This is a genomic window from Roseivivax sediminis (assembly GCF_900112685.1).
GTDB lineage: Bacteria > Pseudomonadota > Alphaproteobacteria > Rhodobacterales > Rhodobacteraceae > Roseivivax > Roseivivax sediminis.
Genome location: NZ_FOMS01000003.1, coordinates 281,061 through 338,731, shown reverse-complemented (window position 1 = coordinate 338,731; position 57,671 = coordinate 281,061). Strand labels below are relative to the sequence as shown.

The following is a 57,671-nucleotide window of genomic DNA, read 5'->3' as shown; positions in this document are numbered from 1 at the left end:
GGTGCATAGACTGAACCTGGGGGCGAGATCAGATGGAATCGAGTGAGATCGTCCGAAGCCTCATAGTTCTGACGTGTATATTCAATCCTCTTCCACTGCTCGCGGCATCTTCTCGAGAGGCCCAAGCTCAGTATCATGCAAATCGCTCCAAAATCTTTTCAATGGCGTTATGTGGGGCGCTATTGATTGTAATTGCACTATATTTTCTTTCCGTAACGATTTCCTTTCTTTTGCTTGAAGGCCCGTCCGTTACATTTACTTGCGGTGCCATCCTGATCGTATTCGCAGCGCGAGACTTTCAAAGGCGATCGGCGAACTTTGCTTCTAAGAATAGACAACCATCAGAGCGTCCGGACAGATCGCATTTATTTGATGTGGCCACAATCCCAAGCATTGCTGCTATCTCTTTCGTGATCTCAGAAACGCATGGCTCCCCAGCCATTTATTTCTACGCCTTGCTTGCCGTTATCTCGTCGGGCTATTTTGCCTTACTCGGTAGCATCTTTTACAGGCGCGGTGGTGGCATTCGACCGGAATTTGCCTCATTGCGCAGAATACCAAGCAGCATAGTCCTGATAGTAGCAATCGACATGATTTTGATTTCGCTTTGGCCGTAACCCAGGCCTCGCCGACGCGAAAATGAACGTCGCAACTACGCCAGAGGCGGGCGTAACGTCATGAAGTTCGACGCGGCGCTGGACTGATGTCACACCGACGTCCGATCGTCTGCCGGGCTCTCGACGTTCGTGTCCTCGAACAGATTGTCCGAGTCGACCCCACGCTTATCGGCGCTCGCACGTACGGCGTTTTGAAGAGCCTCGCTGCGCTCCAGGAGCCGGCGGAAACGCACTTCGTCGAGCACCAGCAGCGTCGATGGCGCGATGGCGCGCACCTCGGCGCGGCGGGCCTTCTTCATCAGGATCGCCATCTGTCCGAACATCTCGCCGCGCCCGAGCCGCCATGTCTGTCCGGCGATTTCGAGTTCCACCGCCCCAGAGGCGATGAAGAACACGCTCCTGGCGGCGCTGTCCTTGCGGATGATGACCTCGCCGGCGTTGACGTAGCGCGTCTCGAGTGCACGGCCGAGGCGCTTCAAAACCGCATCGTCGAGTTCGGCGAAGAGCGGAAACTGCCGGACGAGTTCGGTCCATTGGAGTGCGATGTCGAGATGCGGACGTTCCTCGGCCGCGGTCCTGCGCGCATGGAGGTTCTGCATCAATGTGGTGTAGACCTCTGCTCCGATCAGCCCGTCCTCGCGGATTGCGATGTATTCGCGTTCTTCGAGACGAAGCGCGGTGCGCCTGATGAACCGGCGCTCCAGTTCCTCCGCATAGCCCGGATACTGCAGGCGCAACCCTTCCAATGCCGTCTCCACCATCTCGATCCGACGCGAAAGCAATTCGTGCAGCAGTTCCGCCACGCGCCGTCCGTGAATGCGCCGGATGCGACCGTCGATGAAGGCGCCAAGATCACGCAAGATCAACCGCTGCGAGAGCAGAAGCTCGAACCGGTCGGCGGTCATGCGCGCCAGCGGACCGGACAGGCGCAGACGGCCGTTCAGGACCACGGCGATACGAAACCCCCGACCGTAGGCGACGCTGCGCCTTGCCGCGCGGTTATAGCCGTTGCGCCCCTGGCTGCGGGCGCCCTCGATCAGACGGTCCGCGTCGAACAAGACTTGTTCGGCCATCCGGGCCGAGATCGTCCGCTCCTGCACACGGGAGATGATCGTGTCGCGCTCGTGCCCAGCAAGCGCGATCAGACCCAGCGTGACCCGGTCGCGGTCGAGGATGTCGCCGCTGTCCTCGGCCAGACTCACCGCTTGGTCGAGCCGTTCGCCGAACCGCTTGGCTTCGGAACGCACGATATCGCGGCTCAGCTCGTAGTTCTCGGTGGTGCGCGCCACATCCTCACGCACAGTCTGAAGAGCGACGGCGACAACCTGACGCGACAGCGCCTCGTCGATAGGCGAGAGCCGGTCGAGCCCCAGCCGGCCGATGACCCACCTGAGCGTCGTGCCTTGAACCATGAGGGTGAAGAGCGTGAAGCCTGTGGCAAGAATGCCCACCACGCGCTGGATACCGTCCGGCACGCGGAAACTTTCCGTCACTGCGAGTGCCAGTGCAAGCGTCACCGCGCCCCGCAGGCCGCCCCAGAGGATCGCGACCCGGTAGGGGCGCTCGACCGCGGGCGAGAGCTTGAGCGCAGTCAGCAGCGGCAGGAGCCCGAACAGGATTACCGCCCGCGCCGCGACGGCGGCGAGGATCACCACGCCGACCAAAACGAAATCCTCGACGCGGATCTCCTCCAGCAACCGCGGGATCAGCAGCGCGGCAAGGACGAAGATCAACGCCCCGGCCCAATGCGCCAGCACGTCCCAAATCTCTCGCAGGTTCGTCCAGGCCTGTGGCGGCAGGCGGCCGGGTCCGGTCAAGTTGAGCGTCAGTCCAGCGGCCACCACGGCGATGACGCCCGAGGCGCCGATGCTCTGCTCAGCCCCGATATAGGCGAGGTATGGCAGAGCGACCGAAATCGAGATCTGGGCCAGCTCGTGGCGCGAGAAGAGCGCCATGACCCAGATCGCCAGCCGTGCCGCCAGCCAGCCGACAGCTGCGCCTCCCGCGATCAGGACCGGGAACCGGACAAGCGCCTCGTAAAGGTCGGGATCCGGCATCCCGAGCATCACGAAGCCCATGAACAGGCCGAAGAGCGCGATGGCGGCGGCGTCGTTGAGCAGGCTCTCCCCCTCGATGATCCGCGCCAGCCGACGCGGCGCCGAGATCGACCGGAAGATGGTGACCACCGCGGAAGGGTCGGTCGTGGAGACAATGGCGCCAATCAGGAGGCAGGCCACGAGAGGCAGCGCGCTGGCCCACGATAAGGCGTAGCCCACGCTGAACGTCGCCACGACAACGGCCACGACCGCGAGAACGAGGATCGGCACCCAGTCGTCGAGCATCCGCCGCAGGTTCATTCCCAGTGTCGCCTGGAACAGTAGCGTCGGCAGGAACACGTAGAGGAATACGTTGGAGCGGATCGGCAATCCCAAGATCGCCTCGGCTACTGGGTTCAGTGCGTCAGTCAGCTCGGTTCGCAGGAAGAAGATCGCGCCGGCACCGATCATCACGCCGAGCACGGCCAGGATCACGCTGTAGGGAAGCTTCAGGCGCGCGGCGAGCGGCTCCGCCGCTCCTATGACGAGGAACAGGGACGCAATGACAGTGGTGGCGAGAACGATATCCATACGCCTGAAATAGCTTGAATTTCATGCGAGGGGAAACGGCGATGTGGGAAGATCACCAGAGGAAAAGTGCGGGCTGCACTTCCGGCTTTGTGCCCACTATCGTCAATCCCCTACCCAATGCCAAAAAACAAAATCAGCGGTTCAGGCTTCGATCAAAGGAGCGCTTTCAGAAGAAAATGCCAGCTGCAGCCATTCCCTCGCGATACCATTCGTGGGCACGACGGAGGATCGAGCGTTCGTTGCAAGGGGCAGCATGTCCCGCACTGGGTAGGGCCTGCCTTTGCTTCCCATCGCTGTCGTAGTGGAATGACTGGTCTGGTGATGCTGCGGCGCCGCGCTGACTTTCACCCTAAACGGCTGGATTGGGCCGATCGCGGCGTGTTGGGGCGAAGCAGTCGGCGGTGGCCGTCTGGTTTCCCTTAACGGAAGCCGACTGATACCATTTCACCGAACCGAACCGGTTCCCCCTCCTCGGACCGAAAGTCCCATCCATAGGCAAGAAGCTGGTTGGCGAGGTCCTTTGGCGCGATCTTCCTGTAGCGATTTGCAGTGTCCGAGCGCCCCCATCCGCCATGATCGAGCAAAGCGGCCCAATCCTTGGTCTGAGCGTAAAACCAGGTCGCCCACGTATGGCGAAGCGTGTAGGGGACGACGTCCGCGTCTAACCCGGCTGCATCGCGCACCTTTCCGAACGCGACCGCCATCTGCGCACCCCGGTTTGGGTGGATTTTGTAGGGTTGGCCATTCGGAGCCGGGAAAGCCGGACCTTCGGCAGGTATCTCGCCGACCAGCTCGACTGCTCGCCGTGGCAAGAATACGAAGCGCGGCCGAAAAGCGGTTTTGGTGCCCGGCAGCCACCACTCGCGCGTTGTTGAATTCCAACCTTTTCCATCGAGCGCCATGGTCTCACCGGGCCCCGCACCGGTGCCGAGCATGAAGGCGATCTTGCGCAGGGTCTCGCGCCGTGGGTCACGGAGGCCAATTGCGTCAGGATCGCTGGCAACCTGCAGCATCCGTTCCGCCTCTTCCGGCCTGAGCCACCGCACCCTCCGCGTGTCCGTCGACTTATGTCGACGCTTCCCCGCTGTGAAATTTTGTATTGAACGTATCGGAACCCGAACCTGACGCCGGATCGTATCTGGCCGCGCTTCCGGATATAGAGCTGCCGCTGCTTCCATGATGCGAACTTCATCGATGTCCTCGATGAACGTATCGCGTCCAAAATACCGCTTCAGCTTGGGAAGAAACCGGGCTTCCCCGCCGCCTGCTTCGTATAACTCCGCCGCCTTGACGAACGATGTCTTCCTCGGCTTCTGCTCAATCTGAAGTTCGTCCTGCCAAGCTGAATGATAAATCTTCTCAGCCAGCTTTTCGGCAATCTTGCGCTGGGACTTGTCGCCCACGGGAAGTCTTCGGCGGATGCGGCGAGACCCTATACGAAAATCGATAGCCCAAGCCGCGTGTTTCTCGTTCCAGACGGGTGTCCATGGATTTGCCAAGCGTTTGCGCCCTCCATCGTATCTTGAGCGACCTTCGGTGTCGTTATCACGCACCCGGAAGTCGGTCCTACGAAAGGGAAGTTGGCCACTTTGTTCGGGCGCGAAGGAAAAATGTCCGCACCTGCCCCGACATGATTACTGGGTGCGCCGAGCAAGCGCGCAGCTGACGCCTGAATTGCTCGTGCAAACCACGAAGACCCGCGATAGGGTAATGAAAACAAGCCCTTTTGCGAGTTCAAAGCTACATGTCCGACCGCCTGACCGATCTGATCCTTTCGCTCACACCCGAAGACGGCTCTTCCATCGGCAACGGCGCGATGATGGCGCTTCTGCGTGAACGGGTGCCGGGCCTCAGCGACCAGGACTATGCGGCTGCCCGAGATGAGCTGGTCGACGACGGGATGCTGGCCCGGGGACGCGGACGCGGTGGTTCGATCTATCGGGCCGATGTCGCAGACTTGGAGCTAACCGCGCCGGAGGAACGCGAATCCAAGCCGGCATCGGCGCGGTCGCGCAAGAAAGCTACACGGAAGGCGGACGATCAAACGCAGGTGCTGAGCTACCGCCATGGCGAGACGCGGGTGAACAACCCCGAGGTGGGCATGGTCCATGCCGGCACCGATCCCGATGGCGAGAAAATGACCTGGGCCTACGACCCGCATCTCGACCCGGTGCTGAACTTCGACTCTGCGCGCGCAGGTATCGAGCAGCTGATCGACGATGCGCTGGCCAGCGACGATACCGCGCGGATGAAGGACGCGCTGCAGGAGCTGAAACGGCTGCAGGCGCCTTATCTCAACTGGACGGGCAAGGCGGAGCGGACGAGTGTCGAGGTCGATACCGTCTCGCTCCATGTTCACGAGCGGGTGGATCCGGCGACGATCCTCGCCAATGCGGCGAAGCGGCTGAAGGGCGAGGACGCGGCGACGCAGTGGCGGCAGCCGGACCTGTTCGCGGCGCCGTTCGAGAACCTGCCGCTGCGCCAGGCGCTGGATTTCTACCACCATGAAAAGGGCTGGTCGAACCGGCTGGTGGCGGGCGACAGCCTGCTGGTGATGAACTCGCTCCTGACCAAGGAGAGCATGGGCGGCAAGGTGCAGATGATCTACATCGACCCGCCCTACGGCATCAAATACGGGTCGAACTTCCAGCCCTTCACGAACAAGCGCGACGTGAAGGACCGCTCGGACGACGACCTCACCCAAGAACCCGAGATGATCAAGGCGTTCCGGGACACCTGGGAACTTGGCATCCACTCATACCTCACCTATCTGCGCGACCGGCTGATGCTGGCGCGGGAACTGCTGAGCGAGAGCGGGTCGGTGTTCGTTCAGATTTCGGATGAGAACGTTCACCGAGTTCGTGCGATACTCGACGAGATTTTTGGCTCGGACAACTTCATTTCAGAGATCATTTTCCGGAAAACTACCGGAAAAGGCGGTGGAAGCCTCGATACGACAAACGATTTCGCCCTCTGGTATGCCAAGGAAAAGGGGAAAGCCAAATATAATCCCACCTATGAGCCGAGGTCGATTGAGGATGACCAAAACCTTCGGATGATCGAGTTGTCGAATGGCTATCGGCGACGACTATCCAACGATGAAGTATTCGGAGCGCAGGAGCTACCTGCCGAGTCGAAGCCGTTTCGCGCCAATCCCATTACCAATCAGAGACCGGCTGAGGGAAAAGACCTGCGAGAGTTTCCGTTTCAGCTGAGCACATTTACCCCTGCGGGAGGCACGTTTCGGACTGACCAGAACGGACTCACGCGCCTCAACAGAGCCAATCGTCTAACCGCAAGCGGCAAAACACTTGGGTTCGTGAGATATCTTGGGGACTTCGGCTACAAGCCCCGCAACAATATCTGGGACGACACACGCTCAAGCGGCTTCGGCGAAAGAAAGACGTACGTCGTTCAAACGAATACCAAAGCCATCGAACGCTGTCTCCTGATGACCACCGATCCCGGCGATCTGGTGATCGATCCCACCTGCGGTTCCGGCACCACAGCCTTCGTTGCCGAGAAATGGGGGCGGCGCTGGATCACCTGCGACACTTCCCGCGTGGCGATCACGCTGGCCAAGCAGCGGCTGATGACCGCCAGCTTCGACTACTACGCCCTGCGCTATCCGCATGAGGGGCTGGGTGGCGGCTTCGACTACGAGACGGTGCCGCACATCACGCTAAAGAGCATCGCCAACAACCCCGACATCGACACGATCCACGCCGACGACCACCCGAAGATCGCGGCGGCGCTCGCCGACCTGAACGCCGCGCTGGCCGCCAATCCGCCGAAGCCGCTCAAGCCCGCGCAGGGCGTGCGCAAGGGCAAGCCGGTGGACTTTGCAAAGGGCGACAGCCTGCACGAATGGGAGGTGCCCTTCGATTGGCCAGACGATTGGCCCGACGCCGCCCGCGCCGCGTTCGACGCCTTCCACGCCGCCCGGCAGGCGATGCAGCGCCGCATGGACCAGTCCATCGCCGACCATGCCGAGCAGGAGACGCTCTACGACAAGCCGCGCATCGACAAATCCAAGCTGCGCATCTGCGGGCCCTTCTCGGTCGAGGCGGTGCCGGCGCCGACGGTCCTGTCGCTGGACGAGAGCATGCCGCCACAGGAGGCCGACGAGACCGTCGCCCGCTCCGGCGAGACCTCCCGCCAGGCGCTGTGGCGCGACGAACTGCTGAAGACCGGCGTGCGCGGAAAGGGCGGCGCCATGCTCCGCTTCGCCGAGTTCGAGACCTTGCCGGGGCTGAAGCACATCCACGCCAGCGGGTCGCTGGCCGAGACGGGCGAGCGCGTCGTCGTCAGCTTCGGCCCCGAGCACGCGGCGCTGGAGCAGCGGCAGGTGGAACTGGCCCTGACCGAGGCCGAGACCCTGCGCCCGTCGCCCAAGTTCATCCTGTTCTGCGCCTTCACCTTCGACCCGGAGGCCGCGAAGGACATCGACGAGGTGAACTGGCCGGGCGTGACGCTGCTCAAGGCGCAGATGAACACCGACCTGTTGACCGAGGACCTGAAGAAGAAGCGCGCCTCGAACCAGTCCTTCTGGCTGATGGGGCAGCCGGACGTGGAGTTGCGCAAGCGCGAGGACGGGCTTTGGGAGGTCGAGGTGAGCGGCTTCGACTATTTCGACCCGAAGACTGGCGATCTGATCTCCGGCGGCAAGAAGCAGATCGCGATGTGGGAACTGGACACCGACTACGACCAGCGATCCCTGATGCCGCACCAGGTGTTCTTTCCGATGGCGGACGCCAAGGGCGGCTGGAACCGCCTGCGCAAGACGGTCCGGGCAGAGCTGGACGAGGACCTGCTGGAGCAGTTCCACGGCACGACGTCGCTGCCGTTCGAGGCGGGTGATAACCGTCGGATCGCGGTCAAGATCGTCGATGACCGCGGGATCGAGTCGCTCAAGATCATGCCGCTCGAGGACTGAGCGGATGTCGCTGATCATCAACAAGCCCTGGGAGCGCCCCGAACAGCATTGGGTGGACGGTGCGGGCGGCAAGCTCGAGATCAAGCCGGAGCGGCGCCCGGCGAGCTACGAGGTCTTCGATGCCCGCAACAACACCAAGCGGGTGCATGATCTTGCCCTGGTCAACACGATCCGGGATCGGGTGGATGCCTGGCGCGCGGATGGCTGGCCGGGGGTGACCATCGTCACGCGCAAGCTGCTGGAGCACTGGCACGACCAGGAAGCACGGCAGCACCCGTTCTACTTCTGCCAGCTCGAAGCCATCGAGACACTGATCTGGTGGATCGAGGGCGCCGAGGCCTACAAGCAGGGCATTGCGATCCCCGGCGATGGCGGCGCGTGGGAGCGCTTGTGCAACAAGATGGCCACGGGCACGGGCAAGACCACGGTGATGGCGATGATCATCACCTGGCAGGTGCTGAACGCGCAGACCTATCCCAAGCGAAACAAGGACTTCAGCCGCGCCGTGTTCATCGTGGCGCCGGGACTGACCGTGAGGGAACGGCTGCAGGTGCTGCTGCCCAGCGAGGGCAGCTATTACGACGAGTTCAACCTGTGCCCATCCGAGGCCCTGCGCCAGAAGCTGAACCAGGCCGAGGTGCTGATCGAGAACTGGCACACGCTGATGCCGCTGAAGGAGCAGGAACGCTCGGTCGTCAAGAAGGGCCGCGAGTCCGACGAGGCCTTCACGCGGCGGGTGCTGGGCAAACTGGCCGCGCACAAGGACATCATCGTCATCAACGACGAGGCGCACCACGCCTACCGGAAGCCGCCCGAGGTGAAGATCAGCAAGAAGGCGGCCGCTGAGCAGGGTATCGACCTGGACGAGGCGACGCGCTGGATCGAGGGGCTTGACCGCATTCACAAGACCCGGCGCATCCAGCGCTGTTTCGACCTGTCGGCCACGCCCTTCGCCCCGACAGGCAAGACAAGCACAGAAATTGCGCTGTTCGACTGGATCATGTCGGATTTCGGTCTGAACGACGCGATCGAGGCAGGGCTGGTGAAGACGCCGCGGGTCGTGGTCCGCGACGATGCCGTCCCGGACGCCAAGACGCTCCGGTCGAAACTCTACCACATCTACCGCGACCCATCCGTCTCCGAAGACCTGAATCGCGCCAAGGCCGAGCCCCACGAGGCGCTGCCGAAGCTGGTCCAGGACGCCTACACGCTGCTTGGCGCCGACTGGCGGGAAACCCGGGCGCGTTGGCGGGAGGCCGGGCATCACTCACCGCCCGTCATGCTCACGGTCTGCAACCGCACTGAGACCGCGGCCCGCATCGAGAACTACTTCAACAAGGGCGATGCACACTGGCCCGAGCTGCACGCGCCAGACCGGACGCTTCGCGTCGACTCGAAGGTGCTCGAGAAGGCGGAGATCGGCGAGACCTCCTCATCCGACAAGGACTATGATGCGCGTCTGAAGGAGATCATCGACGCGGCAGACCTTCCCGAAACCCGCCGCCAGCAGCTTGTCGGCCTGAAGAAGGAGGAACTGCTGCGCGAGATCGTGGACAACGTCGGGAAGAGGGGCGCCGCCGGTCAGGACCTCCAGAACGTCATATCGGTGGCGATGTTGTCGGAGGGATGGGACGCCAAGAATGTGACGCACATCATGGGGTTACGCGCCTTCACGTCCCAGCTGCTCTGCGAACAGGTTGTCGGGCGTGGATTGCGCCGCGTGTCGTACGACACCGACGAGAACGGCCTGTTCCTGCCCGAATACGTCAATGTCTTCGGTGTGCCGCTCTCCATCTCGGAGACCGGCGAAGGCGGTGAGGCGCCGCCCCCGCCGAAGCCTACAACGCAGATCGAAGTGGTGCCGGACCGTGCGGATCTGGAGCTGCGCTGGCCGAACGTGCTGCGCGTTGAGGCGGTCGTGAAACCGGAGCTCGCCATCGATTGGATTAAGGTCCAGCCGCTCGTGCTCGATCCCGCCAGAACACCGATCAGCGCCGAACTCGCCCCGGCGCTCGGCGGCGCGACGGACATCGGCAAGGTCACCGCGATCGACCTCGAGAAGCTGCCGGACGGCTTCCGCCTACAGCGCCTTATATTCCAAGCCGCGCGGAAGGCGTTTGCCGAGCTGAGCCATGGGTTCTTCGGCACCCAGGAGTATCTGGCGGCGCAACTGGTGAGGATCGTCGAGGCGTTCCTCAACTCGGACCGTCTCGACATCCCGTCGCTGTTTCACTCCGACCCGCTTCGGCGGCGGATTCTGATCGCGCTCAACATCGACCTCGTCGTTCAGCATGTGCTGAGTAACGTGACGGAGCAGAACACGGAGCGCCTGACGCCGGTGTACGACGAGGAAAACCCGATCGGTGCAACCGGGTTGATGCGCACCTGGTACACGACCAAGCCGTGCTTCCCGACGTCCAAATCGCACATCAGCCATCTGGTGGGAGATTCTGCCTGGGAGGGCCACGCGACCAATATCTTCGAGAAGCGTGAGGACGTTCTTGCCTACGCCAAGAACGATCACCTCAATTTCCAGATCTACTACATGTGGGCGGGCTCCAGGCGGCGATACGTTCCGGATTTCTTGGTCCGCCTCGCTGGCGGCACGATCCTCGCGCTCGAGATCAAGGGCACCGACAGCCCTCAGAACAAGGCGAAGCGGGACGCGCTGAATGAATGGGTGAAGGCGACCAACGCAGCCGGCGGTTTCGGACGCTGGGCTTGGGATGTCGCATTCAAGCCGGGTGAGGTTCAGGACATCATCTTGAAACACGCAACCGCCGTCGAAACGGCCAACTGAAGACCCGCTTTCGACCGTCGCGGGATGCGCCCGATTCGGTATGGACCTCGGGTTCGTGGATATCAGTCCGCTGTCAAATTTGAGATAGGCAACCCTGCGAGATCACGATTTGTTACAGGTCGCCGATATTGCGGACCATGCTTGAGTCGGAAAAAATTTCGGCGCTGCGCCGATGTTCAGATAATACACGTGGCTATTCAAAACTGGCAGTTCTAAGGGTTGCAAACCGGTGGTTGTCAAAGAAGATCTCTTAGTTTTTTCCGTGCTTTGACGCGAAGAATCTCCGGGGAAGGTAATCGCGCAGCCTGGCGTCGGGTGTTGCCTTCACAGCAGGGTGCGTTGCCGCCTGACGTGACGTTTACCTCTACCTGCTGGCCCGGCAACATCGTGACCAGAAAAACCTAAAGGGGCCAGTCGGCCATCTGAGGCGCTCGGAAAAAACTTGACAACCAATCTGGTCGAAAATTGACGCATTGCGCTGCAAGCCACTGCCATAATGAGTGGAATTCGGATGGGCGAACAACTCTGTAACGGCGCAGAGTGCCATTTCTCTGTCCGGGAGATGAAATCCGGACGTCACGAGACTTACTTATTTGAAAGCTCGGAAAAAACGGCCCCGTCGATAGGTCACCCCCGGAAAAAGACGACTTCTGCAACACAGAAAATCTGCTGTCTCCCGCGATAACCCGACACCCTGAGCGCCCTTGGCGGTCGGTTCAGTCTCTCGGACGAGCGCAAATGGGGTCTGGAGTCCTCCTTGGGCGGAAATTTTCGACCATATATCCGTGAGCCTTGCGATTATTTCCGGCCTTCCTACGGAGGCCCGCTGTCGCGTTTTTCTGTCCGTCCAGACACAGTGACATTCCCGCCTCTCTGCTTCGCCCCCTTTACAGCCAGGGACGTCTCGGCCCTTCCTTGTTCAATAAAAACAAAGACCTGCATCGTCTGCATGTGGGGAGCACCGTGAGAGAACGACTGAGACCATGACTGCGAACTCTGAGATTGAACACTGTCCACATTGCGGTCGTTGCCGCAATTCTGGCGGGGCGGAATGGAAGGAAGCGCCTCTGACGCGGGAAGAGGCCGCACAAGTACTCGGGATAAAGGTCAGAACGCTCTTCGATCTCAGGAAAGCGTATCGCCGCTCTCGCGATATCGAGGCAGTTCACCGCGGGAATGTCCGTTTCTATCGGCAGCACATTGAAGCGTTAATGGAGTTACTGAAATGGGAAAACTCAAAGGAACGGCGTGCTGGTACCCGTTCTGGAACGGCCGGTCGTACTGCTATGACTTCTATGTCGAAGGCCAGAGGTATCGCCGGTCCACGGGGGTCTGCGATTTCGAGGCGGCTGAAATAGCCATCGAGGTCGCCAAAGGCGTGCACGAAGCAGCATGGGCGCGTGAGCTTTCACCTTATCCTACCTTCCAGGAGGCGGGCAAGCTCTATGTCGATCGCTTTGGCAAGCACGAGAAGGAAGTGGAGGAGCTCACAGACTATTTTGGGCCGTTTATCGGTGTCGACGAGATCACGTCGTTCATGTTGGACCAGGCCATGGTCGATCTGAAACGGCCGACTTGGAAAACTGACAGGACTGCGCAACGGCAGGTGCTGGCGCCGGCGAACGCGGTGATCAACTTTGCTCTCGGCCAGCGACCGCGGCAATGGGAACCCTCGCGGCGCGAACGTACGCTCACCCTGGAGGAGGCCGAGAATCTGATCCGGGTGGCCCAAAAACCCGAGACGGCCGGCCTGCGGGACCCGGAACGGCGCCTTCTGAAACTGATCGCCTTCGAACTCGGCACCGGAGCCGCGCCGGGCGAGACGCACGTCATCCGGGCCGAGGATTGCAGCTGGTCGACGCAGCAGGTCCTCGTTCGAGGCGTTCAGAAAGGAGCCGGCAAGACCGAGTATCGGCGGCGATGGGTCCGTGTGCCCGATCGGTCCCTCGAACTCATGGATCCACTGCCTGTCGATGGTCTCGTTTTCCTGACGCCGACCGGTCGACCGATACTCACAGATGGAAAACATGGCACGCATCTCATTGAACCGTTCCACAAGCTGTGCGCTGCGGCCGGTCTGCGCGCGTCCAAGGAGATCGTTTTCTACACATTGCGCCACACGTGGGCGACATGGTTCAGCGCGCAGGTCGGCGATCTCGCTCTTTTGGTCGACCGGGGCGGATGGTCGGATGCGCAGATGGCGATGCACTATCGCAAGGAAGCTCCGGATGATCTGGGCGAGCGGCTCCTTGCCCACGGCTGGGACTTCCGGCCATGATGGGCAGGATTTGGGAATCCCGAATTCAGGGAGCAAAAAAGGCGCTGGAAATCAGCGGCTTACCCGGAGTTTCTGCTGCCTTAGCAGGGGAGCGCCTTCGACCACTCGGCCACGTCTCCGCCGATGCGTATAGCCCGCCAAGCATGGGATTTACAAGGCGAGATTCCGCTTCCGCGCAGTCCTCGCCTCGAGAGCCTCAAGCCCTTGAAACGGCACCAAAAGGCATGGCGGTTGAAGAGTCTCGGTCAATTCGCTCCCACAGATTTGCGGCTTGGACGGCCTTGCTTGCCCGTGTCCGCACGCCTTCCACCTCGCCGCATAGCCTGGGCCTGGATGAAGAGCGTAGAGTTCTGCGGGCTCCGGCCGGGGCGGCGTACGACCTGCCAGCGGCCGCAAGGGCCTCGGAGCGCAGGAGGACGGAGAACCGCTTGGCGCGACGGTCGGAAAACTAGAGCGCAACGGAGTGCCACCGAGGACGCGGCCTTGATTCAAGTCGGACCCGCGAACACCATGCGGCCCCGCGGCACACCCGTGGCCGCACCAGGAGACCCACTACATGTCGGCATCCGCCAACTCGCCAGTTTGCTCCGAAAACCCGCTTGCGCAAGGGTCGGTTACGCATGTCCTGTCAATCGACTCCAGGAGGCCTGTCGCGTCTCGGGCGTCGGACCTGAAGCTGCATGAGCAGATCTGCACCGCCGAACTGCGGACCAAGATCTGCCCGGCCCGTATTCACGCGCTGAAACCGCGCGGCGCCCTGACGATCCGGGTCGACCCGGGCATCGTCCGGAAGCCGGCCTCCTCCGGCAAGCGTGACCGTCAGCGCGCCGGAGCGGCAGGCGTGCCGCGCGAAAGCAAAAATGCAACGCGATGAGGGTTTTGATCCGCCTCCCCCATCCATGCGCGAAATATTCGATTATGGTGATTCCGAACCTTCGGCGGTCCCCGACGAAGTCACGGAATGAAGGACCCTCGCGCTGCATTGTTCAGGCGAAAAGGAAGGAATGGGCAGGAAAGGCATGAAGCAGCTCGTCTGGGCGCTGTCCTCGCTCGGCGCCTTGGCCGCGTGCGACACGTTTCCTCTCACCACGACCGAGTTCGACGCGGCCCTGGCCCGCGAATCCTATGTGCAGCAATCTGCCGCCGACGCCTGGGTTGCGACGGAGGGCACCGAACTCGTTCTCGAAAAGGCACTGGGGCCGGTGCGCGAGCAGCGCATACTGCTGCAGAACCGCACCTTCCTGCGCGGCGAGAACGTGATCGTGCTGCGCACGCGCGGTGAAGAATTGTCGACTATCGGCCGGTTCCGACCCCTCGATTTGCTGCCGCCGGACGGCACGCCCTACCCGTTCGATCCGTTCGAGGACCTGTCCTTCCGTACCGAGGAGGACGCGCTCGGCATGATGAACTGGGCGGTCTGGACGAACCAGGCCGGGCTCACCTGCATCCTCGCCTTCCGGCGTCTCGACGCGGCGAGCCGGACGGTGCCGCACGGCGCCGCGGTCATGGACATGATGGTGCGCAACTGCATCAACGGCACGGCCGAAGAGGCCCTGCTGCCCGCACGGCCCGACATTTCCGGTTATTCCGCCACGGGCAGCGGTCCGGACGGCGCGCCACAGATGCTGTCTCCGCTGGCAGGACCGTTGCCATGAGCGCGCCCCGCCCGGTGTCCCGCGGCATGGTCTGGATCCTCGTTCTGGCCTGGGTCGCACTGATGCTGCCGATCCTGTTTCTTGCGTCGGTGCCGACATCGGTGACCGTGCAGGCGCTCTTGGCGATCGTCACCTGTGCGGTTCTCTTCACGCTGAAACCGTTCGTACGCGCCAGCCTGCCGATGCGCTTCGTCGTGCTGGCCGTGGCGAGCGTCTTCGTACTGCGCTACTGGATCTGGCGGCTGGTCGATACGCTGCCCTCGCTCGACGATCCGCTCTCGCTCGCCCCGGCGATTCTGCTGTTTGCAGCAGAGACCTTCACCGTCGGGCTGTTCTTCCTGACCGCCCTGATCACCGCCGATCCGGTCGACCATCCGCCGCCGCCGCGTCTCAAGCTGAGCGACGTGCCCAGCGTCGACATTCTGGTGCCGTCCTACAACGAAAGCGACGAGCTGCTTGCCGTCACGCTCGCCGCGGCCAAGAACGTCACCTATCCCGAGGAAAAGAAACGGCTCGTGCTGTGCGACGACGGCGGCACCGATCAGCGCTGCGCGCATTCCGATCCCGCGATCGCACAGGCCTCGCGCGAGCGGCGCGCGCGGCTGCAGGCGCTGTGCGAAGAGCTGGGCGTGATCTACACGACGCGCGCGCGAAACGAGAGCGCCAAGGCCGGCAACCTGAACGCGGCGCTGCAGCACATCGACGGCGAGCTGGTGCTGATCCTCGATGCTGACCACGTGCCCACGCGGGACATCCTGACGCGGACAGTCGGGTATTTCTCGGAGAACCCGCGTCTGTTCCTCGTGCAGACGCCGCACTTCTTCACCAACCGCGATCCGATCGAGCGTAACCTCGCCCTGCCCGAGGTCTGCCCCTCCGAGAACGAGATGTTCTATTCGGAGATCCACCGCGGCCTCGACCGTCTGGGCGGCGCGTTCTTCTGCGGCTCGGCGGCAATCCTGCGGCGGCGGGCCCTCGACGAGGTCGGCGGCATCGCCGGGGAGACCATCACCGAGGATGCCGAGACCGCGCTCGAGATCCATTCGCGCGGCTGGGAGAGCATGTATCTCGAACACGCGATGGTCGCCGGTCTGCAACCCGAAACCTTCGCGTCCTTCATCCAGCAGCGCGGCCGCTGGGCCACCGGCATGATACAGATGCTGATCCTGAAGAACCCGATCTTCCGGCGCGGCCTCTCTCTCACGCAGCGTGTCTGCTATCTCAACTCGATGAGTTTCTGGCTCTTCCCCGTCGTCCGGACGATCTTCCTGGCGAGCCCCCTGCTCTATCTCTTTTTCGGCCTCGAGATCTTCGTCGTGACCTCCGAAGAGGTGCTGGCCTACATCCTGCCCTACCTGCTCATCGGGTTCATGGTGCAGAACGCGCTCTTTTCGAACGTGCGGTGGCCGCAGATCTCGGAAGTCTACGAGATCGCTCAGACGCCCTATATCCTGAGGGCCGTAATCGGGACGGTGATGCGCCCCAGGGCGGCCACGTTCAAGGTCACCGCCAAGGATGACGAGCTCGACCATGCGTTCCTGTCGCCGATATACCTCCCGCTGGTGGTTCTGACCGGGCTCCTGCTGGCCGGCGTGATCGCCGGTGTGATCCGCTGGATCGCATTTCCGGGGGACCGCGCGGTCGTGCAGATCGTGGGCGCCTGGAACGTCTACAACTTCCTTCTCGCGGCTTTCGCGCTCAGGGCGGTGTTCGAGCGGCCCTGGCGGCTGGTCAAACCTCGCACCGCGGTCTCGGCGCCGGCGCGGCTTGCGGTGGAGGATGGCGCCACCGCCTTCGACGTGACGATCATCGCCGCCACGGCAAACGCGGTGCAACTGCAACTCGACAGCGAACTGCGCGGCGCCGACGGACGTGACTGGCAGAATTCCGGCTGGGAGGGCAAGGCCGCGTCGCTGACGCCGATCCTGCCGAAGACGCCGGAACTGGAGCAGCCCCTGCCCGTGGTGATCGAGGACATCCGCACCGGCGTCGATGGCATCAGCCTGGGCGTCACGGTCGCCTCCGAACACATGGTGCCCGCCAGCCGGCTTGCCGCCACCATCGTATACGGCGATAGCTCGCGCTGGCATTTCTTCCGCAAGGTCCGGTCCCAGGGCAGCACCCTCCTTGCCGGCCTAGCCTACATCCTCGGCAAGAGCCTGGTCTCGATTCCCATGTCCGCGCTGGATTTCCTGCGCGAGCCGGCACGCCGGCGGAGGCAGTTGGCAGCGGACCTGACGATCCCCGAAGACGCCTTCGCGCAGGCCACGCGGGAGCAGGAGGAGCCCAAGCCGCCCGAGCCGGAAAAGACGCGGCCGGCGCGGTCCGAATATCTCGAGATCGAGGACTGAGCAGATGAGATCACGCTGCGCATCCTTCCTCCTGGCGGTGGCGCTGATGGCACAGGCGGCCCCGCGCCCGGCCACCGCCCAGCAGATCCAACTCGACAACCTGCCGGGGTTGCCGGAAGCCGAGCAGCAGGATCCGGGACAGTGGCGCACGCCGGAACCGTTCGAGCCGCGCGGCCGGTCGACGCAGGCGAACCCGCAGGCGGAAACCGAGCCCGAACCGATCCTGCTGCCGCTCAGGCCGACGCGGGCGCAACTTGGCACAGATCCCGGCGAATACAGGATCCAGGGCCAGTTCAGGACCGCCGAATTCAGCCTTCTTCTGCCCGAAGCCCCGACCGGCGCGAGCTTCACCCTGACCGCTCAGAGCGCGATCGACGTGTTGCCGGAGCGCTCGGAAATCCGCGTGTCGGTCAACGGCACGCCGATCGGAACGGTCGGGCCCAACAATTTCGACGCACCGCATTCCGACGTGCTGCCGGTTCCCGACGGCGTGCTGCGCGCGGGCCGCAATGTCGTCACGCTCGACGTCCGGCACGTGCATCGGGTCTTCTGCGGACCGGATGCCGCCTTCAGCGTCTGGACCGACATCGTACTGGCCGAAAGCGGGGTCGAGGTCATGCCCGACGCGCTCGGCACCGACCCGCTGAGCTTTCTCGCGGCCGCCGGGGCCGAGCTTGGCCGTTCGCGTCCGGTGACGATCCGGACCTCCGGCGCGAGCTTTCCGATCGCCGAGGCCGCACCGGTCATCGCGCGGGTCGGCGACATATTCGGCGGCTTGCCGCCGGAAATCATGTTCGAGGAATACTACACCATCAACGAGGGCCCGCCGCAGCTCGCGCGTGTCACGGTGGTGCCCTCCGGGGAGATGGCGGCGGACCTGCCGCAGTTCCGCCGCGGCGGTGACGGCGCGATCGTCCTTCTGGCCAATAGCGGGCGGTACGACGAAACCGGCGCCCTCCTGCTCGAAGCCCTCCCCGCCGGAGAGACAGGAAACTGGCCGCCGCTGATCGAGCCGGGCGGTCCGCGCGCGCTCTCGGATCTAGGGATCGCGGACATCGAGGGGCGGGGCCGCTACGTCAACGAAGCGGTGCCCTTCAGGTTGCCGCGCAACTGGCTGCTCATGGCGTCCCAGCGTGCCGAGCTGCGGCTCGACTACCAATACGACACGGACCTGCCGGACGGCGCCCTACTTCTGGTGAAGGTCAACGGCACGACGATCCGACTCTTGCCGCTCGACGAGGCCGAGGCGGCGGGCCGCGATCTCGATACCCTGCGGGTGCCCTTCGCCGCCAACCTGCTGCATCCGGGGATCAACCAGCTCAGCTTCGAGGCGCTGGTGCCCGGCGATCCGCCCGACGAGGCCTGCGTGCCCCGCGATGCACCGATCTTCCGGGTCGACTCCACGACCGAGCTTGTCGTGCCCCGGTCACCCGCGATGTCGGTGCCGGACATTCGCCGTGTACTGGAGGACATCAGGCCCGAAGGGATCGGCATGAGCGAAGCCGCCCAGGCCTCGCTTTCGCTCGGCATCCTGCCGCAACTCGCGGCGGTCTACGCGAGCCCCCGCACGGACCCCGAGGCAGCGGCAACGCGCCCGCCGCGCCTGACCGTCGGCATCCCCTCCGACATCTCGTCCATGTCCGGGGATATCGTGCAGGGGAACGGCTCGCGTCTACAGGAAGTGTTACTCACCAACGTCGTCGCACAGACCGAACAGGTGGACGCCTGGGAAGGCGTGAACGCGGATCGATGGTGGCACATATTCTACGACGTCGATCGTGCCGCCCGCCTGCCCGGAGAGATCCGCGACTGGTTCCTGTCGATCTGGCGCGGACCGGAGTCGGAACTCGGCGCCTGGCTCGACGGCCGCGCCGCGGAAGCGATGCTGATCCAGCCGGACATGCGGACGCAGGACCCTGGCGCTCTGTGGCTGATCGTGCGGCCGGGCTTCGACCCCAAGCAGGTCGTCGCATCCCTGGCGGCCTCGCACGAGCGGTTCGAGGGACCGACCGGGCAGGTATCGCTGTTTTCAATGGAAACGGGATGGAGCAGCTGGCACGCATCCAGCCGGCCGCTGGGCCTGCACGAACCGTTGACTTTCGCAAATGCCCGCGCCGTTGTCGGGAATTACGTAACCATCACACCGGGACGCTATATTTTACCCCTGTTTACCCTAGCGCTCTTTTCTGCGCTGGTCGGAATGGGGATCGTGCTGCTGAGCAGACGGGATCGGAGAAGATGATGCACCGCCGTGATCTCCTTTCATGCGCTGCGGCGTCCTTGTGTCTTGCCACCCTCGGCGTCGGGAAGGCTCGGGCGCAAGCCTCCGGTCCGGAGGCGAACATGCAGGACGTCTGGATCGCCTGGCGCGACGCCAACATGGAAGCGACGGGGCGCGTCGTCGACGAGCCACAGCAGAACGCGAGCCATTCCGAGGGTCAGGGCTACGGCATGCTGCTGGCCGCCCTGATGGGCGACCGCCGCGCCTTCGAACGGCTGCACGCCTGGACCAGCGTCAACCTTTCCATCCGTTCGGACACGCTCATGGCATGGCGGTGGCTGCCAGACACGCCCGGCCACGTGCCCGATCTCAACAATGCCAGCGACGGCGACCTTTTTCACGCCTGGGCGCTGCTTCTGGGGGCGCGCAAGTTCGGCGAAGGCTCCTTTCGAGAGGCGGCCGGCGAAATCGCGTACGATCTGGCGCGGACCTGCATTTTCACGACACAGAGCGGCGAGCCGCTGCTGCTGCCGGCCGCGCAGGGCTTCACGACGGAGGCCGGGATGATCTTCAACCCGTGCTATTCCATGCCCCTGGCCATGACCGAACTTGCGACGGAATTCGACCTTCCCATTCTCGCCGAGGCTGCGCGCCACGGTGTCGAGATCGCGCGGAGGCTCGCGGCGGACGGCGTCGTGCCCGACTGGGTCGAGGTCGCCGGTGGCGAATTGCGCCCGGCAGAGGGTTTTTCCTTCGATTCCGGCTACGAGGCGATGCGGCTGCCGCTGTTCCTGATATGGTCCGGCCTCGCCGATCATCCGGCGGTGCAACGCTATGCCGAAGCCCAGGCGCAGGCGCCCGAGGGCGTGGCGGCCACGGTCATAGAGCGCGGGTCCGGAGAGATCCTGTCGACCAGCGCTGAGGCCGGCTATCGCTCGATCGCGGCGCTGAGCAGATGCGCAGCGCAAAACCGGATCGGCTCGGAGATGCCGCCCTTCGCGCCGGACGCTCCATATTACTCCGCGACGTTGCAGGTCTTTTCCATGATCGCCCAGGCCAAGGGATCACCGATGTGCATACCGCTCTGACACGCTTCCGCCCCGCCCTGACCGTAGCGGCAATCGCCGGACTGTTGCTCGCCGCCGGCGCGCCGGTCCAGGCACAGACGCCGAGCGAGGCGGATCTCGAAGCGCTCCGCTTCTACATCGAGGAGGACAACGAACAGGCGATCCGGTCCGAGATCCGCCGCCTTCAGTTGCGCTACCCCGACTGGACGGTGCCAGACGACCTGACCAATCTGCAGCGCGACGTCCCGTCCGACACGATCGACCGGATCTACGACCAGATCGCCGCGGGCGATTTTGACAGCGCCCGCGAGACCATCGGCCAGACCACCCAGAGCTACCCGGACTGGTCGCCCTCGGCGCAGCTTCTGCAAGCGCTGACCATCGCCGAGGCGCAGGCCCGCTTCACAGAGGCCGTGGAAGGATCCGACCCGAGCACCGCGGTCCGGATCGCCCGCAGCAATCCCGGGCTTCTGCGCTGCGAGCGTGTGAACAACGCGTGGCTCCTGGCCGAACAATACCAGTCTCTCGATGAGAACAGCGCCGCGCTCGAGGTTTACCGCAGCACGATCAGAAGCTGCACGGATGCCGACATCCTCGTCGCCACGCTCGAGAAGGCGGCGGCGGTCGCCAGCGTTGCGCAATTGGCGGAACTGTCCGACGCGGCACGGCAGCAGGCCCCTGGCGCCGCAGAACGCCTGACCGCGGTGCAGACCCGCCTGCGCGCCGGCATCGAGGCCACCGGAGGCGCGCCGGACCCGGGTGCGGCAAGCAGCGGGAACGGCAGCGCGTCCGCCCCGCTCACTTCGATCGAGGTGGAGGAGGTTCCGACCGCGACCTCTCCCACCACCAGCCTGCGGCCCGCCGCGCGGCCCGCGGCGCTGTCGCGGCCCCGTACCGCGAGTCCGCCGGCACGGAGCAGCGCGCCCCAAGGCGGCTCACCCGGCGTGTTGTCGCAGGCACGGCAGGCCGCGGATCGCGCCGACTGGAGCCGCTGCCTCGCCCTGACGGCGAATTCGTCGCATGGCGCGGTCCTGTCCCAGCGCGGCTGGTGCGCCCTGAACGCGAACCGGACGATGGAGGCGCTGACGGATTTCCGCGCCGCGGCGCAGCGAGCCCCGACAGCCGAGAACCGCCGGGACTCCGCCTACGGCATGGCCCTTGCCATGTTGCGGCTGAACATGGTCGACGAGGCCGCTGCCGTCGCGGCCAGGACCCATTTCACCGACGCCCAGCGGCTGGAGATCGAGGGTCAGATCCTCGACAAGCGCGGCGTGGCGGCCTACGAGCGCCGCGACTACCGCCGTGCCATCGCCTATTTCAACGAACTGGAGCGCGTCACCGGCGTCGTGCGCCGCGACCTCGCGCTTCTGCGCGGATACGCCTACCTCAATTCCGGCCAGCGCACGGCCGCGCGGGCGGAGTTTCAGCGACTGCACAACCAGATGGCGACACCGGCATCGCGCCGCGCGCTGTCGGAGGCGATGCGCTGAGCATCCGTCTCTCCGCAGTGATCTAGCGCGGTTGATTCGCTTCGCGAAAGCCGCGCAATCTGCGCAAGATCCGCATCAGATTAGATTCAATCTTTAGCCGAGGCTGCCCATTTTTTGTGCTGCGGGATTCTCCTTAAGGGAATCGTGTCCGCAAGAGAGATTCGCGTCTGGCTTGATTGTGGCAACTCAATCCCGTGATCGACCCATTCCGACCACACCGCCGGCACAAAACATGTTTAGTTAACATGATTGAGACGCCAAGGGGATCGGCCAAGTTCAGGTGACCCGACGTCCAACGAGTAAACAGTTTCTTGTGCAATCAGAAGGTTGCGAAAAATGAACCAGGACGAAATCGACTTCGAAATCGAAAGAAAGCGGCGGTCCCGCCGGGCAATGTATTTGGCTGAAACCATCCTGGTCTCGACCCTCTTGCTCTGGTTCACGTCGCTGTTGTCAGCCTGAGCCGGGCGCCCGCACCCGCGCGGGTGCGTGCAGAGCGTTCCCGTCCTTGGAGGAACGCCCAAGTCGAGCCAAGCCAATCCTCACACGGAGCGGCACTGCAAAACGGCCCCTCGCATAATCGTGCAACACCTGATCCTGCCCCGATAACGCGGACGGGGTCAGGCCGCCATGCGATCCCTTTTACCCGGTGATCGCTTGCCCGTAGCGAAATGCGGGCGACATGAATTGTAGAAGCCTTCGATATCGGCGAAAAGGCCGCGGTGCGCTGCGCCGGCTCACGTATCGATGCCGGCTGGCGGAGCGGCCGATCGCCGGGCCCCGGCGAACGGGACAGATCGGGCGCATGCGCCCTTTGCAAATCTCGCGTCAAGCCGCACTCGGCGCGGCCAACTCGGCCGGGGCCCAGTCTACGTCCAACCGCCACTCCAAGCCATCGATATTGCCGAGCCTCTGGCGGGGAAGGTGGGATTCGAACCCACGGGACGCTTTCACGCCCGGCAGTTTTCAAGACTGCTGCCTTCGACCGCTCGGCCACTTCCCCGGCAGGTCCCTCTCCTAGCTTCCGCAACCGCGTCCCGCAATATCTGCCGACACCTGCGGCGGCACGCGCCTGTGACGCCGGGGCCGGGAAAATGGGCCGCCCCTGCGCCACGGGCTTTCCATGAGCCGCGCGAGCGGGTAGGCTCCGGGCATGCGCGCGTCCGGAGGCAGGCGTGCGCCCGCGCCCGGCACTCAAGACCGGACAACCGGCACCGGGCAGCGGATCGGCGGCACGAGAGACAGGCAAGGGCGAGCACGTCACATGTATGACCATTTCCGGCTACGGTACCTGACCGGCGGAGCGATGCTTTTCGCGGCCATGACACTTGCGGGCTGCGACAGCGCGTCGATGCCCGGATTCCTGAAATCGGACACGGCGGGCGAAGAGGCCACGCGCAACGCCGGCGGCGTGCGCGGCGGCGGCACCGTGGAGCGCGACATCGAGGCGCCCGAGATCTTCCAGGCCACCGAGCGCGGGCTCTGGGACGGGCGCCCTTCGCTCGGCGGCGTCTGGGTCGCGCATCCCGAGGTGACCGAGCCCGAGCGCGTCATCATCCGCAACCAGCAGAACGGCCAGTTCGTCATCGGCGCGCTCTTCAAGCGGGAACGCGAGACGCCCGGCCCGGTCCTGCAGGTCTCCTCCGACGCCGCAGCGGCGCTGGAGATGCTCGCCGGCCAGCCGGCCGAGCTCGACGTCGTCGCCCTGCGCCGTGAGGAGGCGACGGACCCGGACGCGGCGGCCGCCGCCACAGTTGACACCGCCGACCTCTCCGCCGCCTCGGACGTGGAGAGCGGCGCGCTCGATCCCGTGACCTCCGGCGCCGGGGCCGCGCTCGCCCCCGAGACGCCTGCGGCCCCCGAGGACAGCGCCGCGGCCCCGGCCCCCGCCCCGGTCGAGACCGCCGCCGCCCCGGCGCGCCCGGCGCCGCAAGCCTCGCCGCTCGACAAGCCCTACCTGCAGATCGGCATCTTCAGCGTGGAGCAGAACGCCCGCAACACCGCCGAGGCGATGCGCCAGGCCGGCCTCCTGCCCGCGGTCAAGAAGCAGAGCTCCAGCGGCAAGACGTTCTGGCGCGTGATCGTCGGCCCGGCGCAATCGGCCTCCGAAAGGTCCGATGCGCTCACCGAGATCAAGGCGCAGGGCTTCACCGACGCCTATGCCGTCACCGACTGACGGCGCGGCGCGCACGCCGAATTGACAGGTTGCCCGGGCGGGCGCGGACTCCCGGTCCGCGCCCGCCTGCGTTACAACACACGGCGACGCCCGAAGGAGGAGCCATGCCGATTCTCAGATCCCTCGCCGCCGCGCTCGCCGCGATCCTCGTTCTGACCGGGGCCGCGCAGGCCTTCGACACCTCCGCCCGTGCGGCCTTCGTGCTCGACCAGAAGACCGGCACGGTGCTCCTGGCAAAAAACGCCGACGAGCCGCTGCCGCCAGCGTCGATGTCCAAGCTGATGACGCTCTACATGGCGTTCGAAGCGGTCGAGGAAGGGCGCCTGTCGCTCGACGAACGCCTCCCGGTCTCGTCGCACGCGGCCAGCTACGGCGGCTCGACCATGTTCCTCGACACCACCGACCGCGTCGCGGTGGAGGACCTCCTGCGCGGCATCGTCGTGCTGTCGGGCAACGACGCCTGCGCGGTCATCGCCGAGGCGCTGTCGCCCGACGGCACCGAACGCGGCTTTGCCGAACTGATGACCCGGCGCGGCCAGCAGATGGGCCTGACGAGCTCGGTCTTCAAGAACTCCAACGGCTGGCCGGCCGACGGGCACGTGATGTCGATGCGCGATCTCGCGCTCCTCGCCAGCCACATCATCGAGGATTTTCCGGACTTCTACCCGATGTTCGCCGAACAGACCTTCGCCTTCGACGGCCGCGCGCCCGCGAACGTCAACAACCGCAACCCGCTGCTGGGGCTCGGAATCGGCGCAGACGGGCTCAAGACCGGGCATACACAGGCCGCCGGCTACGGCCTCGTGGGGTCGGCAAAGCAGGGCGACCGGCGGGTGATCTTCGCGCTGACGGGGCTCGAGACCAACCGCGGACGCGCCGAGGAGAGCGAGGCCATTGTCAACTGGGCCTTCCGCCAGTTCGCCGAGAAGACGATCACGGAGGCCGGCAACCGCGTTGCCACCGCCAATGTGTGGATGGGCGACGAGGACACCGTCGGGCTTGTCGCGGACGAGGACCTGACGCTGCTCGTGCCAGTTCTCACCGGCGCCCCCCTGCAGGCCGAAGTGGTCTATACCGGCCCGCTCACCGCACCCATCCGGCAGGGTCAGCAGCTCGCCGAACTCATCGTGCGGCCCGAGGGGCTGCCCGAACACCGGGTCCCGCTGGTGGCCGAGAGCGCGGTTCAGGGCGCCGGTTTCGTTAACCGGGTGATGACGGTCGCCGAGGTACTCCTGCGAAGATTCGGGCAATCTCCGCAGGACGTGATGTAATGAGTGAAAAGCGATACGGGGCGTTCCTCAGCTTCGAAGGGATCGACGGCAGCGGCAAATCCACCCAGGCAAGGCTTCTGGCCGAGGCGCTCCGGCAGGCGGGGCACGACGTCCTGCTAACCCGCGAACCCGGCGGCAGCCCGGGGGCGGAGGAGATCCGCTCGCTCCTGCTGCACGGCGACCCGGATCGCTGGTCGGCGGAGACGGAGCTTCTGATGTTCACCGCGGCGCGCCGCGACCACGTGGAACGTACGATCCAGCCGGCGCTCGACGCCGGCAAGGTCGTCGTGTGCGACCGCTTCGTCGATTCCACACGCGCCTACCAGGGCATCACCCGCGGCGACCTGCGCGCCAAGGTCGACGCCCTGCACGCGCTGATGATCGGGATCGAACCGGACCTGACCTTCCTGATCGACATCAACCCCAACATCGCCCTCGCACGGGCAACCAAGCGCGTCGGCTCCGAGGCGCGGTTCGAGAATTTCGGGATCGAATTGCAGGCCACTTTGCGTGCCGGATTTCTCAACCTCGCCCACCGCGCCCGCCGCTTCCGCGTCATCGCCGGCAACCGCGAGGAGGACGAGGTCCACACTGACGTGCTGCGCATGGCCGAAGCGTTCCTGGGCCCCGCATGAGCGCGGAGGATCTGCCTGAACCCGACCGCGTGGAGGGTGCCCACCACCCGCGCGAGACGCCGCGCCTCGTCGGCCAGGGCGTGGCCGAACGCGCGTTCCTGTCGGCCTTCTCGGGCGGACGGCTGCATCACGGCTGGCTGCTGACCGGGCCCGAGGGCGTGGGAAAGGCGACGCTTGCCTGGCGTATCGCACGCTTCCTGATCGCAACGCCGGTCGATGACGGCAGCGGACTCCTCGGCGCTCCGCCCGCGCCCGACACGCTCGATATCGGTGCCGACCACCCGGTGATGCGGCGCACCATGGCGCTGTCCGAGCCGTCGCTCTTCGTTCTGCGACGCGGCGCCAACGACAAGGGCGACCGCCTTGCGGCAGAGATCCGGGTGCAGGAGGTGCGCGACCTCAAACGCCGCATGGCGCTGTCCTCCGCCGATGGCGGCCGCCGGGTGATCCTCGTCGACGCGGTCGACGATCTGAACGTCAGTGCCGCCAACGCACTGCTGAAACTGCTGGAGGAGCCGCCGGCGAACACCGTCCTGCTGCTCGTCTGCCACCGCCCGGCACGGCTTCTGCCGACGATCCGCTCGCGCTGCCGGGAGCTGCGCCTCTCCCCGCTGGGGCCCGAAGCGATGGCCGAGGCGCTCGCCGCCGCCGGTGCGGCCGCCGGCCCCGAAGAGGCCGACGCCCTGACCGAGCTGTCCGCCGGTTCGGTCGGCGCCGCAATCCGTCTGTCCAATCTCGGCGGCCTGGAGCTTTACGGCGCGCTGATGGAGGTGCTCTCCACCCTGCCCGACCTCGACCGCCCCCGCGCGCTGGCACTCGCCGACCGTGTCGCCACCCGCGGCCGGGAGGCCGAACTCGATCTCCTTCTCGGCCTCACGGACCTCGCCCTCGCCCGGCTCGCACGCGCCGGTGTCACCAGCACGCCGCCGCCCCGCCCGGCCCATGCCGCCGAACCCTCGGTGATCGCCCGCCTCGCCCCCGACCCGGCTGCCGGCCGCGCCTGGGCAGACATCGCCCAGACCGCCGCAGAACGCGCCCGCCGCGGCCGCGCGGTGAACATCGACGCCGCCGCGCTGGTCTTCGACATGCTCACCCGGATGCGTGAAACCGCTGCCTCCGTCGCCGCCTGACCGGCTTTCGTACACCAGCGGACGAGCCGTCCGAGAGGGACCACCGGGCGACCGTACCGGGCTCGCTGCAGCGGCCGATCCGTGCGTCCCGCAGCCGCCTTGACCCTCCCGGTTCGATCCTAGATACGTCGCGACCAAAGAGACCCGAGAGGACGCGGCCCATGAGCGACGCTCTCATTACTGACAGCCATTGCCACCTGGACTTCCCCGATTTCGACGAGAGCCGCCCGGAGATCGTCGCGCGCGCCGTCGAGGCCGGGGTGCATCGCATGGTGACGATCTGCACCAAGCTCCGCAACGAACCGAATGTTCGCGCGATCGCAGAGACTTACGCGCCGGTCTTCTATGCCGCGGGCACCCATCCGATGTCTGCCGCGGAGGAACCGCTAGCGAGCGTCGAGGATCTCGTCGCGCTTGCCCGCCACCCCAAGTTCGTGGCCATCGGAGAGAGCGGGCTCGACTACCACTACACGGCTGAAAGCGCTGATATTCAAAAGAAATCTCTTGCGGTTCACATCAAAGCGGCACAGGAGACCCAGCTGCCGCTGATCATCCATGCCCGCGATGCCGATGCCGACATGGCCGAGATCCTCGTGAGCAACTTCAAGACCCGCGCCTATCCCTGTGTCATGCATTGCTTTTCCTCGGGGGCGGAGCTTGCGAAGGCCGCGCTCGACTGCGGCTTCTACCTCTCCATGTCCGGTATCGCCGCCTTCCCCAAATCCAAGGAACTGCGCGACATCTTCGCGTCAGCCCCGCTCGATCGGGTCCTGGTGGAGACCGACAGCCCCTACCTTGCGCCGCCGCCCTATCGCGGCAAGCGCAACGAGCCGTCCTACACGGTCCATACCGCGCAGGTGGGCGCCGAGGTGTTCGGCCTCGATTACGAGGACTTCGCCGCTGCGACCGAGGCGAATTTCGACCGGCTCTTCGCCAAGGCCGCCGCATGGGCCGAGGCCGCATGAGCGGCGAATTGCGCTTGACCATCCTCGGCTGCGGCTCCTCCGGCGGCGTGCCACGGCTGGGTGGCCTATGGGGCTCTTGCGATCCCGAAAACCCAAGAAATTCAAGGCGTCGCTGCTCTCTCCTGATCGAGCGTGAAACCGAAGCCGGCACCACAACCGTGCTGATCGACACTTCTCCGGACCTGCGCGCGCAGCTTCTCGACGCGGGCGTCGGGCGGCTCGACGGGGTGGTCTACACCCATTCCCACGCCGACCATGTCCACGGCATCGACGATCTTCGGATGATCGTCTTCAACATGCGCCAGCGCCTGCGCGTCTGGGCGGACGAGCCGACCCGCGAGAGCCTGCTCGCGCGCTTCGGCTATGCCTTTATCCAGCCCCAGGGCAGTCATTATCCCCCGATCCTCGACATGCACCATATCGACGGGCCGGTCACCGTGGACGGCGCTGGCGGGGACGTCACGCTGCACCCCTTCCTGGTACATCACGGCGGCATCGACGCTCTCGGATTCCGCGTGAACGATATCGCGTATCTCCCTGATGTGGCAGACATTCCCGAGGCCGCCTGGCCCTCTCTGCACGGCCTCGACTGCTGGATCCTCGACGCGCTGCGCCGCGATCCGCACCCCACGCACGCGCATCTGGAAAAGTCGCTCGGCTGGATCGAGGAGGTCGCCCCGAAGCGGGCCGTCCTGACCAACATGCACATCGATCTCGACTATGCCACGGTCGAGGCGGAAACGCCGGCCCACGTCACCCCAGCTTATGACGGGATGACGCTGCGGTTCCCGCTGTGACCGGCACCGGCGCCTGATGCAGGCGCTGCTCGACGTCATCCTGCCGGTCTTCCTGGTGATCGGCGCCGGCTACGTGTCGGTCTGGCGCGGTCTGTTCTCGGACAGCGTGGTCGACGGGCTGATGGCCTTCGCGCAGAATTTCGCCGTGCCCTGCCTGCTGTTCCGCGCGATCTGGACGCTCGACCTCGGTGCGACGTTCCATCCGGCGCTGCTGATCTCGTTCTACTCTGGCGCGATCGGCGGGTTCACGGTGGGTCTGCTCGGCGCCCGCTACATCTTCAACAGGGAGTGGGAAGACGCCGTAGCCATCGGGTTCTGCGGACTTTTCTCCAACTCCCTCCTGCTTGGCCTGCCGATCACGGAGCGCGCCTACGGCGCCGACGCGCTTGAGGCGAACTACGCCATCATCGCCCTGCACGCGCCGATATGCTATGGCATCGGCATCACCGCGATGGAGATCGCCCGCGCCCGCGGGAGCAGCGTCGCACGTCTGCCCGGCAAGGTGCTCGCCGCGATGTTCCGAAACGCGCTCGTCGTCGGCATCGCACTCGGCGCGGCGTTCAACCTGCTCGGCCTCGGCCTGCCCGGACCCGCCGAAGAGGCGCTGAACATGATCATCCGCACCGCCATTCCGGCGGCTCTGTTCGGGCTCGGCGGCGTGCTCTTCCGGTTCCGGCCAGCCGGCGACCTGCGCGCGATCCTGTTCGTCTGCGCCATCACGCTCTTGCTGCATCCCGCGATCACCTGGAGCCTCGGCATGTCCTTCGGTCTCGAGGTGGGACAATTGCGCTCGGCGGTGGTGACGTCGGCGATGGCGCCCGGGGTGAACGCCTACGTCTTCGCCAACATGTACGGGCGGGCGCGGCGCGTGGCGGCGTCCTCCGTCCTGTTTGCCACGGCGCTGTCGCTGGGGTCGGCGTGGCTCTGGCTGTCGGTGCTGCCCTGAGGCGTGACAGGGGCGCCGCGCCGCCTATGTCCGCCAGCAGGGCCCCTCGCCCGATCCAGACGCCACAAGGACACACGCCCATGTCGATCTACGACGCCATCAAGGCCGACCACGAAAACCACCGCAAGCTGCTGGCCCGCATCGCCGACACCGAAGGCGCCTCCGACGATCGCAAGGCGGCTTGGGCGGAGTTCTTCCAGGACGTGAAGAGCCACGCCGCCGCGGAGGAGGAAACCTTCTATTCCAAGCTCATGTCCAAGACCTGGGGCCAGGACGCGGCGCGCCATTCGGTCGAGGAACACGCCGAGATGGACGAGCTCATGGAAGAGCTGCAGGACATGGACATGTCGAGCCCCGGCTGGCTCAACAAGTTCAACAAGCTGCGCCACGACTATGAACACCACATGGACGAGGAAGAGGACGAGGTCTTCGGCCGCGCCCGCGAGGTGATCCCGGAGGACGAGATCGACGGCTACGGCGAGCGATTCCGCACGCGCAAGGACGAGGAGCTTAAGCTCGTCGAGAAGAAGCGCGCCGACCAGCTCGAGGACTGACCGTGGACGGGCGCCGAGAACCAGAGATCCGCCGCGCCCGGCCCGAAGACGCCCCCACGATGGCGCGCGTCCACGTGCAATCCTGGCCGGAAGCGTATCGCGGCGCACTGCCGGAGGCGGAAGAGCGTCGCCCTGCGCGGGGCCCTCCGGACGCGAGTGCTGGGCGCTGGCCAGATGGTGATGACCGCGCCGGGCCAGGGCTTCGCGCAAATCGCGCGGCAGCCTGGCAGCCCGCCTACCCGTCGGATCTGTGGTACCTGTACGTGCTGGCGCGGCCGCACGGAGCCGGCATCGGACGGCGGCTTCTGTCGGCCGCGCTGCGCGCCCGCCCCGGCGCGTTCAGCGCCTGCATGCCGGAGGGTAACAGCCGCGCGTTTGCCTTTTACCGCAAGACCGGCGCACAGCTGCTGGAAACACGGCGCGATCGTGTCGGTACCACATCCATGACCGCGCATATCCTCGGCTGGCCGGTCGCGGAGGCGGCGCGGCCCGCGCTTTAGCGCGCGCCCTCGCCGCTCGGGTCGATCTCGGCTTTCACCTGACCGTAGGCAAGGAGCGCGAACAACCCGGTCCCGCCCAGCACGTTACCCAGGAAGCTCGGAAGGATGAGCCCCAGCCATGTCTTCGCGGCGGAGATGTCACCCGACAGCCAGAGCAGGAACGCCTCGTTCGAGCCGGCGACCACGTGCGTGAAGTCCCCCATCGCGATGAGGTAGGTGAAGAGGAAAATCATGAAGATCTCGAACCCTTCGGACGAGGGCAGCATCCACACGATGGCCGCGATGAAGAAGCCGGCCGGGACACCGTACTTGAAGGATTCCATGGCGCTGTACTCGGCAAAGTGCTTGGAGACCGCCTTCATCCCCTCGACGTATTCGGGCTTTACCATGCCGCCGTGCACCGCAAGCGCCGCGATGATCATCGCCCCTACGATATTCGCGAGGAACACCACGGACCAGAGCCGCATCGCGCAATAGAGAAGCGACAGCGACTTGTCCTTCAGGACCGGCAGCACCACCGTGATCGTGTTCTCGGTGAAGAGTTGCACGCGGCTGAGGATCACCAGGATGAACCCCACGGTGTAGCCCATATTCTCGATGGCGCCCTGGTAGGGATGGGTTGCGAACTTCACGTGAAGGATGCCCTCCGCCAGGACCGACGCGGCGATGCCGATGCCCGCAGCGATGCCGGACCACCAGAGAGACGCCATCGGCCGGTTGAGTTCCCGGCGGCCCTCCTGGTTGATGACCTCGTAGACGGCGCGGGCGGCGAGGCTGCGATGGCGGGCGATCTGCCCTGCCTCCTCTCGCTTCTGGGTCGCGCTGTCGGGTTCCTCGTATTGCATATCGGAGGAGTGCGTATCGCTCATCTAGTCCAATCCGGTCATGTGCGGAAGCAGGCTGCGGCGCGAGGGATGCGCCACGTTCAGCCATCGGAACGTGACGCGGGCGACCCCGGTTCCCACGCCACTTGGACGTCGCTGCGGACCGAACTTCGTGCTATGGTTGTATCATTCTCGCGATGACCCATTCCTTTTGCCTTCGGAGCGCCCGCCCATGACCCCTACGCTCGACATCCAGCAGCCGCAGCCCTTCGACCTCGTCGGGGAGACCATCCTCTTTGCCGGCAACGCCGCAGGCTTCGAAGGCACGCTGAGCGTGACGGTCAGCGAGGGCCACGACGAGGTTACCGGCAGCACCTCGGTCGGATCGCTCGGCCTGCGCCAGGTCCAGGGCGCGATCGAGATCCCCGCGACGACGATGTTCCAACTCAACCGGTTGTTCCTCACGCTCGCCGACGACACCGGCAACGAGAACGGACCTTCAGTGACGATCCCGGTGCTTTTCGGGCCGCGCATCCTGCCTGGGTATCGCGGTTGGCAGCCGTACACCGTTGCCGCCGGGGACACGCTCAGCGCCATCGCCCAGGCGCAATACGGCAGCAACGATTTCGCGCCGATCTTCGAGGCCAACCAGCACATCCTGGCAAGCCCCGACGTCATTTTCCCAGGCCAGACCCTTCGCATCCCCCGGGCCGACATCTGACCATACGCGCCAGCGGGCGCCCGGAAATCCGGCGACGCGCGCCGTGACTTGCCTCAGGCAGAGCGCAGCTTCGGCGTCGCGTCGCTCGCGTCTTCGGCGGTGCGGAACTTGCGGATCATGTCGCGCATCTTGTGGGATTCCTGCTGGAGCAGGTCGCTCGCGGCCGTGGTTTCCTCGGTCATGGCGGCGTTCTGCTGCATCGTTCGGTCGAGTTGCGTCGTGGCGACGTTGATTTCCTTGATACCGTTCGCCTGTTCTTGCGCGGAAGCCGCGATCTCGCCCACGTTCTTGGTGATCTCCGCCACCCCGGAGATGATCGATTGCAGCACCGATCCCGCCTCGTTGACCATCTTCACGCCGCGATCGACCTGACCGTTCGAGGTGGAGATGAGCCCATTGATCTCTCGCGCCGCCTGGGAGGAGCGTTGCGCAAGTTCCCGTACCTCGGAGGCGACGACGGCAAAGCCCCGCCCTGCATCGCCGGCCCGGGCGGCCTCCACCCCGGCATTGAGCGCCAGGAGGTTCGTCTGGAAGGCGATCCCGTCGATCACGTCCACGATCCGGGCAATGTTGCGCGAGGATTCCTCGATCTCCGACATGGCCGAAACCGCTTCGCCGACGATCTCCCGGCTGGTCGTCGCTTCGGTGTTGGTGGCATGGGCCACGTCGTTGGCATGCGAGGCCCCCTCCGCGGCCGAGGACACCGAAGCGGTAAGCTCGTTGAGCGCTGCGGCGGTCTGTTCGAGCGTCGCGGCGGAATTCTCGGTGCGGCGCGAGAGCTGGTTGGAGGCGGCGGAAATCTCGCTCGAACTGGTGTCGATCGTGTGTGCACAGATCGCTATCTGACCGATCAGTTCCGACAGGTTGCCCACGGCCGCATTGAAATCGCGGCGCAGCGCCTCGTAGCTCTCGGGGAAGGTCTCGGTCAGGCGCACGGTGAGATCGCCGCCGGCCAAGTGCTTCATACCCCCGGCGAGCGCCTCCACGACCCGTTGCTGTTCGGCCGCCCGCGCCTGCCGCTCGGCCTCGGCGTCGGCGCGCAGCGCCTCCCGCTTCCGGGATTCCGCCGTCTCGCGCTCGCGCTCTGCCGCTTCGGCTTTCGCCCTGCGCGCCTGTTCTTCCTGCGCGCGTTCCATGGCTGCACGCTCCGCATCGGCCTTGCGCCGAATCTCCTCCGCCTCGCGCCGGCGGTCCTCTTCCTCGAGCCGCTGGCGTTCGATCATGCCGTTGCGGAACACGGTGAGTGCCGCGGCCATCCGGCCGATCTCGCCTCGCTGCCGCTCGAACCCGACGACTGGTGAGAGGTCCCCGGTCGCCAGCCGCTCCGTCACCTGGGTCACGGACAACAGCGGCCGCACGATGACGACCGCCGCGGCGATGCAGGCCAGCAGCAAGGCAACAACACTGCCCCCGGCAATGGCGAGCATCGTCCGCCGGCCGCCGTTCGCAGCCGCTTCGAGCCGGCCGCTGGCCCCGGTGATCTCGCTCATCGCCTCATGGCCGAGTTCGCGCGCCAGGGCCGTGGCCGAGCCGACCTCGGCTGCCGCCAGACGGGACGCGGCGTCGGCGGTCTGCCGTGCCGCGAGCACCTTGCGGCGCGCCGCGAGGATACCGTCCGCCGGGTTGGTTAGCGCGGCTATTTGCGCCACCGCCGCGTCGATCGCGGGGTCGGAAAAAATCTCGGCCAGGGACGTGATGCGGGCCACGAGTCCGTCAGCCTCGGCCTGGGCTGCCTCGACATTGGCAACGCTGTCGGCAGATGCACCCGTCAGGACCAGCGACTGGATCTCGCCGAGCAAGCGTTCGAGGTTCGCCGCGCGATCCATCGCCTCCAATGTCCGGCGGGCACCGGTATCGCCGATTTCGCCGTTCAGGAGCCGCCCATGGGCCGCGTCGTAGATTTCGACCACGCGGGCGGCGCCCTGCGCGACCGCCGCGCCGAGCGCGTCGGAGCCGTCAAGTGTCACCGCGTCGAAGGCGATATCGTCCCGGCGTGCGTCGGCCACGTCCGACAGGTGGGTCGCGACCCTGTCGACGGTGGCGCGCATCATCTCGGCCTCTTCACCGTCGAGATCGCCGGCAGAGGCGCGCAGCCGGTCGACCGCGGCCGTGGCCTGACCGTAGCTGTCGGACATCTCGCCGGCATCGGCGGCGATCAGCAGCCCCGACAGGTTTTCTCCAAGTTCGCCTGAGGTTTCGACGATCTCGGAACTTTCGACGAGGTTCGGCATGACCTCGTCCTGGAAACGGCCCAGCCCGGCCGAGACATCGCCGAAAAGAGCGATGCTCGTGACGATGGCCGCGGCCACCAGGGCCGCCATGGTGAGCAGCATTGCAGCAATCTTAGCCACGATCGACCCCGCGGCAGCGCGTAATATGGACATCTCGACCTCGATGTTTCCGATGGCGCGGCGCTGAGGGCTCCCCGTGCACCGCATGCAACCTCGCCCGAAGGCGTGTCCCGGCTCGATACCAGCGAGGAATTAACAATCGGTGCAGGCCTTGCGGCACGAAACGCCCGGCCTGCCGCACCGAAAGACCCGCGATGACCGCGTCCTTCCCTCTCTCAAGCCGCGCACCGGTGCCGACCGCGACCGGCGCGCAGGTTGCACCGACACGCCACTTCGGGCATCCCGGCGCGGGTAGCGGAAAGGGGCACTTCATGCCGGCGACAATCAAGGGGGTCCTGTTCGACAAGGACGGCACCCTGATCGACTACGACCGCACCTGGGTGCCGATCAACCGACGCGCGGCAGACCATGCGGCCGCGGGCGATGCCGCGCTGCGCGACCGTCTGCTCGATATCGGGGGGCAGGACGATGCGGCGGCGACCGTGCGCGGCGGCTCGCTCCTTGCGGCGAGCAATACCGAAGAAATTGCGGCGGCGTGGCGCGCGGCCGGTGCGCGAGGCGACGACGATCTCGTCGCGGCGCTCGACCGGATCTTCACCGAAGGGGCGGCTGGCGCCGTTCCGGTGTGCGATCTTCCGGCGCTGTTCGAGCGATTGACGGGCCGCGGCCTGCATCTCGGCGTGGCGACCAGCGACAGCGCGGCCGGCGCGGCGGCGACGCTGCGCACGCTCGGCGTCGATGCGGCGGCCTTATTCGTGGCGGGCTACGACAGCGGCCACGGCGTCAAGCCGGGCCCTGGCATGGCGCTGGCCTTCATGCGGCAGACCGGCCTCGCGCCCGAAGAGGTCGCGATGGTGGGCGACAACCTGCACGACCTCGAAATGGGGCGCGCGGCGGGCTGCGGTCTGTGCGTCGGGGTGCTGACCGGCACGGGCACCCGCGCCGATCTGGCGACCCGCGCCGATGCCGTCATCGACGGCATCGACCAGCTCGAGGCGCTGCTCGAGCGGGCGGGAGCGGCCTGAGCCTCAGCGCAGGCGCAGGACGATGGCGCGGCTCGGCACGGTGTCGGGCCGGTGCGGCATCGACACGTAGGGGGGCGTTTCCTCCACGATGTCCCACACGCCATCCCTGGCGAGCTCGTGCATGCGCTCGCCGACGCTGCCGCGATAGAGCGTGTCCTTGATCGTGAGAACCAGGATGCCGCCCGGCCGCGTGACGCGGATAAGCTCGTCGAAACCTTCCGCCCCGACATGGCCGACGGTGAACACACCGGCCGCGACCACCGCGGCGTAGTGGTTGTCCTCCATCGGCAGCGTGGTGCCGAGCGCGGCGACGTGGAACGCCGAATAGACCGCCTTGCGCTCGGCCACGGCGAGCATCTTCTCGGAGATGTCGAGCGCCTCGCAGCCATCGTAGCCGACGATGGACATCCATTCGCCCAGAAGGCCCGTCCCCGCCCCGGCATCGAGGACCGGGCCCTCGCCCTTCGGCAGGTGCCGCGTCAGCATGGCAAGGCAGATGTTGGGGTGCCGGTAGCCCAGCGTCGACATCTCCGTGTCGTAGCGTTCGGCCCAGTCGTCGTACTTCTTGGCGACGTCTTCGACGCCGGTGGCGGAATAGACGACGTCGAGGCTCTTGGCGGGATCGGTGGTGGTCATGTCGGTCGGGGTCCTTTCCGGTCTGCTCGGGCGGGTGGCCCGCGTCGATTGCATGGGTCGGCGCTTGAATCGCCGGCTGACGGAGTGATAGCAGCAGCGGGGAATATTTGGAAGGTTGTGGTTTTGAGCTCTCCATGAGCAATAATCCCACGAAAATCCAAGATTTCGGCGCCGCCATCTGCGCGGCGCCGACCAGCCAGACAGGGAGACTTCAATGGACACCACCGTCGCACTCGACCACCTGCGCGCCATCGACGGCTTCGGCGACGCCACCGCGGAGAACACCCGCATCGACCGCCTCGGCGGGCTGACCAACATCGTCTTCCGCGTCACCCGAGACGGCCGCGACTACCTGCTGCGCCTGCCCGGGCCGGGCACGGAGGAATACATCGACCGCAAGGTCGAGAAGCAGATATCCGAGGCCGCCGCGCGCGCCGGCGTCTCCCCCGAGGTGCTGCATTTCGACACCGAAACGGGCGTCATGCTGGCCGACTATATCGACGCGCCGACCATGTCGCCGGAGCGGTTCCGCACCACCCCCGGCGCCCCGACCCGCGCCGGCGCGGCGTTCCGCAAGCTGCACGCCAGCGGCGAGACCTTCGATTTCCGCTTCGAGCTGTTCGCGATGATCGACGACTATCTGCGCGTGCTGAAGGAGAAGGACGCCACCCTGCCCGAGGGCTATAACGAGACGGTGCAGGAGGCGCAGGGTGTGCGCGCCGCGCTCGACGCCAACCCCGCGCCGCTGGCCCCCTGCCACTGCGACCCCCTGTGCGAGAACTTCCTCGACGACGGCACGCATATGTGGATCGTCGACTGGGAATATTCCGGCATGAACGATCCGCTCTGGGATCTCGGCGATCTGTCGGTCGAAGCCGGCTTCGACGACGCGCAGGACCGCGAGATGCTGGCCGCCTATTGCGGCGGAGACCCGGACCCCGCCACGGTGAGCCGGATGGTGATCTACAAGGCGATGTGCGACCTTCTGTGGACCCTGTGGGGCCTGATCCAGCATGCCGACGGCAACCCGGCCGAGGATTTCTGGGCCTATTCGGAGGAACGCTTCGCCCGCTGCCGCGCGCTGATGGCCGATCCGGCCTTCGCCGCGCATGTCGAGAAGGTGCGTGCCGGCTGAGCCTGCGCTACCCCGCCTCGGGCGCGGCCTGCGCGGCCGGGGCGCTGCCGACCTCGATCACCCGCACCTCGTGCTGTTCGAGCTGCCGCAGGATCGGCGTCGGCGGCGTGCGCTCGGTGACCAGCGTGCCGACATCGGCGAAACCGCAGACGCTCACCGGCGCCTGGGTGTGGAATTTTGACCGGTCGGCCACGACGATCACCTTGGAGGATTGGCGGATCATGGCGCGCGCCATCTCGGTCTCCTGCAGGTGGAAATCCATGTAGCCGCCGTCATGGTGGATCGCGCCGATCGACAGGATGGCGATCTTGGCGCGGAAATTGCGAATGAAAGCCTGGCTGGTCTCTCCGAACACGGCGTAGTCGTCGGAGCGCATCTCCCCGCCCGGCAGGTGTACGCGGTTGCCCGCTCCGCCGGCGAGAGTGCGCGCAATCTCGGTGCCGTTGGTCACGACGAAAAGGTTACGCCGCGCGAGAAGCGCGCGCGCCACGTAGGCGGTGGTGGTGCCGCTGTCGATCATCACCGCGTCGCCGTCCTCCACCTCGCGGGCGGCGGCCTCCGCGATGGCGCGCTTGATCGCGGCGTTCTGCGCCATGCGTTTCTGGAACGCCGCCTCGCCGCCGTGATCGGCCAGGATCACCGCACCGTGCACCCGCTCCAGGAGGCCCCGCGATTCGAGCACCTTCACGTCGCGTCGCACCGTTTCGTCTGACACGCCGAGCTTCTGCACAAGCTCGGCGATACTCGTGGAGCCCGCCTGCCGAAGCGACGTCATGATCGCGTTGTGGCGATCGGTCTTGTGCATCATGCGCTTGCCTGAGGTCATCTGTGGTCGCCGTTATGGTTTTTTGTGGAAATGACGTTGACATTTGTGGTGTCGGTCCGTCAACTTCGCGCATCGTGTGGGATTGGCTAAATTCGACCATCGGACAGCCTGCGGCTGCCGTGAGCCCGAACGCTCCGGCCGCGGGCCGGGTGCCATCGTCTCCGCCGGTCCCGCAAACTCAGAAAACAATCGTTCAGGGGGAAGATCACGACATGCCCATTTTCAACAGCATCAGGCGCGCCCGCCCGGCGCTCGCGGCCAGCGCCGCACTCCTCGCGCTTACCGTTCCGGCGGTCGCGCAGGATTATCCCGAATCCGACCGCACGATCCGCATGACCATCAACGACTGGACCGGCCAGGAGGTGACGACGCGCCTCATGGGCGGCGTGCTGGAAGAGATGGGCTATGACGTCGAATACGTCCAGGCCGACTACCTCGCGCAGTTCACCGGGCTCGAAAGCGGCGATCTGACCGTCGCCATGGAGATCTGGGAGACCACAGGCAAGGACGCGCTCGACGCCGCGCTGGAAACCGGCGACGTGATCGACCTCGGCGAGACCGGGATGGAGGCGATCGAAGAGTGGTGGTACCCCGCCTACGTCAAGGAAGAGTGCCCCGGCCTGCCCGACTGGGAAGCGCTCAACGAGTGTTCGGAGCTCTTCGCCTCCCCGATGACCAGCCCGAACGGGCGGTATCTCGGCGGTCCCGTCACCTGGGGCGGTTTCGACGAGGAACGCGTCGAGGCGCTCGGCCTCGATTTCGAGGTGGTGCACGCGGGCACCGACGCCGCGCTGATGGCCGAGGTCCGCTCCGCCTACCAGCGCGAGGAGCCGATCATCGCGTGGATCTACGCGCCGCACTGGGCGCCGATCCAGTACGAGGGCGAATGGGTCGAGTTCCCCGAATACACCGAGGAATGCTACGAGGACCCCAGCTGGGGCCCGAACCCCGACGCGACCCACGATTGCGGCAAGCCGCGCGGCTGGATCAAGCCCGCCGCCTGGGCCGGCGGCGAAGAGGTCTGGCCGGCCGCCTACGAGGCGATCCGCAACTTCACCATCGACAACGAACAGATGGGCACGCTGATCGGCAAGATCGACCTTGACGGGATGCCCCTGCAGGCCGCCGTCGACGAGTGGCTGTCCGAGAACGAGGACACCTGGCAAGCCTGGATCCCGCAGGGCTGAGCCCACGCGTCACACGACTCGCGCCGCCCGCCCCCCGCGCCGGGAGGCGCGCCCCGTTCTTATCCTTCGCAAGGCCGTTGATGACACAGGATTCGCCCCTCGCGGACAATGCCGCCGCGCCCCCGCCAGACGATGACACCCCCGCCGAGACGAAGCTGTCCTGCAAGGGGCTATGGAAGGTCTTCGGCGCCGACGAGGATCGGGCCCGCCGGGTGATCCAGGGCCATGACGGCGTGATCGGCCGCGACGCGCTGGAGCGCGAGGGCTTCGCCGCCGCGGTGCGCAACGCAGATATCGACGTGCGCACCGGCGAGATATTCGTGGTGATGGGCCTGTCTGGGTCGGGCAAGTCCACCCTGATCCGCTGCCTGTCGCTCCTGCTGCAGCCCACGAGCGGGGAGCTGATCTTCGACGGACGCGACCTGCTGGGCTGCAGCGAGAAGGAATTGATCGACATTCGCCGCCACAAGATGGGCATGGTGTTCCAGCACTTCGCGCTCCTGCCGCACCTGACCGTGCTCGGCAACGTCGCCTTCCCTCTTGAAATTCAGGGAGTGTCCCGCTTCGACGCGGAAGAACGCGCGCACAAGATGATCGAGCTTGTCGGCCTCGGTGGCCGCGAGACGGACTATCCGTCGGGCCTCTCGGGCGGCCAGCAGCAGCGCGTCGGCATCGCCCGCTCGCTCGCCACCGATCCGGACCTGTGGCTTCTGGACGAGCCGTTTTCGGCGCTCGACCCGCTGATCCGGCGCGAGATGCAGGACGAGTTCCTCAAGCTCCAGCGGATGCTGGGCAAGACCATCATCTTCATCACCCACGATTTCGACGAGGCGATCCGCCTCGCCGACCGCATCGCGATCATGCATTCGGGCGACATCGTGCAGATCGGTACGCCCGAGGATCTCGTGATCCGGCCCGCCAATGACTACGTGCGCGATTTCACCGCCGACGTCACCCGCGCCAAGGTGCTCTCCGCGCGCAGCATCATGCGCCCGGCCGACGAGGGCACGTCCTTCGCCGGCGACGTGGCGCCAGTTGACCGCGTGACCGATTTCGCCGCCCGCGCGATTGAGACGGAGGCGCCGCTCGCCGTCCGCGGCCGGTCCGGCAGGCTGCTGGGCCAGGTCGACAGGGAGGCAGTGATCCGCGTTCTGGCGGAGGCGGAATGAGCCTGACCCTCTCCGACACCTCCGCCGGTGGCGCCTTGCAACGCGCCTCCCTCCTGGTCTGGGGCGCGACACTTGCCGCCATCGTGCTGCTGTGGATCGCCGCCGGGCGCCTGGGCTGGATCGCCGACCCCGCCGACGTCTTCGTGATCCCGATCGAGGGCTGGCTCTCCGCCTTCGTCGACTGGCTGTCCGACGATCTCAGCTTCGGCCTGTTCACCTTCCGCGACCTCACCCGCGCCCTCGCCTGGGTGCTGGAAATCCCGCTGAGCTTCTTCATCACGATCCTGTCGCGCGGCACCGAGGTGCCGCTCGGGGCCGAGAGGACGCTGACGCTGCCGCCGGTGCCGTGGTTCGCGATCCTCTTCGCCTTCGTCTGGCTCTGCTGGGTCTGGGGCGGGCGCCGTCTGGCGATCCTCGCCATCGCGGCGCTCGGCTATCTCGTCGTCTTCGGGCAATGGGGCAGCGCGATGGTCACGCTGTCGTCGATCCTCGTCGCCGTGCCGGTGGGCGTCGCGGGTGGCATGGCGCTCGGCATCCTCGCCTATCGCAGCGACCGGGTGGCGCGCGGACTGACGCCGGTGCTCGACCTCATGCAGACGGTACCGATCTTCGCCTATCTCGTGCCGGTGCTCGTGCTCTTCGGCTTCGGACCGGTGTCGGCGATGATCGCGACGGTGATCTACGCGATGCCGCCGATGGTGCGGGTGACGATGCTCGCGCTCCGCGGCGTGTCGCCGGAACTTCTGGAGCTTGGTCGCATGACCGGCTGCACGCGCCGGCAGATGCTCTGGCGGATTCTCTTGCCCAGCGCGCGGCCGAGCCTGATGGTCGGCGTCAACCAGGTCATCATGCTGTCGCTCAACATGGTCATCATCGCCTCGATGATCGGCGCGGGCGGCCTCGGCTACGACGTGCTGACCTCGCTGCGGCGGCTGGAGATCGGCAACGGCCTTCAGGCCGGGCTGGCGATCACGCTGCTGGCGATCCTGCTCGACCGGATGAGCCACGCCTATTTCGCCTACCGCGAGACGCCGCGCGCCCAGCGCCGCGCGCAAGGGGTGAACAACGCCGCAATGATCGGCGCGCTTCTCGCCGGGGCCTATGTCGTCGGCCTGATCTTCCCGGCGCTGACGATCTATCCCGACGCCTGGGTGATCGACACCAGCCCGTTCTGGGACGGGCTCGTCACCTGGATCAACCTCAACCTTTACGACTACCTCGACGCGGTGAAGACTTTCCTGCTGATCTACGTCCTCGTGCCGGTGAAGCGCTTCATGCTCGACGTGCCGTGGCTGGCGGTGGCGCTTCTGCTCGCCGTGGTCGGCTGGCGGCTGTCGGGTCTGCGCCTGGCTGTCACCGTCGCCGGCATGGCCGCCTTCATCGCTTTCACCGGCAATTGGGAAAAGGCGATGGTGTCGGTGTATCTCTGCGGCATCTCGGTGCTGATCGCCTCGACCATCGGCATCCTCTGGGGGCTTCTGGCCGCGCGCAGCGACCGCGCCTACGGCATCGCCGTGACCTCGGTCGACACGCTCCAGACGCTGCCGAGCTTCGTCTACCTGATCCCGGTGGTGATGCTGTTCCAGGTCGGCGACTTCTCCGCGATGATCGCCATCGTGCTCTACGCCCTCGCCCCGGCGGTACGCTACACCGCGCACGGCCTGCGCCGCTTGCCGTCCGAGATCGTGGAGGCGAGCCGGATGTCGGGCTGCACGCCGCGCCAGATGCTCTGGCGGGTGCGCCTGCCGCTGGCGCTGCCCGAGATCGCGCTCGGCATCAACCAGACCATCATGATGGCGCTGTCGATGCTGGTGATCACCGCGCTCGTCGGCACCTCGGACCTCGGGCAGGAGGTCTATATCGCGCTGACGCGCAGCAATGTCGGCCAGGGGCTCGTCGCGGGTCTGTGCGTGGCGTTCATCGGCATGATTTCCGACCGGCTGATCACCGCATGGGTGGCCCGCCGCAAAGCGCAATTCAGGATCGAATGAGGCAAGGATGACGTCTTCGGACACCGCACTCGGCCGCGCCGGATCGCTGGACATCTGGTCCGGCCCGGTCGACCCCGAACCGGTCAGCGGCGGGATCACCAACACCAACTTCATGGTCCACGATAGCGGCAAGCGCTACTTCGTCCGCATCGGCGAGGACATTCCGCTGCACGGGGTGATGCGCTTCAACGAGCTGGCCGCCTCGCGCGCGGCGGCCGAGATCGGCATCTCCCCGCCCGTGGTCCACGCCGAACCGGGCGTGCTGGTCCTCGACTTCATCGAGGGCCGCACCCTGGACGAGGGCGACATCCGCGACCCCGAAACGCTGCTGCGCGTGGTCGACGTTCTGAAGAAGGGGCACACCGGCATGGCACGGCGCGTGGCGGCGCCGGCTCTGGCGTTCTGGGTGTTCCACATCGTGCGACACTACGCCCGCGTGCTGGAGGCCGGGCAGAGCGTTCACATGGAACGCCTGCCGATGCTGATGGACCGCGCCGACCGGCTCGAGGACGCCGTGGGCCGTGTCAGCATGATCTTCGGGCACAACGATCTTCTGCCCGCGAACCTCATCGACGACGGATCGCGCCTCTGGCTCATCGACTGGGACTATGCCGGGTTCAACTCGCCGCTCTTCGACCTCGGGGGCCTGTCGTCCAACAGCCAGATGGACCAAAGCGCAGACGCCGCGATGCTGGAACGCTATTTCGGCAGCGTCGACGCGGACCTCACCCGCGCGCTCGCGGCGATGAAAGCCGCCTCGCTCCTGCGCGAGACGATGTGGAGCATGGTGTCCGAGATCCACTCCGCCGTCGAATTCGATTTCGGCGCCTACACGGCCGAGAACATGCAGCGCCTCGACGCGGCGTGGGAGAGCTTCGAGAGGGCCTGACCACCTCCACGCCCGCTGCCCCGCGCGTTCACGTTTGCGCCAGCGCGGCGTGCCCGCGTTGATCTTGGGACCCTGCGCCACACCGTTCCGCACGTCCAGACACCGAATGGCAAACGGAAGGCGGATCGTGAAAAAGACCCTGAAGATCCTGGGAGGCGCGTGCGCCGTGGTGGCCCTGGCGGCGGCGGGTCTCTTCGGCACGGAGTACCTGCTGTCGACCGAAAGCGCAGCGAACCAGCCGCCGCAGGGCGGCGAGCAGCGCGCCACGCGGGTCGGCATCAGCGAACCGGAGCGCCGCGAGTTCGCGACAGAGGTCTCCGCCGTCGGCACCATCATGCCCGTGCGGCAGGTGGATATCACGCCTTCCGTCGCCGGCCGTGTGACGGACGTTCCCGCGCGCTCGGGCACCGCCGTGTCGGAAGGCGACGTGCTCCTGCGTCTCGACGACCGGGCCCAGCGCGCGACCCTGCGCAGCGCCGAGGCGACGTTGGGCGAGGCGCAGCAGAACCTGAACCGGGTGGAAGAGCTGGCCGAGGCCAACACCGCCGCCGAGCAGCAGCTCGAACAGGCGCGCGCCACCTTTGCCCGCGCCGAGGGCGAGGTCATGTCGGCCCGCGCCGCGCTGGAGGACCGGACGCTGACCGCGCCCTTCGACGGCACGCTCGGTTTCGTCGACACCGATCCCGGCGCCTACGTGACGACCTCCTCCGTGCTCACGCAACTGTCGGACCTGTCGGTCATGCAGGTCGACCTGTCCCTGCCGGAACGGTACTTCGACCGGGTCGAGCCCGGCCAGACGGTGGAACTCAGCGTGCCCGCCTATCCCGAAGCCACCTTCTCGGGCGAAGTGACGGTGCGCGGCAGCAACGTGGAATCCGGGTCTCGCAGCTTCAACGTGCGGGCCGAGGTGTCGAACGCCGACCGGCGGCTCGTCGGCGGCATGTTCGCGCAGACGCGGCTCGTCTTCGATACCTATGACGGGCTCGCGCTCCCGGATGACGCGATCATCAGCGAAGGCGCCCGCACCTTCGTCTATACGGTCGCCGACGGTCAGGCCTCGCGCCGCACCGTATCGCTGGGCGGCTCCGCCGGATCGCTGACCGAGGTTACGGACGGGATCTCGGAAGGCGACCGCGTCGTCGTCACCGGCTGGAACACGCTGCGCGACGGCGCCCCGGTCGAGGTGGCTGAGGACGTCGCCCGCGAGGGGCTGGAATGACGCTTTCGGAACTTTGCCTGCGCCGGCCCGTCCTCGCGACGGTGATGTCGATCCTGATCGTCATCCTCGGCATCGCCGGGCTGACCCGCATGCCCGTGCGCGAGTTGCCCGACACCAGCACCGCGCAGGTCACGGCCAGCGTGCAATACATCGGCGCCGGCCCCGGCGTCGTCGATTCCGAGATCACCTCGGTGATCGAGGGCGCCATCTCCACCGTCTCGGGCATCGAACGCATCTCGACCGAGGCCGAGCTCGGCGGCGCGCGGACCGTCATCACCTTCCGGCAGGGGCGCGACATCGACCAGGCGGCGGCGGATGTGCGTGCCGCGGTGCAGGCGGTGTCGGGCGACCTTCCCGAAGAAGCCGGCGAGCCGGAGGTGGAGAAGAACGACAGCCAGGGCGATCCGATCATCTGGATGACGATGACATCGGACGCAATGTCGGCGACCGAGCTGACCGATTACGCCGACCGCTTCGTCACCGACCGGCTGGAGACGCTGTCCGGCGTCGCGGCGGCGAACATCTACGGCGACCGGCCCTACGCGCTGCGCGTCTGGCTGCAACCGTCGGCGATGGCCGCCCGCGATATCACCGTCAACGAGGTCAGCGAGGCGCTGCGCAACAACAACCTCGAGCTTCCCGCCGGCCAGATCGAGAGCGCCTCGCGCACCTATCTTCTGCGCACCCAGACCCGGCTGACCAGCGTCGCGGAATTCGAGGACCTGATCCTGCGCGAAGCGGACGGCTTCCAGATCCGCCTCGGCGACGTCGCGCGCGTGGAGATCGGCACCGAAAGCGATGATTCCCTCTTTCGCTCGAACGGCGAAACGGCCATCGGCCTCGGCATCCTGCGCCAATCCTCGGCCAACACGCTGTCGATCTCCTCCGCGGTGAACGAGGAGGTCGCGGCAATCCAGCAGGAGCTGCCGGAGGGCACCTCCCTCCAGGTGTCCAGCGACGACGCCGACTTCATCCGCAATTCCATCCGCCAGGTGCTGACGACGCTGGCCATCGCCGTCGCGGTCGTCGTTGCGGTGATCTACCTCTTTCTGACGTCGGTGCGCGCGACGGTCGTGCCGGCGGTCACCATCCCCATTGCCCTCTTCGGTGCCTGCGCCGGCATCGCGATCGCCGGGTTCTCGATCAACATCCTGACGCTCTTCGCGCTGATCCTGGCCATCGGGCTCGTGGTCGACGACGCCATTGTCGTGCTCGAGAACATCGAACGGCGGGTGGAGGAAGGCGACACGCCCGGCGAGGCCGCGCGCAAGGGCGCCAACCAGGTCTTCTTCGCCGTGGTGTCGACCTCGGCCACGCTGATCGCGGTCTTCGTACCCTTGTCGTTCCTGCAGGGCGAGATCGGCAAGCTCTTCTCCGAATTCGGGATCACGCTGGCCATCGCCGTGGCGGTGTCGTCCTTCGTGGCGCTGTCGCTCTGCCCGGTGATCGCGGCCCGCGTGCTGAAGCCCGGCATGAAAGAGGGCGGGTTCGCACGGCTCGTCCACGGCGCGACGACGCGGCTGTCGAACGGCTATCGCAGCCTCCTGACCCGCGCGATCCGCGTGCCGGTGGTGATCCTCGGCATCGCCGCGCTGCTGACGGGCATGTCCTGGACGCTCTACCAGTCCCTGCCCTCGCAGCTGACGCCCGAGGAAGATCGCGGCATCTTCTTCGTCAGCGTCTCCGCGCCCGCGGGCTCCGCGCTCGGCCTCACCGATACCGCGGTGCAGGAGGTCGAAGACCTGATTGCCCCTTACCGCGAGGACGGCGTGGTGGATGACGTCATCTCCATCGTCGGGCAATACGGCGAGACGGGGCGCGCCTTCCTGGTCGCGGTCATGTCGCCGTGGGGCGAGCGCGACATGGGCCCCCGCGACGTGGTGAACGAGCTGCGGCCGCAATTCTCCGAGATCACGCTCGCCTCCGTGCGGTCCTTCGCGCCCTCGGGGCTCGACGCCGGCGCCGGCTCGGGGCTGGAGGTGATCGTCACCGCGCCGAGCTTCGACCAGGCGGCGGAATATTCGGCCGAGCTTGAACAGGCGATGCGCGACAGCGGCGACATCACCGGCGTGCGCCGCGCCTACGAGGTCAACACGCCCGGCTACGACATCCGCGTGAACCGCGACCTCGCCCGCTCCATCGGCGTCGAGGCGCGCACCATCTCCGACAGCGTGCGCACCTTCTTCGCCTCTGCCGACGTGACCGAGTACATCCAGCAGGACCGGCAATACCCGGTGATCCTGCAGGCGCCCGAGGATCTGCGCGCCACCACCGACAACCTGCGCGGCCTCAACATCCGCACCGCGGCCGGCGATCTGGTCCCCCTCGACGGGCTGGTGGAACTGGAGCGCCGCGCCTCGGTCGCCGCCTACAACCGCTTCAACCGGCAACCGTCGGTGGAGATCAGCGGCTCTCCCGCCGAAGGCGTCGACCTCGCCGCCGCTATTGCCACGGTGGAGCGGCTGGCCGGCGAGCTGCCGCCGCAGATGTCCATCGCCTTCTCGGGCCAGGCCGAGCAGTTCCAGGAAACCTCCGGCGGGATCGTCGTGACCTTCGGGCTGGCGCTGCTGGTGGTGTTCCTCGTCCTCGCGGCGCAGTTCGAAAGCTTCGTGCAGCCGGTGATCATCCTGCTGTCGGTGCCGCTGGCGGTGGCGGGCGCGCTCATCACGCTCTTCGCGCTCGGCCAGGCGGTGAACATCTACAGCCAGGTGGGGATGGTCATGCTGATCGGCCTGATGGCCAAGAACGGCATCCTGATCGTGGAATTCGCCAACCAGCTGCGCGCCGAAGGCCGCGCGGTCCGCGACGCGGTGATCGAGGCGTCCGCCGTGCGCCTGCGCCCGATCCTGATGACGGTGTTGTCGACGGTGCTGGGCGCGGTGCCGCTGGTGTTCTCCGGTGGCGCGGGCGCGGAAAGCCGGTTCTCCATCGGCATCGTCATCATTGGCGGCTTCCTCGGCGCCTCGATCCTGACGCTGTTCCTGACGCCGGTGCTGTACGATCTGCTGCAATCGGATCGAAAACCCAGTCGCGAGGCGGACGGCGCGGCCCAGCCGGCGGAATAGCGCTTCGCAGGGGCCCGAGACCCGGCACCAACCGGCGTCCAGGTGCGCTTCCCGGTCGGGCCTTGCAGATGGCGATGATCTAGACGACTCCCCGACCCACCCGGGCACCGGCGCCCGGTCACCTCGACACCGGAATCGCGACGCCTGACGCGATGACCCGTTTTCCCCTCGATGTCCTCTGGCTGACATGAGTATTCGCGGCTTCGACTTCTTCCTGACGCGGCTGAACAACGCGCGGTCGCGGCGGGTGAAGGCTGGCGGCACTGACTACGACTTTGGCGGACCGGACTGTCCGACCGCCGTCTCGACGCTGTCCGAGAACATCTTCCGCGCCTCCGACGCCATCTTCGGCCCCGTCGTCCCGACCGCGCCATCTGCGGGGAGATTCGAGCGGCTTTTCGGCTTCTTCACAGAAACCAAGCATTCAGGGGGAAAAGATGCTCGGCCACTTTTCGTTGAGGCAGGTCTCGAAGACACTGCACCGTGCGCCGGTGGCCGCTTCGCGCGGTGGAGCGCGGCGGCCAGGCCCCGCGAGGCGCTCTGGCGCGACTTGATGGCCCGGACCTGAGGAGACCCGCAATGGAGATCGAACGCAAATTCCTGGTCGCGGAAGATCCGGACCTGTCGGCGGCGGAGCCGGTCGCGGTGGAGCAGGGTTATGTCACCCAGCCGGGCGACACGGTGTCGGTGCGGCTGCGCCGGAAGGGCGACAAGCTGCTGCTGACCGTGAAGTCGGGCCAGGGTCTCGTGCGCGAGGAATACGAGGCTCCGATCGAGCGCGCGGCCTTCGACACGCTTTGGCCCGCGACCGAGGGGCGGCGCGTGGAAAAGACCCGCTGGACCAGCACCTTGCCCGGCGGCGAGACTTTCGAATACGACGTCTTCGAGGGCGCCCATGCGCCGCTGAAACTCGTGGAGGTGGAGTTCGGCAACCGCGTGGCCGCCGAGGCCTTCACCCCACCGGGCTGGTTCGGCCGGGAGGTCACCGGTGCGCGCGCCTATTCCAACGAGGTTCTGGCACTAGAGGGCCTGCCCGGCGACGACATCGCCTGACGCCCCGGCCTCTTTCGAAAGTCGCGGTGCACGGCGCGGCCGGATCGGACTAGGCTCCCCGGACAGCTGGACGACAGGGAAACCGCGCTTGCCACGCATCGACCTATACGACGGACGGCGCCGATCCGGCCGCCGCGCGCCACCATGCGGGCGCTGAGATCGCTCAAGGCACGGCTCGGGCTCGGCGCCGCCTGCCTGGTCTTTGCCGCGCTGGCGGCCGTGATGATCCTCGGCGCGGGGATGCAGCGGATGTCGGTCAGCCTTCAGGCGTCGCTCTCGGCGGAGGACCGGGTCGAACGCTACGCCACGCTGTCGACGCAGGCGTCCACCTTCATCGTTGTCGCAGCCGAACTGGCCCAGAGCGGATTGCCCGCCGAGGCGCGACGCGAGCGGCTGGAGGCGCTGACGGACAACATCATGCGCACCTTCGGGCGGCTGCGCGACGACGTCCAGCAGGCGGTGCGCGAGGCCGACACGCTCGGCTTCGACGAACGCTCGCGCCGAGCAACGCAGTCCATCGCCATCGCGCGGATGGAGGCGCTGTTCGCGACGGTGCGCGACGGCTTCCTTTCGGGACCGGCGGATCCCGAACGCCTGCGCGGGCTGGTCGACGTCTTCGCGGCAGGCTTCGATCCCTTGCTGACCGGCGCCGTCGCCGACGAGATGCGGGTACGCGCACGCATCCTGACCGGGATCGAGGAGTTGCAGCGCCGGCTGACCCTCATCGCCTATTCCATCGCCGCGGCGACGGTGCTGGCCCTGTCGTTGTTCCATTTCGGCCTTGTGCGACCGCAATTCCGCCGGCTCGACATGCTGCGCGGCGCCGCCCAGCGCATCGGGCAACAGGACTTCGCGGTCACCCTGCCGGTCGACCGCGACGACGAGATCGGCCGCGTTTTCGCAGAGATCAACCGCATGGCCGAGGCGCTGTCGGCCCGCAAGGCCGCGGTGGACGCGGACTGGGCCCGGCTGAGCGAGACCGTCGCCGAGCGCACCGAGGAGCTGCGCGCGGCCAACGCGCGGCTCGCCCGGATCGACGCGGACCGCCGCCGCTTCTTCGCCGATATCAGCCACGAGCTGCGCACCCCGCTCACCGTGATCCTGATGGAGGCGCAGATCGGCCGCGCCGGCAACCCGGATCCCGTGGCGGCCTTCGCGACGATCGAGGCGCGGGCCATGCGGCTGAACCGGCGGATCGACGATCTGATCCGCATCGCGCGGTCCGAAAGCGGTCAGCTCGCGCTCGACTCCGGCCCGTTCGACCTGGACGAGGCCGCGCACGCAGCCGTGGAGGAGACGCGGCTGGAACTGGAGGCGGCGGACATGACGCTGGAGACGAGCATCGACGGCCCGCTCCCCGTGACCGGCGACGGCAACTGGACGCGGCAGGTGGTCGCCTCGCTCATCCGCAACGCGATCCGGCACGCACGGTCGGGCGGGCAGTTGCGGGTGGACGCGCGCGCCGAGGGCGGCGCGGCGCGGATCGAGGTGACCGACGCCGGCCTCGGCATCCCAAAGGAGCTTCAGGACACCGTGTTCGACCGCTTCGCGCAGGGCGACGGCGGCGCGCGCTCCGAAGGGTTCGGCATCGGCCTCGCGCTGGCGCGGTGGGTGATGCACGAACAGGGCGGCACCATCGGGATCGAGAGCCCGGCGGGCGACGGCCCGGCACCGGGCCTCAGGGCCACGGTGGGACTGCCGTTGCGGACAGGTTAGTATCACGCCAATGACCACCCCTTCCCCCAGTATCCTGCTTGTCGACGACGACCCCGAGATCACCTCCGCCCTCAGCCGCGGGCTGGCGCTGCACGGCTATGCCGCGGTGGCCGAACACCGCGTCGCCGCGGCGCTTGAGAGGATCGACGCGGAGACCTTCGACGCCGCCATCGTGGACGTGATGCTCGGCCCCGAAAGCGGCCTCGACCTGGTGCGCGCGATGCGCGAGGGCGGCTTTCTCCGCCCGGTGGTGGTGCTGTCGGCCCTGTCGGACGTGGAGGACCGCGCGGCGGGGCTGGAGGCCGGCGCCGACGACTACATCGTCAAGCCGTTCTCCTTCGAAGAGCTGATTGCGCGGCTGAAGGTGCAGGAGCGCCGCGCCGCCACGGCCCATCCCGCGCCCGCCACGCTCGACCCCGCGACACGGCGGCTGAGCACCGCCGCGCGCGCCGTCACGCTGACAGAACGCGAATGCGACCTCTTGCGGCTTCTGGCGGAGAATGCCGGTGAGGTCATGTCCCGCGGCGCGATCTTCGACGCCCTCTGGGCGGCGGAGGGGTCGAGCTCCGAGAACGTGGTCGACGTCTATGTCGGCTACCTGCGCAAGAAGCTCTCCCCCGATTTCGGCTTCGAGATCAAGACGCTGCGCAATCGCGGCTTCACGCTGTCGGGCACCGCGCCGCGCATCGAGGCAGGGCATTCTTAGAAGATAAGAATGGCCACGTTCCCGGGTTCTGCTGCATGATTTTCCCGTTCACACAGCCCATGAGGGAGGACCTTACCATGGCATGGAAGAAGCCCGTCATCCGCGAAATCGAGTGCGGCATGGAAATCAACATGTACGGCCCGGACGAAGGCGGCGTCCTGTTCTGATCGGCCGTCGCGCGGGAGGACGACAATGGAATTCCGCGCGCTGATTCTGGGGGCGGCCGCCGGCGGCGGCCTCCCTCAATGGAACTGCGGCTGCAAGAACTGCGCGATGGCGCGGGCCGGGAAGATCCCGGCACAGACGCAATCCTCTCTCGCCGTCACCGCGAACGGCACCGACTGGGCGATCCTCAACGCCTCGCCCGATATCCGCCAGCAGATCGCGGGCAACGCGCCGCTGCACCCGACCGGCCTGCGCGACATGCCGCTGCGCTCTGTCCTTCTGACCAATGGCGACATCGACCACGTGGCGGGCCTTCTGACGCTGCGCGAGGTGCAGCCCTTCACGCTCTTCGCCACGCGCGGCATCCACGAGGTGCTGGCCCAGAATCCGATCTTCGACGCGCTGCGCCGCGATGTCGTGACCCGCGCCGAAGTCGCGCTCGACACGCCCGCCGAGATCGCGCCGGGCCTGACCGCGACCCTCTTCGCGGTGCCGGGCAAGGTGCCGCTCTACATGGAGGGCGAGACGGTCGAGACCGAGATGCTGGGCGAGCAGACGGTTGGGGTGGAACTGACCGCAGGCGACCGCCGCGCGTTCTACATCCCCGGCTGCGCCGAGCTGACCGGCGACCTGCGCACGCGGCTTTCCGGCGCTTCCACGGTCTTCTTCGACGGCACGCTCTGGCACGACGAAGAGATGATCGCGGCGTGGCTCGGGCAGAAGACCGGCCGGCGCATGGGCCACATGTCGATGAGCGGCGAGGATGGCTCCATCGCCGCTTTCGAGGGGCTCGACGTGGGCCGCAAGGTCTTCGTCCACATGAACAACACCAACCCCGTCCTGCGCCCCGGATCGCCCGAGCGGACGGAGGTCGAAGCCGCAGGCTGGACCATCGGACAGGACGGCATGGAGATCGCGCTATGACCCAGACCCGAGAGGATTTCGAGGCCCGCCTGCGCCAGATCGGCGCCGAGCGCTATCACGACCTGCACCCGTTCCACGACCGGCTGCACGGCGGCGACTGCACCCCCGATCAGGTGCGTGCCTGGGTCATCAACCGCTACTACTACCAGCATTCCATCCCGATGAAGGACGCCGCCTTCATGTCGCGGGTGGAGGACCCCGCCCTGCGCCGCGCCTGGCGCTCGCGCATCGAGGATCACGACGGTACCGAGGACAACGAGGGCGGCATCCGCCGCTGGCTGCGGCTGGCCGAGGCGGTGGGCCTCGATCCCGACTACGTCGCCTCCCGGACGGGCGTGCTGCCGGCGACGAAATTCGCCGTGGACGCCTATGTCCGCTTCGTGCGCGAAAAAACGCTCCTGGAGGCCGTGGCCGCTTCGCTCACCGAGCTTTTCGCGCCGAAGATCCACGCCAGCCGGATCGAGGGGCTCCTGAAGAACTACGACTTCGCGGACGATTCCTCGCTGTCCTACTTCCGCAACCGGCTGAAGGAGGCGCCGAAGGATGTCGCCTTCGGGCTCGGCTGGGTGCTCGACCACGCCGACACGCAGGAAAAGCAGGACGCCGCTGCAAAAGCGCTTATCTTCAAGACCGACGTGCTCTGGTCGCAGCTCGACGCGCTCTGGGCGGCCTACGTGGAGCCCGGGCGCATCCCGCCGGGCGGCTGGCAGCCGGGCACCGGCCTTCTGGACGCGCGGGCCGCCTGATGGAGCCCGCCGCGATCCCCTACCTGCCGCGCGGCGTGCGCCTGCACCGCGACCGGGTGCGCGAGGCATGGGTGCTGCTGGCGCCCGAACGGGCGATCATGCTGGACGAGATCGGCCACGCCGTACTGACCGAAATCGACGGCGCGCGAAGCTTTTCGGAGATCACCGCCGCGCTCGCCGCCAAATACGACGCGCCGCAGGACGAGATCGCCGGCGACTGCGCCGGCCTTCTGGGCGCCCTGCGCGCGCGCCGGTTCCTGGAGGTCCGAGAATGAACGCCGAGACGCCGATCGTCCGCCCGCCCATCGCCATGCTGGCCGAGCTGACCCATCGCTGCCCGCTGTCCTGCCCCTATTGCTCCAACCCCGTTGAACTGGCGCGGGTGGACAGCGAGCTGAGCACCGAGACCTGGAAGGACGTGTTCCGCCAGGCCGCCGACCTTGGCGTGCTGCAACTGCACCTCTCGGGCGGAGAGCCCGCCTCGCGCCGCGACCTGGAGGACCTGGTGTGCGCCGCGCGCGATGCGGGGCTCTACACCAACCTCATCACCTCCGGCATCGGGCTGTCCGAAAAACGGCTGCGCGCGCTCGACGAGGCCGGGCTCGACCACGTGCAGCTCAGCCTGCAGGGCACGACGCCCGAGATGGCCGACGAGATCGGCGGCTACAACGGCGGCTTCAAGCGCAAGATGCAGGTGGCCGAGTGGATCGGCGCCATCGGTTTTCCGCTGACGCTGAACGCGGTCCTGCACCGGCGCAACCTGCACCAGCTGCCCCGCGCGCTGGAAATGGCCGTGGAGATGGGCGCGCGCCGGATCGAGGTCGCGACCGTGCAGTTCCACGGCTGGGCGCTGAAAAATCGCGGCGCGCTGATGCCGACGATGGAGCAGGCGCGCGAGGCCGACCGGATCGTGACCGAGGCGCGCGCGCGGCTGAAAGGCACGCTGGTCATCGACTACGTACCGGCCGATTACCATTCGGACTATCCCAAGCGCTGCATGGGTGGCTGGGGGTCCACGGGCCTCAACGTCGCGCCGGACGGCAAGGTGCTGCCCTGCCACGCCGCGGAATCGATCCCGCATCTGAGCTTCGACAACGTCGCGGACCGCCCGCTGGCCGACATCTGGTATCGCGGCGCGGCGTTCAACGCCTATCGCGGCACCGACTGGATGCAGGAGCCGTGCCGGTCCTGCGCGCGCAAGACCGTCGATTTCGGCGGCTGCCGTTGCCAGGCGATGGCGGTTGTCGGCGACCCGGACGCGACCGATCCGGTCTGCGTGAAGTCGCCCCATCACGGCGCGCTGCAGGCGCAGGCCGCCGCCCATTCGGTGTCCGACGCGCCGCTCGTCCACCGCGCGGTCCCGGCCCGCCGTCAGACCGAACCGACGGGCTAGCCGTCCCGCGCGGCCGCCGGGCCGGTCTTGGCCGCGCACCCGGCCCCCGCAAACTGATGGATTTTCGACGCTGTCGCCACGCTCCGGGAACATAGGGGCGGCGGCGTTGTTCATGGGCGGACCAGACGCTGACACGGCGAAAGGAGACCGCCCGATGAATGTCCAGCAGCTCATGACGTCCGCACCCGTGACGATCACGCCCGGCCGCAGCCTGCGCGAGGCGGCCGAGATCATGGCATCCTCGGACATCGGCATCCTGCCGGTACAAGAGAACGACCGCCTCGTCGGAATGCTCAGCGACCGCGACATCGTTGTCCGGGGCCTCGCAAAGGGTCACGGCACCGAGGCACCGGTGCGGGACGCGATGACCCCGGCGGTGCGCTATTGCCGCGAGGACGACGATATCATCGACGTCGCCTCCAACCTCGGCGACGAGCAGATCCGCCGCCTGCCGGTCCTCGACCGCGACAAGCGCCTCGTGGGGATGCTGTCGCTCGGCGATATCGCACGGCACAGCAACGAGGAAACCGCCGGCGGCGCCCTGCGCGACGTCGTCGAGGAGGCACGCGCCACCGGCTGAATGCCATGATCCGACACGCCTGCGAAAGGAACAGCCCCATGTCGCAGAAATCGAGCTTCAGAGCCTGGTCCGACCAGCATTACGACCCCGAAACCGAACGCGGCCTGCACCGGCGCGCAGACCCCGCCGATCCGCAGCCCGCCGGCGCAGAGGATATCGAGGCCGAACGTGCCGAACGCATGCGCGAGATCGAACGCGAACGGGCAATGCGCCGCGATCCGCGTCTCGGCGCCGATCCCTGGCCCGGGCCGGAGGTCGCCCCCGAAACCGTCGCCTGGCCCTGGGCCGGCCCGATCGGCCAGCCCCGACGGCACCGCGCGGAGCGGTCGTTCCTCGACCGCGCCCGCGACGAGCTGGCCACCTGGATCGGCGACGAGGAGGCCGCGCGCCGCCGCGACCGGGACTATACCGGTGTCGGCCCGCGCAACTACCGCCGCTCCGACACCCGCATCGCCGAGGACGTGAACGACGACCTGACCGAGGATCCCATGCTCGACGCCACGGATATCGAGGTCACCGTGCGCGACTGCGAGGTCACCCTCGACGGGTATGTCCGCGATCGCGCCTCCAAGCGGCGGGCCGAGGATTGCGCGGACCATGTGAGCGGTGTGGTCCATGTGCAGAACAACCTACGGATCAGCGATCCGCCCGCGGGCGGGTCCGAGGCGTCGGCTCCGGGCGCGTCTACCTGATCCCACCGCCCGGAGCGGTCCTCCGGCCCGCGTACAAGCATCCCGCCGGTGCGCGCGGGCCGGAGCCTTCATCCGAAAGGCAGACGATGATTCACGACATGCTGCTGGACGACGCCACCGGCCTTCTGCGCACAATCATCGTCGGCCCCCTCGCCTACGCCTTCCTGATCGCGGCCCTGCGCGTGTCCGGCAAGCGCACGCTGGCCAAGCTGAACGCCTTCGATCTGGTGGTGACGGTCGCGCTCGGCTCTACGCTCGCCTCGGTGCTCACCTCGGACGGCGTCGCCTTCGCGGAGGCGGCGACCGCCTTCGTCACGCTCATCGCGCTGCAATGGATCGTCGCGACCGCTTCCGTCCGCTCGCGCCGCGTCGCCGGATGGGTGCGCTCCGAGCCCGTGCTGCTGATGCGCGCGGGCGAGGTCTGCGAGGCCGCGCTCCGCCGCGAGCGCATCACCCGCGAAGAGCTGATGACGGTGATCCGGCGCAGCGATACCAGCGATCCCGACGCCGTCGCCGCCGTGGTGCTCGAAAGCGACGGCTCGTTCAGCGTCATCCCCCGGCCCGAAGACGGAACCCGGCCCGACTATGCCCGCCACGGCCTGCCGGCCGCGAAAGGTCGCGAGTGAACGCGCCGCCGCGCACGCACACTGTTCCCGTCGCGCCACGGATCGGCCGCGCGCCCGCCGCAAGGGGCGCAAGCCGCGGCAATCGGTGCTAGACTGCTGTCTCCGGGACAAGCGCCGCCATGGCGGGGCGTGTGAAACCTTTGCCGCGCCGGCTCGGTCCCATCCCCCTCGCGGGGGCCGTCCCGCCGGAAATCGCAACAGGAGCCCTCTCTTGAAGAGACCGCATAAACCCTCTGGTGAGACGCCCGATTGCGCCTCCCAGGAGATGGACAGCGCCCTCGCCCGGCAACTGGAGCGGATCGCGGCGGAAGAGACGCCCGATCACCTGCTCAAGCTCGCGCGAGAGTTGCAGGGATTGCTACGCGACAGGCCCTGACGCGAGACGGAACCCTGCGGGCGCACACCACGTTGATCCGTCGGGGGCGCCCGACCTGCGGTGCCGGATTGCGAGGCGATCAGATGAACTTCTTCGGGCCGAAGTGCCCAAAGGAGGTTTGGCCACATTGGCCGCGCTGGCTCCGGATTCGGTCATTTCCGATGAGCGAAGATCTCCGCGCACGACAGTCCGCGGACGCCGCGGCACATGCGTGTCGCGCCCTCTCCAGGCATGTCCGATCCGGGCGCGTCGGCAGGAAAGCGAATACAGGGCACAGCGATGCTTGATCAGGACGAATGCCTCGACGTCGAACAGACGGTGGAGTGGATCCCGGCTCTGAGGGCCTATGCAAGGTCCCTGACCCGCGACGACGCGAATGCCGATGACCTCGTGCAGGAGACGCTGCACAAGGCCATTCGCAACCGTGAAAAGTTCAAACCCGGGACGAATTTGCGCGCCTGGCTCTTCGCCATCATGCGCAACACCTTCTTCAACGATGTCCGGCGCGCAAGGCGCGAGGTGACCGGCGCGGCCGATTGCGTCGCGGACTCGGTGTCCGCCCCCGCCACGCAGGAATGGACGATCCGGGGGCAGGAAATGATGGCCGCCATCGACCGGCTGCCCACGCATTACCGCGAGA

48 protein-coding genes and 1 tRNA gene (1 of these 49 only partly in view) are annotated in these 57,671 nt (G+C 66.6%); 42 read left to right on the top strand and 7 right to left on the bottom strand.

Annotation, left to right across the window (positions count from 1 at the left end; all coding sequences use genetic code 11):
- Positions 1-706: 706 nt before the first annotated feature.
- Together F3H57_RS07165 and F3H57_RS07160 are read right to left on the bottom strand one after the other, a co-directional pair.
- The gene (locus F3H57_RS07165) at positions 707-3,244 is read right to left on the bottom strand and encodes a cation:proton antiporter (RefSeq protein WP_149755200.1); all 2,538 of its coding nucleotides are present in this window, start codon (positions 3,242-3,244) and stop codon (positions 707-709) included.
- 419 nt (positions 3,245-3,663) lie between these two features.
- Complete coding sequence (locus F3H57_RS07160) at positions 3,664-4,647, bottom strand: tyrosine-type recombinase/integrase (RefSeq protein ID WP_149755199.1); 984 nt, start codon at positions 4,645-4,647, stop codon at positions 3,664-3,666.
- A gap of 341 nt (positions 4,648-4,988) precedes the next feature.
- On the opposite strand from F3H57_RS07160, the gene F3H57_RS07155 reads away from it, so the two are divergent.
- The 10 genes from F3H57_RS07155 (at position 4,989) to F3H57_RS22770 (ending at position 22,504) form a co-directional block, all read left to right on the top strand.
- Entirely contained in the window at positions 4,989-8,180 is a 3,192-nt protein-coding gene (locus F3H57_RS07155; protein ID WP_149755198.1) for a site-specific DNA-methyltransferase, read from the top strand.
- Between the two features lie 4 nt (positions 8,181-8,184).
- On the top strand, positions 8,185-10,980 hold the full coding sequence (locus F3H57_RS07150) for a BPTD_3080 family restriction endonuclease (protein ID WP_149755197.1): 2,796 nt from the start codon (positions 8,185-8,187) through the stop codon (positions 10,978-10,980).
- 1,225 nt (positions 10,981-12,205) lie between these two features.
- A complete protein-coding gene (locus tag F3H57_RS07145; RefSeq protein ID WP_149755196.1) occupies positions 12,206-13,258 on the top strand; it encodes a tyrosine-type recombinase/integrase in 1,053 nt (350 codons plus the stop codon).
- 556 nt (positions 13,259-13,814) lie between these two features.
- On the top strand, positions 13,815-14,132 hold the full coding sequence (locus F3H57_RS07140; protein ID WP_149755195.1) for a hypothetical protein: 318 nt from the start codon (positions 13,815-13,817) through the stop codon (positions 14,130-14,132).
- 145 nt (positions 14,133-14,277) lie between these two features.
- Positions 14,278-14,913: a hypothetical protein gene (locus F3H57_RS07135; RefSeq protein ID WP_149755194.1), complete on the top strand. Its 636-nt coding sequence runs from the start codon at positions 14,278-14,280 to the stop codon at positions 14,911-14,913.
- Positions 14,910-17,264 (top strand): UDP-forming cellulose synthase catalytic subunit, encoded by a 2,355-nt coding sequence (gene bcsA / locus F3H57_RS07130; RefSeq protein ID WP_223162998.1) that lies wholly within the window; start codon positions 14,910-14,912, stop codon positions 17,262-17,264. Before F3H57_RS07135 ends, bcsA begins: the two co-directional genes overlap by 4 nt.
- A gap of 4 nt (positions 17,265-17,268) precedes the next feature.
- Entirely contained in the window at positions 17,269-19,506 is a 2,238-nt protein-coding gene (locus tag F3H57_RS07125; protein WP_149755193.1) for a cellulose biosynthesis cyclic di-GMP-binding regulatory protein BcsB, read from the top strand.
- A gap of 101 nt (positions 19,507-19,607) precedes the next feature.
- Positions 19,608-20,573: a glycosyl hydrolase family 8 gene (locus F3H57_RS07120; RefSeq protein ID WP_394349823.1), complete on the top strand. Its 966-nt coding sequence runs from the start codon at positions 19,608-19,610 to the stop codon at positions 20,571-20,573.
- Entirely contained in the window at positions 20,558-22,042 is a 1,485-nt protein-coding gene (locus F3H57_RS07115) for a hypothetical protein (RefSeq protein WP_223162997.1), read from the top strand. The genes F3H57_RS07120 and F3H57_RS07115 overlap by 16 nt, the downstream gene beginning before the upstream one ends.
- Before the next feature lie 336 nt (positions 22,043-22,378).
- Positions 22,379-22,504, top strand: a complete 126-nt coding sequence (locus F3H57_RS22770; RefSeq protein ID WP_262504493.1) for a hypothetical protein — start codon at positions 22,379-22,381, stop codon at positions 22,502-22,504.
- Between the two features lie 451 nt (positions 22,505-22,955).
- On the opposite strand, the gene F3H57_RS07110 is transcribed toward F3H57_RS22770, so the two are convergent.
- Positions 22,956-23,045 (bottom strand) — tRNA-Ser (locus F3H57_RS07110).
- A 261-nt stretch (positions 23,046-23,306) separates the two neighbouring features.
- Between F3H57_RS07110 and F3H57_RS07105 the strand changes: the two genes are divergently transcribed.
- The 9 genes from F3H57_RS07105 to F3H57_RS07065 all read left to right on the top strand — a co-directional run bounded on the left by F3H57_RS07105 (position 23,307) and on the right by F3H57_RS07065 (position 31,016).
- A complete protein-coding gene (locus tag F3H57_RS07105) occupies positions 23,307-24,218 on the top strand; it encodes an SPOR domain-containing protein (RefSeq protein WP_223162996.1) in 912 nt (303 codons plus the stop codon).
- Between the two features lie 104 nt (positions 24,219-24,322).
- On the top strand, positions 24,323-25,489 hold the full coding sequence (locus F3H57_RS07100) for a D-alanyl-D-alanine carboxypeptidase family protein (RefSeq protein ID WP_149755192.1): 1,167 nt from the start codon (positions 24,323-24,325) through the stop codon (positions 25,487-25,489).
- Positions 25,489-26,124 carry a dTMP kinase gene (gene tmk / locus F3H57_RS07095; protein WP_149755191.1) on the top strand — a complete coding sequence of 212 codons (636 nt, stop codon included), beginning with the start codon at positions 25,489-25,491 and terminating at the stop codon, positions 26,122-26,124. Before F3H57_RS07100 ends, tmk begins: the two co-directional genes overlap by 1 nt.
- Positions 26,121-27,254, top strand: a complete 1,134-nt coding sequence (locus F3H57_RS07090; RefSeq protein ID WP_149755190.1) for a DNA polymerase III subunit delta' — start codon at positions 26,121-26,123, stop codon at positions 27,252-27,254. Before tmk ends, F3H57_RS07090 begins: the two co-directional genes overlap by 4 nt.
- 161 nt (positions 27,255-27,415) lie before the next feature.
- Positions 27,416-28,219 (top strand): TatD family hydrolase, encoded by an 804-nt coding sequence (locus tag F3H57_RS07085; RefSeq protein ID WP_149755189.1) that lies wholly within the window; start codon positions 27,416-27,418, stop codon positions 28,217-28,219.
- Positions 28,216-29,016, top strand: a complete 801-nt coding sequence (locus tag F3H57_RS07080) for an MBL fold metallo-hydrolase (RefSeq protein WP_149755188.1) — start codon at positions 28,216-28,218, stop codon at positions 29,014-29,016. The genes F3H57_RS07085 and F3H57_RS07080 overlap by 4 nt, the downstream gene beginning before the upstream one ends.
- Before the next feature lie 16 nt (positions 29,017-29,032).
- Positions 29,033-29,962 carry an AEC family transporter gene (locus tag F3H57_RS07075; RefSeq protein WP_149755187.1) on the top strand — a complete coding sequence of 310 codons (930 nt, stop codon included), beginning with the start codon at positions 29,033-29,035 and terminating at the stop codon, positions 29,960-29,962.
- 80 nt (positions 29,963-30,042) lie between these two features.
- Complete coding sequence (locus tag F3H57_RS07070; RefSeq protein ID WP_149755186.1) at positions 30,043-30,516, top strand: hemerythrin domain-containing protein; 474 nt, start codon at positions 30,043-30,045, stop codon at positions 30,514-30,516.
- A gap of 59 nt (positions 30,517-30,575) precedes the next feature.
- Complete coding sequence (locus tag F3H57_RS07065; protein WP_149755185.1) at positions 30,576-31,016, top strand: N-acetyltransferase; 441 nt, start codon at positions 30,576-30,578, stop codon at positions 31,014-31,016.
- Here F3H57_RS07065 and F3H57_RS07060 read toward each other — a convergent pair.
- A complete protein-coding gene (locus tag F3H57_RS07060; protein WP_223162995.1) occupies positions 31,013-31,885 on the bottom strand; it encodes a formate/nitrite transporter family protein in 873 nt (290 codons plus the stop codon). The two genes, F3H57_RS07065 and F3H57_RS07060, sit on opposite strands and share 4 nt — an antisense overlap.
- 187 nt (positions 31,886-32,072) lie before the next feature.
- Here F3H57_RS07060 and F3H57_RS22880 point away from each other — a divergent pair, with 187 nt between their 5' ends.
- A complete protein-coding gene (locus F3H57_RS22880) occupies positions 32,073-32,561 on the top strand; it encodes a LysM peptidoglycan-binding domain-containing protein (RefSeq protein WP_149755184.1) in 489 nt (162 codons plus the stop codon).
- A gap of 53 nt (positions 32,562-32,614) precedes the next feature.
- On the opposite strand, the gene F3H57_RS07050 is transcribed toward F3H57_RS22880, so the two are convergent.
- A complete protein-coding gene (locus F3H57_RS07050; RefSeq protein ID WP_188129623.1) occupies positions 32,615-34,894 on the bottom strand; it encodes a methyl-accepting chemotaxis protein in 2,280 nt (759 codons plus the stop codon).
- Between the two features lie 329 nt (positions 34,895-35,223).
- Here F3H57_RS07050 and F3H57_RS07045 point away from each other — a divergent pair, with 329 nt between their 5' ends.
- Positions 35,224-35,937 (top strand): HAD family hydrolase, encoded by a 714-nt coding sequence (locus F3H57_RS07045; RefSeq protein ID WP_149755182.1) that lies wholly within the window; start codon positions 35,224-35,226, stop codon positions 35,935-35,937.
- Between the two features lie 3 nt (positions 35,938-35,940).
- Here F3H57_RS07045 and F3H57_RS07040 read toward each other — a convergent pair whose 3' ends face one another.
- Positions 35,941-36,573, bottom strand: coding sequence for a class I SAM-dependent DNA methyltransferase (locus F3H57_RS07040; RefSeq protein WP_149755181.1), 633 nt, complete (start codon positions 36,571-36,573; stop codon positions 35,941-35,943).
- Positions 36,574-36,787: 214 nt separating this feature from the next.
- Between F3H57_RS07040 and F3H57_RS07035 the strand changes: the two genes are divergently transcribed.
- On the top strand, positions 36,788-37,708 hold the full coding sequence (locus F3H57_RS07035) for a choline/ethanolamine kinase family protein (RefSeq protein WP_149755180.1): 921 nt from the start codon (positions 36,788-36,790) through the stop codon (positions 37,706-37,708).
- A 7-nt stretch (positions 37,709-37,715) separates the two neighbouring features.
- Here the strand turns inward: F3H57_RS07035 and F3H57_RS07030 are convergent, their stop codons facing one another.
- Positions 37,716-38,534, bottom strand: coding sequence for a DeoR/GlpR family DNA-binding transcription regulator (locus F3H57_RS07030; protein WP_223162994.1), 819 nt, complete (start codon positions 38,532-38,534; stop codon positions 37,716-37,718).
- A 212-nt stretch (positions 38,535-38,746) separates the two neighbouring features.
- On the opposite strand from F3H57_RS07030, the gene F3H57_RS07025 reads away from it, so the two are divergent.
- The 20 genes from F3H57_RS07025 to F3H57_RS06935 all read left to right on the top strand — a co-directional run.
- Positions 38,747-39,721, top strand: a complete 975-nt coding sequence (locus tag F3H57_RS07025; protein WP_149755179.1) for an ABC transporter substrate-binding protein — start codon at positions 38,747-38,749, stop codon at positions 39,719-39,721.
- A gap of 80 nt (positions 39,722-39,801) precedes the next feature.
- Entirely contained in the window at positions 39,802-40,890 is a 1,089-nt protein-coding gene (locus tag F3H57_RS07020; protein WP_149755178.1) for a quaternary amine ABC transporter ATP-binding protein, read from the top strand.
- Positions 40,887-42,881: an ABC transporter permease gene (locus F3H57_RS07015; protein WP_149755177.1), complete on the top strand. Its 1,995-nt coding sequence runs from the start codon at positions 40,887-40,889 to the stop codon at positions 42,879-42,881. Before F3H57_RS07020 ends, F3H57_RS07015 begins: the two co-directional genes overlap by 4 nt.
- A 7-nt stretch (positions 42,882-42,888) precedes the next feature.
- The gene (locus F3H57_RS07010; RefSeq protein ID WP_149755176.1) at positions 42,889-43,770 is read left to right on the top strand and encodes a choline/ethanolamine kinase family protein; all 882 of its coding nucleotides are present in this window, start codon (positions 42,889-42,891) and stop codon (positions 43,768-43,770) included.
- A gap of 127 nt (positions 43,771-43,897) precedes the next feature.
- Positions 43,898-44,989 (top strand): efflux RND transporter periplasmic adaptor subunit, encoded by a 1,092-nt coding sequence (locus tag F3H57_RS07005; protein ID WP_188129622.1) that lies wholly within the window; start codon positions 43,898-43,900, stop codon positions 44,987-44,989.
- Positions 44,986-48,054 carry an efflux RND transporter permease subunit gene (locus F3H57_RS07000; RefSeq protein WP_149755174.1) on the top strand — a complete coding sequence of 1,023 codons (3,069 nt, stop codon included), beginning with the start codon at positions 44,986-44,988 and terminating at the stop codon, positions 48,052-48,054. The genes F3H57_RS07005 and F3H57_RS07000 overlap by 4 nt, the downstream gene beginning before the upstream one ends.
- Positions 48,055-48,241: 187 nt before the next feature.
- On the top strand, positions 48,242-48,622 hold the full coding sequence (locus F3H57_RS06995) for a P-loop NTPase family protein (RefSeq protein WP_149755173.1): 381 nt from the start codon (positions 48,242-48,244) through the stop codon (positions 48,620-48,622).
- A gap of 11 nt (positions 48,623-48,633) precedes the next feature.
- Entirely contained in the window at positions 48,634-49,107 is a 474-nt protein-coding gene (locus F3H57_RS06990; protein ID WP_149755172.1) for a CYTH domain-containing protein, read from the top strand.
- Between the two features lie 144 nt (positions 49,108-49,251).
- Positions 49,252-50,823 carry a sensor histidine kinase gene (locus F3H57_RS06985; protein WP_149755171.1) on the top strand — a complete coding sequence of 524 codons (1,572 nt, stop codon included), beginning with the start codon at positions 49,252-49,254 and terminating at the stop codon, positions 50,821-50,823.
- Between the two features lie 10 nt (positions 50,824-50,833).
- Complete coding sequence (locus tag F3H57_RS06980) at positions 50,834-51,529, top strand: response regulator transcription factor (protein ID WP_149755170.1); 696 nt, start codon at positions 50,834-50,836, stop codon at positions 51,527-51,529.
- Positions 51,530-51,606: 77 nt separating this feature from the next.
- A complete protein-coding gene (gene pqqA / locus F3H57_RS06975; protein WP_149755169.1) occupies positions 51,607-51,696 on the top strand; it encodes a pyrroloquinoline quinone precursor peptide PqqA in 90 nt (29 codons plus the stop codon).
- 25 nt (positions 51,697-51,721) lie between these two features.
- Positions 51,722-52,618: a pyrroloquinoline quinone biosynthesis protein PqqB gene (gene pqqB / locus F3H57_RS06970; RefSeq protein WP_149755168.1), complete on the top strand. Its 897-nt coding sequence runs from the start codon at positions 51,722-51,724 to the stop codon at positions 52,616-52,618.
- The gene (gene pqqC, locus F3H57_RS06965) at positions 52,615-53,364 is read left to right on the top strand and encodes a pyrroloquinoline-quinone synthase PqqC (protein ID WP_149755167.1); all 750 of its coding nucleotides are present in this window, start codon (positions 52,615-52,617) and stop codon (positions 53,362-53,364) included. The genes pqqB and pqqC overlap by 4 nt, the downstream gene beginning before the upstream one ends.
- Positions 53,364-53,639: a pyrroloquinoline quinone biosynthesis peptide chaperone PqqD gene (gene pqqD, locus F3H57_RS06960; protein ID WP_149755166.1), complete on the top strand. Its 276-nt coding sequence runs from the start codon at positions 53,364-53,366 to the stop codon at positions 53,637-53,639. The genes pqqC and pqqD overlap by 1 nt, the downstream gene beginning before the upstream one ends.
- Entirely contained in the window at positions 53,636-54,757 is a 1,122-nt protein-coding gene (gene pqqE, locus F3H57_RS06955) for a pyrroloquinoline quinone biosynthesis protein PqqE (protein ID WP_149755165.1), read from the top strand. Before pqqD ends, pqqE begins: the two co-directional genes overlap by 4 nt.
- 154 nt (positions 54,758-54,911) lie before the next feature.
- Complete coding sequence (locus F3H57_RS06950) at positions 54,912-55,337, top strand: CBS domain-containing protein (protein ID WP_149755164.1); 426 nt, start codon at positions 54,912-54,914, stop codon at positions 55,335-55,337.
- 38 nt (positions 55,338-55,375) lie between these two features.
- Entirely contained in the window at positions 55,376-56,029 is a 654-nt protein-coding gene (locus F3H57_RS06945; RefSeq protein ID WP_149755163.1) for a BON domain-containing protein, read from the top strand.
- 86 nt (positions 56,030-56,115) lie between these two features.
- Positions 56,116-56,655: a DUF421 domain-containing protein gene (locus F3H57_RS06940; RefSeq protein ID WP_149755162.1), complete on the top strand. Its 540-nt coding sequence runs from the start codon at positions 56,116-56,118 to the stop codon at positions 56,653-56,655.
- 211 nt (positions 56,656-56,866) lie between these two features.
- Entirely contained in the window at positions 56,867-57,031 is a 165-nt protein-coding gene (locus tag F3H57_RS22120) for a hypothetical protein (RefSeq protein WP_188129621.1), read from the top strand.
- 279 nt (positions 57,032-57,310) lie between these two features.
- Positions 57,311-57,671, top strand: partial view of a sigma-70 family RNA polymerase sigma factor gene (locus tag F3H57_RS06935; protein ID WP_149755161.1) — the 5' portion only. 146 nt of this gene lie beyond the right edge of the window; 361 of the gene's 507 nt are visible here — the first part of the coding sequence; its start codon is at positions 57,311-57,313; its stop codon lies off the right edge, out of view.

Bases quoted from the DNA above. Each gene is read 5' to 3' on its own strand.
- F3H57_RS07090 (WP_149755190.1), top strand. From the start codon at position 26,121: ATGAGCGCGGAGGATCTGCCTGAACCCGACCGCGTGGAGGGTGCCCAC.
- F3H57_RS22880 (WP_149755184.1), top strand. From the start codon at position 32,073: ATGACCCCTACGCTCGACATCCAGCAGCCGCAGCCCTTCGACCTCGTC.
- F3H57_RS07105 (WP_223162996.1), top strand. From the start codon at position 23,307: ATGTATGACCATTTCCGGCTACGGTACCTGACCGGCGGAGCGATGCTT.
- F3H57_RS07100 (WP_149755192.1), top strand. From the start codon at position 24,323: ATGCCGATTCTCAGATCCCTCGCCGCCGCGCTCGCCGCGATCCTCGTT.
- F3H57_RS06945 (WP_149755163.1), top strand. From the start codon at position 55,376: ATGTCGCAGAAATCGAGCTTCAGAGCCTGGTCCGACCAGCATTACGAC.
- pqqE (WP_149755165.1), top strand. From the start codon at position 53,636: ATGAACGCCGAGACGCCGATCGTCCGCCCGCCCATCGCCATGCTGGCC.
- pqqC (WP_149755167.1), top strand. From the start codon at position 52,615: ATGACCCAGACCCGAGAGGATTTCGAGGCCCGCCTGCGCCAGATCGGC.
- F3H57_RS07070 (WP_149755186.1), top strand. From the start codon at position 30,043: ATGTCGATCTACGACGCCATCAAGGCCGACCACGAAAACCACCGCAAG.
- F3H57_RS06990 (WP_149755172.1), top strand. From the start codon at position 48,634: ATGGAGATCGAACGCAAATTCCTGGTCGCGGAAGATCCGGACCTGTCG.
- F3H57_RS07065 (WP_149755185.1), top strand. From the start codon at position 30,576: ATGGCGCGCGTCCACGTGCAATCCTGGCCGGAAGCGTATCGCGGCGCA.
- tmk (WP_149755191.1), top strand. From the start codon at position 25,489: ATGAGTGAAAAGCGATACGGGGCGTTCCTCAGCTTCGAAGGGATCGAC.
- F3H57_RS07135 (WP_149755194.1), top strand. From the start codon at position 14,278: ATGAAGCAGCTCGTCTGGGCGCTGTCCTCGCTCGGCGCCTTGGCCGCG.
- F3H57_RS07030 (WP_223162994.1), bottom strand. From the start codon at position 38,534: ATGACCTCAGGCAAGCGCATGATGCACAAGACCGATCGCCACAACGCG.
- pqqD (WP_149755166.1), top strand. From the start codon at position 53,364: ATGGAGCCCGCCGCGATCCCCTACCTGCCGCGCGGCGTGCGCCTGCAC.
- F3H57_RS07140 (WP_149755195.1), top strand. From the start codon at position 13,815: ATGTCGGCATCCGCCAACTCGCCAGTTTGCTCCGAAAACCCGCTTGCG.
- F3H57_RS07010 (WP_149755176.1), top strand. From the start codon at position 42,889: ATGACGTCTTCGGACACCGCACTCGGCCGCGCCGGATCGCTGGACATC.
- F3H57_RS07085 (WP_149755189.1), top strand. From the start codon at position 27,416: ATGAGCGACGCTCTCATTACTGACAGCCATTGCCACCTGGACTTCCCC.
- pqqA (WP_149755169.1), top strand. From the start codon at position 51,607: ATGGCATGGAAGAAGCCCGTCATCCGCGAAATCGAGTGCGGCATGGAA.
- F3H57_RS07040 (WP_149755181.1), bottom strand. From the start codon at position 36,573: ATGACCACCACCGATCCCGCCAAGAGCCTCGACGTCGTCTATTCCGCC.
- F3H57_RS06995 (WP_149755173.1), top strand. From the start codon at position 48,242: ATGAGTATTCGCGGCTTCGACTTCTTCCTGACGCGGCTGAACAACGCG.
- pqqB (WP_149755168.1), top strand. From the start codon at position 51,722: ATGGAATTCCGCGCGCTGATTCTGGGGGCGGCCGCCGGCGGCGGCCTC.
- F3H57_RS07050 (WP_188129623.1), bottom strand. From the start codon at position 34,894: ATGCTGCTCACCATGGCGGCCCTGGTGGCCGCGGCCATCGTCACGAGC.
- F3H57_RS07015 (WP_149755177.1), top strand. From the start codon at position 40,887: ATGAGCCTGACCCTCTCCGACACCTCCGCCGGTGGCGCCTTGCAACGC.
- F3H57_RS07060 (WP_223162995.1), bottom strand. From the start codon at position 31,885: ATGAGCGATACGCACTCCTCCGATATGCAATACGAGGAACCCGACAGC.
- F3H57_RS06940 (WP_149755162.1), top strand. From the start codon at position 56,116: ATGATTCACGACATGCTGCTGGACGACGCCACCGGCCTTCTGCGCACA.
- bcsA (WP_223162998.1), top strand. From the start codon at position 14,910: ATGAGCGCGCCCCGCCCGGTGTCCCGCGGCATGGTCTGGATCCTCGTT.
- F3H57_RS07165 (WP_149755200.1), bottom strand. From the start codon at position 3,244: ATGGATATCGTTCTCGCCACCACTGTCATTGCGTCCCTGTTCCTCGTC.
- F3H57_RS07075 (WP_149755187.1), top strand. From the start codon at position 29,033: ATGCAGGCGCTGCTCGACGTCATCCTGCCGGTCTTCCTGGTGATCGGC.
- F3H57_RS07045 (WP_149755182.1), top strand. From the start codon at position 35,224: ATGCCGGCGACAATCAAGGGGGTCCTGTTCGACAAGGACGGCACCCTG.
- F3H57_RS07035 (WP_149755180.1), top strand. From the start codon at position 36,788: ATGGACACCACCGTCGCACTCGACCACCTGCGCGCCATCGACGGCTTC.
- F3H57_RS07125 (WP_149755193.1), top strand. From the start codon at position 17,269: ATGAGATCACGCTGCGCATCCTTCCTCCTGGCGGTGGCGCTGATGGCA.
- F3H57_RS07145 (WP_149755196.1), top strand. From the start codon at position 12,206: ATGGGAAAACTCAAAGGAACGGCGTGCTGGTACCCGTTCTGGAACGGC.
- F3H57_RS07080 (WP_149755188.1), top strand. From the start codon at position 28,216: ATGAGCGGCGAATTGCGCTTGACCATCCTCGGCTGCGGCTCCTCCGGC.
- F3H57_RS06980 (WP_149755170.1), top strand. From the start codon at position 50,834: ATGACCACCCCTTCCCCCAGTATCCTGCTTGTCGACGACGACCCCGAG.
- F3H57_RS22770 (WP_262504493.1), top strand. From the start codon at position 22,379: ATGAACCAGGACGAAATCGACTTCGAAATCGAAAGAAAGCGGCGGTCC.
- F3H57_RS07025 (WP_149755179.1), top strand. From the start codon at position 38,747: ATGCCCATTTTCAACAGCATCAGGCGCGCCCGCCCGGCGCTCGCGGCC.
- F3H57_RS07000 (WP_149755174.1), top strand. From the start codon at position 44,986: ATGACGCTTTCGGAACTTTGCCTGCGCCGGCCCGTCCTCGCGACGGTG.
- F3H57_RS06985 (WP_149755171.1), top strand. From the start codon at position 49,252: ATGCGGGCGCTGAGATCGCTCAAGGCACGGCTCGGGCTCGGCGCCGCC.
- F3H57_RS06950 (WP_149755164.1), top strand. From the start codon at position 54,912: ATGAATGTCCAGCAGCTCATGACGTCCGCACCCGTGACGATCACGCCC.
- F3H57_RS07020 (WP_149755178.1), top strand. From the start codon at position 39,802: ATGACACAGGATTCGCCCCTCGCGGACAATGCCGCCGCGCCCCCGCCA.
- F3H57_RS07120 (WP_394349823.1), top strand. From the start codon at position 19,608: ATGCAGGACGTCTGGATCGCCTGGCGCGACGCCAACATGGAAGCGACG.
- F3H57_RS07155 (WP_149755198.1), top strand. From the start codon at position 4,989: ATGTCCGACCGCCTGACCGATCTGATCCTTTCGCTCACACCCGAAGAC.
- F3H57_RS07150 (WP_149755197.1), top strand. From the start codon at position 8,185: ATGTCGCTGATCATCAACAAGCCCTGGGAGCGCCCCGAACAGCATTGG.